A 57093-nucleotide genomic window follows, 5' to 3' on the forward strand; every position below is an offset into this window, starting at 1 on the left:
CCCCCGCTGCCGCCGGACCGCAAGCGCATGACGGGGCGAATCCTGGTCTGGGATCCGCCGCACGTGTTCGAGCACGAGTGGCATCAGTCCATCGTCGAACCGGGGGTGGTGCGCTACGAACTGCACCCCGACGGCGCCGGAACCCTGCTGCGGCTGAGCCACCGCGGCCTCAGCGTGCCCAACGCGAACGGCTTCCGCACCGGCACACACGCGTTCCTCGACCGACTCGACGCCCTCCTCGCGGGCGATCCCCTGCCCAACTGGGCGCAGCGCGTACACGCCATCTCCGGCGTCGCACCGACAGGTGAGGAGTTCTCATGACCGACAACGCTTTCGGGCTCCGCCCGGCCATCGTGGTCGCCTATCACTCGGGATTCGGCCACACCGCGACGCTGGCCGCCGCGGTCGTGGCCGGGGCCGGTGCCCGTGGCGCCGACGTCACCGCGCTCGCCGTGGACGCGCTGACCGAGGAGCACTGGGCGATGCTCGACGGCGCCGACGCGATCGTCTTCGGCACCGCCACCTACATGGGCAACGTGTCCGCGGGGTTCCAGGCGTTCGCCGAGCGGACCGGGCGGCGGTGCCAGAACGGCACCTGGCGGGACAAGGTGGCCGCCGGCTTCACGAACTCCGGGTCCAAGAGCGGCGACAAGCTCAACACCCTGGTGTCGCTTGCGGTCTTCGCCGCCCAGCACCACATGCACTGGGTGAACCTGGGTCTCGGCCCCGGCTGGAACAGTTCGGCGGGCAGCGAGCACGACCCCAACCGGCTGGGGTTCTGGTTGGGGGCGGGCGCGCAGACCGATGTCGACGCCGACGCCGACGCGGTACACCCGTCGGATCTGCGCACGTGCGAGCACCTCGGTGGCCGGGTCGCAGTGACCACCGCTCAACTTCTCGCGGGACGCGCTGCGGTGCAGGCTATTCCAGCGGTGTGAGCTCCTGCAGCATCGTCGGCACCAACTCGCTGACCGTCGGGTGGATGTGCATGGTGCGGGAGATCGCGGTGTACGGCAGCTTCGCCGTCATCACGTCGAGGATGTCCTGCACCACCTCGTCGCCACCGACACCGAGGATGGCCGCCCCGAGGATCTGCTCGGTCTCGGCGTCGACGACGACCTTCATGAAACCCTGCGTCTCGCCCTTCTCGACGGCGCGGCCGACGCGCGTCATCGGGCGCTTGCCGACGAGCGCCCTGCGACCCGAGGCCTTGACTTCGGCGACCGACATCCCGGCGCGCCCGAGCGGCGGATCGATGTAGAGCGCGTAGGTGGGAATCCGGTCGCTGACCCGCCGCGGATCGTCGTCGAGCAGGTTGGCGGCGACGATCTCGAAGTCGTTGTACGACGTGTGGGTGAACGCGCCCCGGCCGTTGCAGTCCCCCATCGCCCAGATGTGCGGCGCGGTGGTGCGCAACTCGTCGTCGACCGTCACGTAGCCGCGTGCGTCGGTCTCGACACCCGCCGCGTCCAGGCCGAGATCGTCGGTGTTCGGTCGCCGCCCGGTGGCGACCAGCAGGTGGGTGCCCTCGATCGGGTCCGCGCCGTCGCGGGTGTGCAACGCGAATCCGTTGTCTTTCTTGACAAGCCGCATATCCGTGGCTCCGACGTGCACGTCGATTCCCTCGGCTTCCAGGATCGCGGTCACGGCGGCCGACACGTCCTCGTCCTCGCGCGCGGTCACCCGCGGACCCCGCTCGACGACGCTGACCGCGGCCCCGAACCGGCGGTACATCTGCGCGAACTCGAGACCGATGTAGCTGCCCCCGATGATCACCAGGTGCTCGGGCAGCACGTCGAGGTCGAGGATCCCGACGTTGGTGAGGTAGTCGACGTCGGCCAGTCCGGGGATGTCGGGCACCGTCGCGCGGCCGCCGACGTTCAGGAAGATCTGGTCGGCTTCGAGCACCCGGTCGCCGACGCGGACCGTGTGCGGCCCTTCGAAACGGGCGTGCCCGCGAATCAACTCGCAGCCCGGCATGCCGTCGAGCCATCCCTCGACGCCGTGCCGATCGGCGAGCATGATGCCGTCCTTGCGCGACTTCACCGTCGCCATGTCGACCGTGACCGGGCCGGTGCCGACGCCGTACTCGGCGGCGCGACGGGCGACGTGCGCGGTGTGCGCGCTGGCCACCAGGGTCTTGGTGGGGATGCAGCCGTAGTTGACGCACGTGCCGCCGACGAGCTTGCGCTCGATGACCGCGACGGTGCGTCCGGCTGCGGTGAGCCGGCCCGCGAGCGGCGGACCCGCCTGTCCCGCGCCGATGATGATCGCGTCGAATGTGCTTGCTGCAGTAGCCATCTAGACCAGAGATGTTACAGCGACGATCGCGAAACCGCCGAGCACCGCGATCACGTCCTCGGTGAGGGCCACCGGCAGGTCGTGTCCGCCGTTGGACTCGACCAGCTTCTTGCGAGCGCGGTAGCCGCCGAGCGTTCCGAGCACCGCGCCGACGATGCCCGCGCCGATCGAGCTGAACGTGTGATGGAAGCCCGCCCCGATGACCGCGCCCGCGAACGCGCCGGTCAGCAGGCGGGCCGCGAACTGCGGAGTGACCGTGCGCGGCGGCGTCGACGGCAACTGGTCGGTGACGAGTTCCACGACGAGGAAGATCGTCAGCACCGTCACGGTGATGGGGTGACCCACCCATTGCGCCCACGTGCCCTCGACGGGCAGCCACCCGAGGAACGCCCCCCATGCGACGACGGCCGGCGGGGTGAGCGCCCGCAGACCCGCGACGATTCCGATGAGAAGGGCGAGCAGGATTACGAGCACTTGCGTCATGGCAGCCTCCCGAACGGTGGGGTTGTCACAGGCAACCTAGCACCGGTCAAGATCAGAAGCGGCAGAACCTGATGTCGGACGCAAGGATCGCCTTGGCGCCGATGGCCGCGAGTTCGTCCATGATCGCGTTGACGTCTCGGCGCGGCACCAGCGCGCGAACCGCCACCCACTCCGGATCGGCCAGCGGTGCGATCGTCGGCGACTCCAGACCGGGCGTCACGCCGGTGGCCCTGTCGAGAACCGTGCGCGGGCAGTCGTAGTCGAGCATCAGGTACTGCTGACCGAACACCACGCCCTGCACACGCGCCGTGAGCTGGTCGCGCGCGGCGGTGTTCGCCGGGTCGGGGTCGGCGCGCTCGATGAGGACCGCCTCCGAGTCGCACAGCGGGTCACCGAACGCGACCAGATCGTGCAGCCCGAGCGTGCGGCCGGAGCCGACCACGTCCGCGATGACGTCGGCCACGCCGAGCTGCACCGAGATCTCCACCGCGCCATCGAGTCTGATGACGTCGGCCTCGACACCCTTGGCGGCCAGGTCCTTGCGGACCAGATTCGGGAACGACGTGGCGATGCGCTTACCCGACAGGTCGGCGACGGTCCAGTCCCGCCCGACCGGGCCCGCGTACCGGAAGGTGGAGTTGCCGAAACCCAGCGCGAGCCGTTCCCGCACCGCCGCATCGGAATCCGCCGCCAGGTCGCGACCGGTGATGCCCAGGTCGAGCTGACCCGAGCCGACGTAGATCGCGATGTCCTTGGGCCGGAGGAAGAAGAACTCGACGTTGTTGACGGGGTCGACGACCGTCAGGTCCTTCTGGTCCCTGCGCTTGCGGTAGCCCGCCTCGGACAGGATGTCGGCGGCCGACTCGCTGAGCGCACCCTTGTTGGGGACGGCGACGCGGAGCATGCCGTTCGTCACAGCTTCGCGTACACGTCGTCGAGCGTCAGACCGCGCTTGATCATCAGCACCTGGGTCCAGTACAGCAGCTGGCTGATCTCACCGGCCAGTTCGTCGTCGCCCTCGTGCTCGGCGGCGAGCCACACCTCGCCGGCCTCCTCGAGGATCTTCTTGCCCAGCCCGTGCACACCGCCGTCGAGCGCCTTGACGGTGCCACTACCTGCAGGCCGGGTGCGCGCACGCTCGCTCAGTTCGTCGAACAGCGCGTCGAAGGTCTTCACGGCTCGCGATTGTTTCACGGCGGCGCCGCCGGAGTCACGGCGGTTTCACCCGGCGGCGCCAATCGGTGTCAGGTGGTCGCCGTGGGTTTGGGCTTAGCGACGATCTCGCCGTGCATGTCCTCCAGCGAGACACCCTTGGTCTCCATGACCCACTTCCACACGAACAGACCCGACAGGATCGCGCACAAGCCGTAGAAGCCGTACGCGAGGCCGAGGTGTTCGCGCAGGCCGGGGAACGTGACGGTGATGAGCCAGTTGGCCGCCCACTGCCCCGCCGCCGCCAGTCCGAGCGCGGCCGCGCGGATGCGGTTCGGGAACATCTCGCCGAGCAGCACCCAGACGACGGGGCCCCAGGACATGCCGAACGCGACCACGAACAGGTTCGCGGCGATCAGCGCGACGACCCCGGAGGCGCCGGGCAGGCTCGGAGTGCCGTCCGGGTTGACCGTCGCGTTGGCGAAGATGACGGACATCGTGAGCAGCGTGACCGCCATGCCGGTCGATCCGATGAGCAACAGCGGCTTGCGCCCGATCTTGTCGATGAGCGCGATGGCGATGAGGGTGGTCAGCACGTTGATCACCGACGTGATCACGGTGTAGACGGCCGACTCGTCGGCGCTGAATCCGACGGCCTGCCACAACACGTTCGAGTAGTAGAAGATCACGTTGATGCCGACGAACTGCTGGAAGATCGACAACCCGAGGCCCACCCAGACGATGCCGTAGATACCACCGGTCGGCTTCTTCAGATCACGCCAGGACGGCTTGTCCTCGCGCTCCAGCGTCTCCCTGATGCGATCGATGGTGATCTCGAGGTTCTTCTCCCCGAGCAGCAGGTTCAGCACTCGCCGGGCTTCCGGAATCTTATGGCTGGCAACGAGATAACGCGGAGATTCGGGAATCGTGAACGCCAGCACGCCGTACAGCACGGCGGGCAGCGCCATCGCCAGGAACATCCAGCGCCACGCGTCGAGACCCAGCCACAGCACCTCGTTGGGGCCGCCGGCCGCCCACTGGAGCACCCAGTTGACGGCGAACGACAGGAAGATGCCGAGCACGATCGCCAACTGCTGCAGCGAGCCCAGTCGCCCCCGAATGCGGGGCGGAGACGTCTCGGCGATGTAGGCGGGCGCGATCACCGAGGCGACCCCGACGCCGATGCCGCCGACGATCCGGAACAGCACCACGGTCCAGACCTCGTGCGCGAAACCCGTTCCGAACGCACTGATCAGGAAGAGCACGGCGGCGATCTTCATGACGGCGATACGGCCGATCTTGTCGGCGATCCGACCCGCCGTCATCGCACCCGCAGCAGCACCCAGGAGCGCCGAGGCCACGGCGAAACCGAGTTCGGCGTTGCCGATCCCGAAGTCCTCCTGGATGGAGTCGACCGCGCCGTTGATGACGGCGCTGTCGTAACCGAACAGCAGGCCGCCGAGGGCGGCGACGGAGGCGATGCGGACGGCGGTACCGCCCGAGGAGAAGTCGTCGTCGCTGATGACTGATGAGGAGTCGTCGACGGGTGGACCCTGACCGGCCATGAGGTGTCCTTTCGCAACACTGCGTGAGCTAGCTCACAACAACCTTTCCACAGACCAACGATCGGTAGGGCCGTATCACGTCGCCGAATTGCGTGTCGTCTCCCGGCGCTCCCTTTCGGCACCCATTCAGCGAAAGCGGATGCACCGCAATGGCAGTGCTCGCCCCCGATCGACGGCGCATTTCAGCAACCGCCGATCGGAGGCAAGCGGGTCAGCGCAGATCGAATCGGTCGTTGTTCGCGACCTTCACCCATGCCGCGACGAAGTCCTCGACGAACTTCCCCTTGTTGTCGGCCTGCGCGTAATGCTCGGCCAGCGCACGCAACTGCGAGTTCGAGCCGAACACGAGGTCGTTGGCGGTGGCCGTCCACTTCACCGCACCCGTCGCCCGGTCGCGACCCTCGTAGACGTTCTCCGCGTTCTCCGACGCCTTCCACTCCGTGCTCATGTCGAGCAGGTTGACGAAGAAGTCGTTGGTCAACACCCCCGGCGTGGCGGTGAAGACACCGTGCTTGGTGCCACCGGTGTTGGCGCCGAGGGCGCGAAGGCCACCGAGCAGCACCGTCAGTTCCGGTGCGGTCAGATCGAGCAGGTACGCCTTCTCGACGAGCAGCTTCTCCAGCGCGGTCTTCTCGCCCGGCCGGACGTAGTTGCGGAACCCGTCGGCCCGCGGCTCGAGCACGGCGAACGACTCCACATCGGTGTCCTGCTGAGTCGCGTCGGTGCGTCCCGGCGCGAAGTGCACCTCGATCTCGTAACCCGCGTCCTTAGCGGCCTTCTCGACCGCCGCCGACCCGGCGAGCACGATGACGTCGGCCAGCGACACCTGCCTGCCACCTGCGCTGTTGAAGTCCTGCTGGATGCGTTCGAGCACGGGAAGCACCGTGTCGAGCTCGGCGGGTTCGTTGACCGCCCAGTGCCGTTGGGGCTCCAGCCGCAGCCGCGCGCCGTTCGCGCCGCCGCGCTTGTCGGTGCTGCGGAAGCTCGCCGCCGCCGCCCACGCCGTCTTGACCAGTTGCTGCACCGACAGGTTCGACGCCAGCACGGCGCTCTTCAGCGTCGCGATGTCCGCCACGTCGATGAGCTCCCCCGCTACCGCGGGCACCGGGTCCTGCCACAGCTGCGGCTCCGGAATCCACGGCCCGAGGTAGCGGGTGATCGGCCCCATGTCGCGGTGCAGCAGCTTGAACCAGGCCTTGGCGAACGCCTCGTTGAGCTCCTCGGGATGGTCGAGCCAACGCCGGGTGATCCGGCCGTAGGTCGGGTCCTCGCGCATCGAGACGTCGGTCACCAGCATCGTGGGCTTGCGCGGCGGTCCGCCGAACGGGTCCGGGATGATCGCCTCGGCGTTCGTGGCCTCGAACTGCCATGCGCCGGCCGGGCTCTTGGTCAGCTCCCACTCGTTGCCGTAGAGGATCTCGAGGTAGGCGTTGCTCCACTTGGTGGGCGTGGGGGTCCAGACCACCTCGAGCCCGCTGGTGACGGTGTCACCGGCCTTGCCGGACGCGAACGCGCACTTCCAGCCCAGTCCCTGCTGTTCGATCGGGGCACCCTCGGGCTCCGGACCGACGAGGTCGCCGTCGCCCGCGCCGTGCGTCTTGCCGAGCGTGTGGCCGCCGACGATGAGCGCGGCGGTCTCCTCGTCGTTCATGGCCATCCGGCCGAAGGTCTCGCGGATGTCGTGCGCCGCGGCCAGCGGATCCGGCTTACCCTCCGGCCCCTCGGGATTGACGTAGATCAGGCCCATCGTGGTGGCGCCGTACTGCTCCGCCAGTTCGCGCTCACTGGAGTAGCGCTTGTCGGTGCCGAGCCACTCGTCCTCCTCGCCGAAGAGGGTCTCCTCGGGCTCCCAGACGTCGGGCCTGCCGAACGCGAAGCCGAACGTCTCGAAGTCGGCGGACTCCAGGGCGACGTTGCCCGCGAACACCAGCAGGTCCGCCCACGAGATGGCGTTGCCGTACTTCTGCTTCACCGGCCACAGCAGCCGGCGGGCCTTGTCGAGGTTCGCGTTGTCCGGCCAGCTGTTGAGCGGGGCGAAGCGCTGCATGCCCTGCCCGCCGCCGCCGCGGCCGTCGAAGATGCGGTAGGTGCCCGCGGCGTGCCAGCTCAACCGGATGAAGAGGCCCGCGTAGCTCCCGTAGTCGGCGGGCCACCAGTCCTGCGACGTGGTGATCACCGACAGCACATCGGCTTTGAGCGCCTCGGGGTCGAGCGTGGCGAACGCGTCCGCGTAGTCGAAGTCCGCGGGGTACGGGTTCGACGCGGACCCGTGCGCGTGCAGCAGGGACACGTCGGCCTGGTCGGGCCACCAGTCCTTGTTGGTCAGCGGAGCGCCGGACTTCGGCTTCGGCGAGGAGATCGCCGGGTTCTCGCTCTCGCTGTTACTGGCCGTCGACTTCTCGGGGAAGGGCGGCTTCGCGTCGGGTGAATCGGTCACGGGATTCCTTTCATCGGTGATGGGCTGTGATCACGGGGTGTGATCGGGTTCGTTGACCGCTGCGCAGTTGGGGCACAGCCCCCAGTAGATGACCTCGGCCTCGTCGATCTCGAAGCCCTGCAGGCCGCCGCCGTCGTCGGCCGGGGTCAGGCACGGCACCTCGCCGACGGCGCAGTCGACGTCGGCGATGACGCCGCACGACCGGCAGACCAGATGGTGGTGGTTGTCGCCCACCCTGGACTCGTAGCGGGCCAGCGAACCCGTCGGCTGGAAGCGCCGGACGAGGCCCGCGGCGGTGAGCGCGTTCAGCGCGTCGTACACGGTCTGGTGCGAGATGTCGGGCAGCAACTCGCGCGACGCCCTGATGAGCGCCTCGGTGTCGGCGTGCGGGTGGTCGGCGACGGCCTGCATGACCGTCACCCGCGGAGTGGTCACCCTGAGTCGCGCGTCACGCAGCAGCTGCTTGAGGCCGGAGCGGTCGATCATCACCGAGGACTCTGTACCCGATTCCGGAATGATTAAAGGAATCGTCTCGGACGGATTCGAAGTCGGTGTCCCCCGTCGGACGAACCGCCGCTAGGCGAACCCGGCATAGACGGCGCGCAGGTCCGCGACCGTCGCTCCGCTCAGCGACTCGATGTGCCTGCGGCGGGGACTGCGCGGCACCGCGACGTCGTTGGGCACGACGAGCACGGGGCAGCCGGCCGCCTCGGCCGCGGTGGTCCCGGTGACCGAGTCCTCGACGGCCAGGCATTCGGCGGGCGCGAAGCCGAGCAGTTCGGACGCCCGCACGTAGAGGTCCGGAGCCGGCTTGGCGTTCTCCACCTCGTCGCCGCACACGGATACCGAGAAGTAGTGCCTGCCAATGCTTTTCAGCGCATTCTCGGTGAGGACCCGGCGGGTGTTGGTGACCAGCGCCATCGGGACGCCCGCGCCGAGCAGTGCGTCGAGCAGCTCACGGGCGCCGGGGCGCCACGGCAGGCCGGCCTCGAAGAGCTCACCCGTCCGGTCGTGCAGCCAGTCGGCGGACTCCGCCATCGCCACCGGATCGGGTTCCAGACCGAGATCCGAATACACGGTGGCCATCACGCTCCCCGCGGACCCGCCCACCGTCGACTCCCGCACCTCGGGCGTCAGGACTCCGCCGAGGCGCGCGTACAGCTCGTGCATCGACACGTCCCACAGCTTCTCGGAATCGACGAGGGTCCCGTCCATATCCCAGAGCACAGCGCGCATCGAGCTCAGTCCTCCGGGTTGTAGCCGAGGTTGGGGGCGAGCCAGCGCTCGGCTTCGGCCAGGGTCCAGCCCTTGCGCTTCGCGTAGTCGGCGACCTGGTCCTGGGCCAGCCGACCGACGACGAAGTACTGCGACTGCGGATGGGAGAAGTACCAGCCGCTGACGGCCGCGCCGGGCCACATCGCCATCGACTCGGTCAGCTCGATTCCGGTGCGCTCCTTGACGTCCATCAACTCCCAGAGCGTCGACTTCTCGGTGTGCTCCGGGCAGGCCGGGTAACCGGGGGCCGGGCGGATGCCCCGGTACTTCTCGCCGATGAGCGCCTCGTTGTCCAGCTGCTCGTCGGGCTGATAGCCCCAGAACTCCTTGCGGACGCGCTGGTGCATCCGTTCGGCGAACGCCTCCGCCAGCCGGTCGGCGAGCGACTCCAGCAGGATCGCGCTGTAGTCGTCGTTGTCGGCCTTGAACTCGGCGATCTTGTCCCCGCTGCCGAGCCCGGTGGTGACCGCGAAGGCGCCGACGTAGTCCTCCAGACCCGTGGCCTTGGGGGCGACGAAATCGCCGAGGCTCCGGTTCGGGACGCCGTCCCGGTGCTCGCCCTGCTGGCGCAGGTTGCGCAACGTCGTCAGCACCTCGGCACGGGTGTCGTCGGTGTAGATCTCGATGTCGTCGCCGACCGCGTTGGCCGGGAAGAACCCGATCACGCCGTTGGCGGTCAGCCACTTCTCCTTGATCAGGGTGTCGAGCATCTCCTGGGCGTCGTCGTACAGCTTGCGAGCGGTCTCGCCGGAGACGGGGTTGTTGAGGATGTCGGGGAACCGGCCCTTCATCTCCCAGGCGTTGAAGAACGGCTGCCAGTCGATGTACTCGCGCAGTTCCGCGACGTCGTAGTCCAGAAACTCGCGCACTCCCGTGCCCTGGGCGGGCACCGGCGGCGTGTAGCCGTCCCACTCGATCGGCGTCCGGTTCGCGCGGGCCTTCTCCAGCGTCAGCATCGGCCGCTCGTTCTTCTGGGCGTGCCGTTCGCGCAGCGACGCGTAGTCCTTCTCGGTGGCCTCCAGCAGGGCGGGCCGCTGCTTGTCGTCCAGCAGCGCCGCCGCGACCGGCACCGACCGCGACGCGTCCTTGACCCACACCACCGGCCCGCTGCGCCGCGGCGACACCTTCACCGCCGTGTGAGCGCGCGACGTCGTCGCGCCACCGATCAGCAGCGGGATCTGCAATCCCTCGCGTTCCATCTCGACGGCGAAGTTGACCATCTCGTCCAGCGACGGGGTGATCAGACCGGACAGGCCGATGATGTCGGCGTCGTGTTCCTTGGCCGCGTCCAGGATCTTCTGGGCGGGCACCATCACCCCGAGGTCGATCACCTCGAAGTTGTTGCACTGCAGGACGACTCCGACGATGTTCTTGCCGATGTCGTGGACGTCGCCCTTGACCGTCGCCATGATGATCGTGCCGTTGGTGTCCTTCTTGGCGGCTTCCCCCGGCAGGGGCTCGGCCTTCTCCGCCTCGATGTAGGGCAGCAGATAGGCCACGGCCTTCTTCATCACCCTGGCCGACTTCACGACCTGGGGCAGGAACATCTTGCCCGCGCCGAAGAGGTCACCGACGACGTTCATGCCGTCCATCAGCGGACCCTCGATCACCTCGATGGGCCGTCCGCCCGCGGCCTCGATCTCGGCCCGCAGTTCCTCGGTGTCGGCGTCGACGTTGGCGTCGATGCCCTTGACGAGGGCGTGCGTGATGCGTTCGCGGACCGGCAGACTCCGCCACTCGGCGGCCACCGGATCGTCCGCCTTCTCCGAGGAGTTGAACCGCTCGGCGATCTCCAGGAGTCGTTCCGCCGCGTCCTCTCGACGGTTGAGCACGACGTCCTCGATCCGGTCCCGCAGCTCGGGGTCGATCGAGTCGTACGGGACCAGCGCGCCGGCGTTGACGATGCCCATGTCGAGGCCGGCCTCGATGGCGTGGAACAGGAACACCGCGTGGATCGCCTCGCGGACCGGGTTGTTGCCGCGGAACGAGAACGACACGTTCGAGATGCCGCCGGAGATGTGCACCCCGGGCAGGTTCTCCTTGATCCAGGCGCACGCCTCGATGAAGTCGATCCCGTACGTCGCGTGCTCCTCGATGCCCGTCGCCAGTGCGAAGCAGTTGGGGTCGAAGATGATGTCCTCGGCCGGGAAGCCGACGTCCTCAGTCAGGATCCGGTAGGCGCGCCCGCAGATCTCCTTGCGGCGCTCCAGGTTGTCGGCCTGGCCCTGCTCGTCGAAGGCCATCACGACGACGGCGGCGCCGTACTTGCGGCACAGCCGGGCCTCGCGGATGAACTTCTCCTCGCCCTCCTTCATGGAAATCGAGTTGACGATCGGCTTGCCCTGCACGTTCTTCAGGCCCGCCTCGATGACCTCCCACTTGGAGGAGTCGATCATCACCGGGACGCGGCTGATGTCCGGCTCGGCTGCGATCAACTTGGTGAACCGGTCCATCGCGGCGACGCCGTCGATCATGCCCTCGTCCATGTTGATGTCGATGACCTGCGCACCGACCTCGACCTGCTGCAGGGCCACCGACAGCGCGGTGTCGTAGTCCTCGGCCTTGATCAGGTTGCGGAACCGGGCCGAGCCGGTGATGTTGGTGCGCTCGCCGATGTTCACGAACAGCGAGTCCTCGGTGATGTTGAGCGGCTCCAGACCCGAGAGCCGGGTCGCCACCGCGATCTCCGGCAGCTCACGTGGCGGCTTGCCCTCGACGACCTTGGCGATCTCCGCGATGTGCGGAGGCGCCGTTCCGCAGCACCCACCGACCAGGTTGACCAGGCCCGCCTCGGCGAACTCGGCGAGGTAGCCGGCCTGCCGCTCCGGAGACTCGTCGTACTCGCCGAAGGCATTGGGCAGGCCGGCGTTCGGGTAGCAGGAGACGAAGGTGTCCGCGATGCGCGCCACCTCGGCGATGTAGGGCCTCATCTCCGGCGCGCCCAGGGCGCAGTTGAGGCCGACCGCGAGCGGCCTCGCATGCCGGATCGCGTTCCAGAACGCCTCGGTGACCTGGCCGGACAGCGTGCGCCCCGACGCGTCGGTGATGGTGCCCGAGATGATCAGCGGCCAGCGGCGGCCGCGCTCCTCGAACAGCGTCTCGACGGCGAACACCGCCGCCTTCGCGTTCAGCGAGTCGAAGATCGTCTCGATGATGAGCAGGTCGGAACCCCCGTCAACGAGGCCGTTGACGGCTTCCAGGTAGGCGGCGACGAGCTGGTCGTAGGAGACGTTGCGGGCGCCGGGGTCATTGACGTCCGGCGAGATCGACGCGGTCCGCGTCGTCGGCCCGATGGCACCGGCGACGTAGCGCGGCTTGTCGGGAGTGCTGAACTCGTCGGCGGCCTTCCGCGCCAGCGCGGCGCCCGCGTAGTTCAGCTCGTAGGCCAGCTCGTGCATGTCGTAGTCGGCGAGCGAGACCGCGTTCGCGTTGAACGTGTTGGTCTCCAGAATGTCGGCGCCCGCCTCGAGGTACTCGCGGTGGATTCCCTCGATGATCTGCGGCTGCGTCAACGTGAGCAGGTCGTTGTTGCCCTGCAGAGCGGTCGGCCACTCCGTGAACCGCTCCCCGCGGTAACCGGCCTCGTCGGGCCGATCGCGCTGGATCGCCGTTCCCATCGCGCCGTCGATCACCATGATCCGCTGCCGTAGGGCGGCCGTCAGTTCGTCGGTGCAGTCGGGGCGGATGTTCGGCTCGAAGCCGTTCGACGCTGAGGTGTTCGCCACAGAGGCGTTCACGTGCACTCCTTCCGTAACGGAAGGCGTCCTTGCATCTGCCGAGCGTGGCGGAAAACCGGTGGAGACCGGAGAACCGTTGCAACGCCTCTCGACCAGAAGAGTCTACGTTGTCACCCGATCGACGTCTGGACGCCTCGCTCAACCCCCGAGCAGCGGGACGTATTTCGTCTCACCAGGGTAGTCGTCCGGTCCGGATCATCAGGTATCGCGACCCGCCCGGCGATGCGTCTCGCACATCCCGCGCAAGGCTTAGGCTGGCCTGGTGACAGACCTGCCGGACCTGCGGGACACCATCATCGTGGCGGCCTTCGAGGGCTGGAACGACGCCGGTGACGCAGCCAGTGACGCGCTCGAGCACCTCGATGCGATCTGGGAAGCCGAGACGCTGGTCGAGATAGACGACGAGGCCTACTACGACTACCAGGTGAATCGTCCCGTCATCCGCCAGATCGACGGGGTGACCCGCGAGCTGGTGTGGCCGTCGATGCGGATCTCGCACTGCAGACCGCCGGGGAGCGACCGCGACATCGTGCTGATGCACGGCGTCGAGCCCAACATGCGGTGGCGCACCTTCTGCGCCGAGCTGCTGGCGATCGCCGACAAGCTGAACGTCGACACCGTCGTGATCCTGGGCGCTTTGCTGGCCGACACTCCGCACACCCGGCCGGTGCCGGTGTCGGGGGCCGCGTACTCGCCCGATTCGGCGAAGTTCTTCGGCCTCGAGGAGACCCGGTACGAGGGACCCACGGGCATCGCGGGAGTGTTCCAGGACGCCTGCGTGGCCGCGGGCATCCCGGCGGTGACGTTCTGGGCCGCCGTCCCCCACTACGTGTCGCAGCCGCCCAACCCGAAGGCCACGGTCGCGCTGTTGCGCCGTGTCGAGGAGGTGCTCGACATCGAGGTGCCGCTCGCCGACCTGCCCGCGCAGGCCGAGGAGTGGGAGGAGGCCGTGACCGAGATGACGGCCGACGACGAGGAGATCGCCGAGTACGTCCAGGCGCTCGAGGAACGCGGCGACGCCGAGGTCGACATGACGGAGACGCTCGCCAAGATCGACGGCGACGCCCTGGCCGCGGAGTTCGAGCGCTACCTGCGCCGCCGCGGTCCCGGCTTCAGGGGCTGACCTTCACCGGAGGCGGCGCCTTCCAACTGCCGTCGAGCGCATCGGGTTTCGGCCAGTAGAGCCGCATCACCAGCGAGAACGGGCCCTCCGGCGCGGGCAGCCAGTTGGGTAGCTGGTTGGCCTCCGTCGGGGCGTCGTGCTGCACGTAGATCGTGTAGCCGCCGTCGGGGTTGGGGACCAGGTCCGGCAGCATCGGCGAGTTGATCAGGTACCGGTCGATCGGGTTGGCGACCAGCAGGCTGCGCGGCTGCTCGTACATCGTCAGCGACCAGAATGCGTTCACCGGCGGCAGCTGCCCGGCGGCGAAGGTCACCGTGTACTTGTCGGCGCCCGTCAGCGGCGCCCCCGTCGAATCGTTGAAGAAGCCCGGATAGAGCGCCTCGGCGGCGGTGTTGCCGTAGATCCCGAACGCCGCGCCCGCCATGCGATACAGGTAGTTGCCCTTGAGATCGGCTGCCGTGCCGAAGAACTGGGCGGATCCCACCTTGCCGGTGTCGATCTCGTTCTTCCTCAGGGCGTCGAGTTCGGCCCACGCGTCGGCCATCCCGGCTTGCACGGCGTCGCGCACGGCCGGGTCGAGCTTCTCCGCGTCGAACGTGCGGTCGGGTCCGATGCCCAGCGACGCGAACCGGCTGCGCATCTCCTGCTCGGTCGGCAGGACCGGCGCGAACCGCATCGTGAATCCGAGCAGATCGAAGAACTGCAGTGAGGTCTTCTCCTGCTCCTGCGTCAGCGGCGGCGCGAAGTCGATCGCGGGGGCGGCCGGAGGGGACGGCTGGTTCAGGAACACCGACAGCGGGGCGACCTGATAGCCCGCCTGGATCTTCTTGACGTTGTCCAGGTCGTCGGGCCCGAACAGTTGGGTCCGGTACAGCACCATCGCGAGGTCGGTGTCGCTCTGGATCACCTCGTCGATGCCGTCGGGTTTGCCGCCCTTCCAGCCGGGGCCGGCGAGCAGGTACTTTCCGCCCGCGTTACCGGTGGTGCGGCTGCCGACGTAGGCGATGTTGTAGGTGTACAGATCGATGAACTGCAACGAGTAGTAGCGGTCCTGCTCGATCGGAGGAACGGTGAGCACCAGCGGTTCGGTGCGCAGGTCGGCACCCACAGCCGAGTACGGGGTGTCCGAGTTCGGCGTCTGAACCGCCGTGTCCGCGGGCGTGTAAACCCTTGCGGTGTTGTGGATCTGGTTCCACCCGCCCTTGTACTCGGGATCGTCCTTGTCGACGAAGTACGAGTACATGACGCGGTAGTTGTCGACCATCGGGAAGCCGTAGATGTAGGCCTCCTTCGCAATGGCACGAGCCTGTTCGGCCGTGGGCGGCGGCGCCGGTGCCGGCGCGGGGTTCGTCGAACTGACGACCGCCGGATCGCCGGGCTTCGAGCACGACACCAGCAGTGCGAGCAGGATCGTCAGAACGAGGGCGCGGCGCATCAGCGGCGCTCCAGCGCCTCGGTGTGGGCGCTCGTCGAGCGGCCCAGCGCGACGACCTCGGCGTCCATGCGCGGCAGGATGTCGGGCACGAAAGCGCGCACCGGTGTCTCGCCCAACCGCGTCGACAGCAGCGGCTTGAGCCACCGGACCGCGCCGACCCAGCCGGGACAGAACACCCGCGACTTGCGTCCTTCGATGCCGCTGACGAACGCGCGAACGCAGGCCTGTACCGACGTGGTGACGTTCAGCGGATACGGCAGCCGGGACAGCATCTCGGTGAACGACGACAGGTCGGCCTTGCTGTCGCGCACCATCGCGGTGTCGATCCACGACATGTGCGCCGAGCCGACGTCGACGCCGCGGTAGGCGACCTCGAGTCGCAGCGCGTTGGCGAACTGCTCGACGGCGGCCTTGGACGCGTTGTACGGCGCCAGTCCGGGGGCGGCGGCGTAGGCGGCCAGCGACGACACGATCAACACGTAGCCGCGCCGGTCGATGACCGACGGCAGCGTGGCCCGCACCGTGTGGAACACGCCGAGCACGTTGATGTCGAGCAGGCGTCGGAACGCCTCGGGGTCCACCTGGAGCACCGAACCGTAGGAGATCACGCCGGCGTTGGCGACGACGACGTCGATCCCGCCGAAGCGCTCGACCGCGGCGTCGGCGGCGGCCTGCATGGCGGCCAGGTCGCGCACGTCGGCGGTGGCCGTGAGCACGCGGTCATCCGAGAGTCCCTCCGCGAACCGCGTCAGCTGGCCCTCGTCGACGTCGACCAGGACGAGTTTCGCGCCCTTGCCGTGCAGTCGGGTGGCCAACTCCGCTCCGACGCCGGCGGCTCCCCCGGTGATGAACACGACCTTGCCGTACACAGAACCCATGGGCGGAAACGTACTAGAAGGGTGCGGGTCCCGTGCGCGGTCGGCGGTTCAGGGCGAGTCGTTACAGTTCGATACCCAGCAGCGCGTCGACCGCCGCCGCAACCGTGGCGGGCGCGTCCGCGTCGTGACCGCCGTACTCGAGCGCGTCGGTCGACCAGCCATCAAGCGCGGCAAGGGCTTTCGGGGTGTCAAGATCATCTGCCAGGTATCCGCGGACGCGCGCGACGGTGTCGGTCGCGTCGGGGCCCGCCGGTAGCGCCGTCGCCGACCGCCAGCGCGTCAGCCGCGCCTGCGCATCGGCGAGCACCTCGTCGCTCCACGACCGGTCCTCGCGGTAGTGCCCGGCGAGCAGCCCGAGCCGGATGGCGGCGGGTTCCACACCGGCCGCGCGCAACCCGGAGACCAGCACCAGGTTGCCTCGGCTCTTGCTCATCTTGTGGCCGTCCCAGCCGATCATCCCGGCGTGGACGTAGTGGCGCGCGAATCGCCGCTCGCCCGTGACGGATTCGGCGTGTGCCGCCGAGAACTCGTGGTGTGGGAACAGCAGGTCGCTGCCGCCACCCTGAACGTCGAGCCCCGTACCGATGCGGCTCAGCGCGATCGCCGCGCACTCGACGTGCCAGCCGGGCCTGCCCGGCCCGAACGGCGACGGCCAGCTCGGCTCCCCCGGCCGCTCCGCACGCCACAGTAGCGCGTCGAGCTCGTCGGCCTTGCCCTGCCGATCGGGGTCGCCGCCGCGCTCGGCGAACAGCCGCCGCATGGTGTCGCGGTCGTAGCCGGATTCGTAACCGAACTGCGGGGTGGCGTCGGCCCGGAAGTACACGTCGGGGTACTCGGCGTCCTCGACGACGTACGCGGCGCCGGAGGCCAACAGCTTCTCGACCACCTCGATCACCTCGGCGATCGCCTCGGTCGCGGCCACGTAGTCGTGCGGCGGCAGCACGCGCAGCGCCGCCATGTCCTCGCGGAACAGGTCGGTTTCACGATCGCCGAGGGCCCGCCAATCGATCCCGTCGCGCGCGGCCCGCTCGAACAGCGGGTCGTCGACGTCGGTGATGTTCTGCACGTAGTGCACCCGATGCCCCGCGTCCAGCCAGAGCCGGTGGACGAGATCGAACGTCAGGTAGGTGGCGGCGTGGCCGAGGTGGGTGGCGTCGTAGGGGGTGATCCCGCAGACGTACATCGTCGCCGTCTCACCCGCCGACACCGGCCGGACCTGGCGATCGGCGCTGTCGTAGAGGCGCAGCTGCGGGCTGGTGCCGGGCAGCTCCGGGAGGCTGGGCGCCGGCCACGATCGCATGGCGTCGACTCTAGGGGTTGCGCTCACGGTGCCCTCTCGATGGTCCTCGTGACGGTGCGGGGTCGACGAGTGCGACAACGTGGGAGCCGATTGCATTCCCGCTGGTTTCGATTCCCCGTCGCTTCGCTCGCCCGGTCAGTACACCGAGCGGATCGCCGCGAGCAGGTCGTCGGCGAACTCGGGCCGGCACATCAGCAGATCGGGCAGATACGGATCGGGCCGGTTGTAGAGCAGCGGCGACCCGTCGATGCGCGACGCGTGCAGCCCGGCCGCCCGCACCACCCCCGAGGGCGCCGCGGAATCCCACTCCCACTGCCCGCCCGCGTGGATGTAGGCGTCGACGTCGCCGCGGACGACCGCCATCGCCTTCGCGCCCGCCGAACCGATGCCGATGAGCCGGACGTCGAGCCGGTCCCGCAGCCACCACACGATAGGGGGCGGCCGGTTGGCGCTCGTCGCGATCCGGATCGGGCCGTCCTCACGCGGCGGTGGCGGCACCACCGTGTCGGAGCGGTGGATCTCGCCGACCGCGGGCAGGCCCACCACCGCGTCGGTGATGGCGCCGTGGGGACCGCCATCACCGCCCGAGCGCTGCCACAGGGCGATGTGCACGGCCCAGTCGACGTGGCCGCGCTTGGAGAACTCCCAGGTCCCGTCGACGGGATCGACGATCCACACCCGGTCGGCGTCGAGGCGCGCCAGGTCGTCGACGGCCTCCTCGGAGAGCACCTTGTCGTCGGGCCGGGCCTCCCGCAGCCGCGCGAGGATGAGCTTGTTGGCGATGGCGTCACCCGCGTCGCCCAGCTCGTAGGGGTCGTAGTAGCCGATCTCCTCGCGGACCCGCAGCAGGAGCTCGCCGGCTTCCCTGGCTATCTCCGCGGCGAGCGCCGCGTCGCTCACGCGGGCGTGGCGCCGGGTGCGCGCACGATCATCGGCACGGCCGGGAAGTACGCCGCCATCTCCGATCGCGACCGGCGCAGCGCGGCGGTGCCGTAGCCCCGGTGCCGGAAGTCGGGGTGGATCCAGATCCGGACGTTGACCTCGCCGTCGAGCAGTTCGCCGAACACCATGCCGACCTTCTGGTCGTTCTCGACGCAGACCAGCCAGACCGCCTCCTCGGCCGACACCCGGCCGACGGCGGCGCGGATCTCGTCGTCGAGGTCGCCCGCGGGGCCTCCCGACCCGTCACCGGTGGCGCCGACGTCGCTCGTGCGGGCTTCGAACAGATCGCGGTCGACGGTCGCCGAGAACTGTCGCAGCGACAGCCCCTCGCCGGAACTGGCCGGACGGTCGCCCAGCGTGAAGCTGAGCTGGGCGTTGAGATCGGCCAGCTCCTTCGCGATCTGACGCCGCGCATCGCCCGTCAGCTGGTCGAACGAGATGGCCATGACCGACTCGGCACCCAACTGCGTGACACCGAGCAGCGTGGCGATGGCGGCGATGGCGCCGGGCTTGTCATCGGCCTCGACGATCGCGTCGAGCACCTCGTGACGGCGGTCCAGTGCCTTCTGCAATGCGTCGGTGATCTCCCGACGGACGGCGGCGCGATCGTGATCAGTCATGACGACGAGACTAGAGCACTGAACGCCCTCGACCCCGGTTATCCGGGTTAGAACGCCGGCCACGGGATGGGCCGACGGCGATCCGGCCCTGGCATCACCGGATTAGCAAGCAGCGCAAGCGTTCTCGTCCGAAGCGCGGCGACCTCGGCTGCGGTGATGTGGCATCGCAGCTCACCGGCCAGATCGCCGCGCAGGGCGTCCGCGAACCGGGCCACGTCGTTCAACGCGTCATCGCCGACCGGTTCGCCGGCCCAGCCCCACAACACCGTGCGCAGCTTGTCCTCGGTGTGCAGGCTCACACCGTGGTCGACGCCGTACACCCGGCCGTCCACACCGGACAGGATGTGGCCGCCCTTGCGGTCGGCGTTGTTGATCAGCACGTCGAACACCGCCATCCGGCGCAACCGGGCGTCGTCGGCGTGCACCAGGGTGACCTCGTCGCCCGCGTAGTCGTACGCCTGCAGAATCGGCCGATAGCCGGCGGGCACCGCACCCGTGGGCACCAGATCCACCAGGTCCGGACCCGCACCGGGTTCCTCGTCCAACTCATCGCCCGGCTGATCGACCCACAGCTGCAGCATTCCCGGCCCGGCCGGCCCGTCGCGAATGATGGTGTACGGCACCACATCCCAGCCCAATGCCGCCGACACCAGATACGCTCCGAGCTCGCGGCCGGCCAGGGTGCCGTCGGGGAAGTCCCACAGCGGGGCCTCGCCCGCGATCGGCTTGTAGACGCAGTGCGACATGACCTCACCGACGGTGGCCTCGCACAGGAACGTGGCATTGCTCGCCGACCGGATGCGGCCGAGGACGGTCAGCTCGCCGGATCGCAACACCTCCGCGTGCGCGCCGGCGGACTCAGGTTTCGGAGTCATCGTCGTCGGACCCCGTCCAGGCGCCGCGCCGATAGCCGTTCGTCCGCACGCAGATGTGCCCCTCGGGATCGAGGGGTTCGTCACACAGCGGGCACGGCGGCCGGCCCGCGGAGATCACCCGATTGGACCGGGCCGCGAACTGCCGTGCCGACTCGGGTGTCAGGAAGACCCGAACGGCGTCCGGACCGTCCTCGGCGTCGTCGAGCACGACCGACGCGTCGAACTCGGTCTCGGATACCGCGAGCAGCTCCACCACGACGGTTTCGGCCTCGGAGTCCCAGCCGAGTCCCATGGTGCCGACCCGGAACTCGGCGTCGACGGGCGTGACGAGGGGGCTGAGGTCGTCGACGTCCTCGGTGTCGGGCGGGATCGGCGTACCGAATCGGCGGTTGATCTCCAGCAGCAGAGCCGAGATGCGCTCGGCGAGCACGGCCACCTGCTGCTTTTCGAGAATCACCGAGATGACGCGCTTCTCGTGCACGGCCTGTAGATAGAAGGTGCGGTTACCCGGCTGCCCGACGGTCCCGGCCACGAATCGGTCGGGTGAGCGGAAGACGTGAATCGAGCGGGTCATGGCGCACTCCAAAATACCGGTAGGGCCATTGCGACGTGATTCCAGCGTGTCCGGGTCAGTCCGTGGTTCCGCCGACGACGGCGTCGCCGCTCGGTTCGGGCGGTGCCGCCAAGGCCGTCGTGAGCGCCGGGCCCGTGTGGTTGACGTGCAGCACGAACGGGCGCATCGACGAGTAGCGGACGACGCTCATCGACGCCGGGTCCGCGGTGATGCGCTGAAAGCTGTCCAGGTGCGAGCCGAGCGCGTCGGCCAGGATCGACTTGATGACGTCACCGTGGGTGCAGGCGATCCACAGCACGTCAGCGCCGTGTTCCTCCGCGAGCCGGCGGTCGTGCTCGCGCACCGCGGCGACCGCGCGCGACTGCACCGCGGCCAGTCCCTCGCCCTCGGGGAACACCGCGGCGCTGGGCTGCTGCTGCACCACCGCCCACAGCGGTTCCTTCAGCAGCTCGCCGATCTTGCGGCCCGTCCACGTCCCGTAGTCGACCTCGGTGAGCCGCTCGTCGACCACGGGATCGAGCGTCAACGCCGCCGCCACCGGCGCGACTGTTCGCTCACAGCGCAGCAGCGGCGAGCGCACGATGGCCTTGACCGGTAGCTCGCCGATGCGGGCGACGACGGCCTCGGCCTGCTCGCGGCCCTTGTCGTCGAGGTCAACCCCCTCGGAACGGCCCGCGAGCGTGTGGGCGGTGTTGGACGTGGAACGACCGTGGCGCAGCAGGATGACTGTCATGACGCTGCAATCGTGCCCGTCGCGAGCAGGATCAGCACGGCGGTGCCCACGATCAGGCGGTAGCCGACGAACCAGTACATGCTGTGGCTCACCAGGAATTTCAGGAACCAGGCGATCGCCGCGTACCCGACCACGAAGGCGATCACGGTGCCGATCAGCAGTTGCAACCCGGTCGCGCTCTGGCCGGCGCCCTCGGGGTGGAACGCGTCGGGCAGCGAGTACAGCCCCGAACCCAGCACCGCCGGGATCGCGAGAAGGAAACCGAACCGGGCTGCGGCCTCGCGCTTCTGCCCCATGAACAACCCGGCACTGATCGTCACCCCCGAGCGCGAGACGCCGGGGATCAGGGCCAGTGCCTGCGAGCCACCGATGACCAGGCTGTCCTTCCAGGTGAACGCCTCGATCGGGCGGGTCTGCTTGCCGATGTACTCGGCGAGGGCGATCACGAACGAGAAGACGATCAGCGCGGTCGCGATGATCCAGAGGTTGCGGATGTCGTCGCGGATGACCTGCTTGAAGGCCAAGCCCGCGATGCCGATCGGGATGGTGCCGATGATCACCCACCAGCCCAGCCAGTAGTCCGGCGTGCGCCTGGTCGCGTCCCGCAACCCGCCGAACCACGCCGCCAGAATGCGGCCGATGTCCTTGGCGAAGTAGATCAGCACGGCTAACTCGGTGCCGATCTGGATGACCGCGGTGAAGGAGGCGCCGGCGTCGCGGTCGAAGAACACCGTCGAGACGATCGCGAGATGTCCGGACGACGAAACCGGCAGGAACTCGGTCAAGCCCTGCACGATTGACAGAACGACCACTTGAAGCCACGACATCGCCGAATCCACGCGCACGACGGTACCGGGGGCGAGCGAAGCGACGGGGGATGGGCAGCGGGCTAACTGTCAGCGTGCTGGGCGCGGCACCGGTTGCGCGTCGGCGACCGCATCGCGGACGGCCGCCGTGAGGCTGCGCTCGTCGTGCACGTCGACGTGGGCCAGGCTGCGGGTCGCCGTGGCGACCACGTCCTCGGTCTGCGGCACGGGACCGCTGATCCGCGGGCGATACACCGTCACGTCGAGCGTTCTGCGCTCCACGCGGAACGAGAAGGTCCTGCCGTCCCCCACGCGGCCAAAACCGCTGGCGTGCAGACCCGTCGACATGTCCTCGACCTCGAATTCGTCACCCACCACGTCCCTGTCCGACATAAGGGTCATTCGCGAACCATACCGTCGGGCCGGTTCACCGGTCCGCCTAAACTGGCCATTCGATCGTCCTTCCCTCCAGCGTCCGAGAGCTACCCTTTGCCGAATCCGCAGAAACTCGCCAGTCGCCTAGCTCACAGCGGCGCCGCGGTTGTGGTCTTCATTGCCGTCTCGGCGTGCTCGTCGAATCCCGGGGATACGCCGGACTCCGGGACCGACGCACCCGCAGCGATCGCACCGGCGGCGGCCGCGGTGTCACCGCCGGTGGGCGCCGCACCGGACGGCGTCGTGCTGCCACTGAGTGAACCCGTCCTGAGCAGCGTCTTCGATGGCGGCACTCGATCCCTGGTCGCGATAGTGGGCCCCGCCGATTCGGCCACCGAACTCGGGATCTACCCGGCGCGGGGGGCGGGCCGGGTGGTTGCGCTGCCCGCTCCGGTCACCGCGATAGCGACTGACGGCGACGGCGCCGTCTACCTCGCCAACCGCGGCGGTTACACGCGCGTCGACGTCCGATCGGGCCGACTGGACTCCGTGGACGTCGACGGTCACCCCGACACGCGGTTCACCGCGATCACGCTGCGGGCCGACGGCCGGGTGGCGCTCGGCAGCGACAGCGGCGGCGTCTACACGATCGCGCCCGACCACTCCGTCGCGGCCCGGATCGAGACGTTCGCGCGTGTGGACGAGCTTGCGGCACAAGGGGATACGGTGTTCGCCCTGGACCGGTCGCAGACGTCGGTCACGACCGTGGAACCCGGCGGCGACGAGACCGGACCCGCCCTGCGCGCCGGGCAGGGCGCCACCACGATGGTCACCGACACGGCCGGGCGCCTGCTGGTGGCGGACACCCGCGGCGGACAGCTTCTGGTGTTCGGCTCGGATCCGCTGATGCTTCGTCAGCAGTACCCGGTGCCCGGCGCGCCCTACGGTCTGGCGTCCTCGCCCACGCTGACCTGGGTGTCGGAGACGGCGTCCAACATCGTTGTTGGATACGATCTCGGCACCGGCATCCCCGTCGAGAAGGTGCGATATCGAACCGTGCGACAACCGAACTCCCTGGCCTACGACGACGACACCGGCACGCTGTACGTGGCGTCCGGGGTCGGCGAGGGCGTGCAGGTGATCGCGACCAGGACGGCGCCGTGAGCGAGATCCAGCGAGGCCGGATGCCCGCCGCCTGGGAGGCCGACCTCTCCGACGACTACGACTGGGTGCCGCTACGGCTGCCGCCCAACGTCACCCGCGTGTCGGCGTCCCTGCGGCTGTCGATCGAGGCCGAGTACCGCGGCTGGGAGCTGACCAGGGTGCGGCTGTACACCGACGGAAGTCGGCGGGTTCTGCTGCGGCGCAGGAAGTCCGCCCGCACCATCGACCAGCCCGCGGTGTGACCGCGTGATCTACCGCGCCCTACGCCGGCTGTTCTTCCTCGTCCCGCCGGAGCGTATCCACACATGGGTGTTCGCCGCCCTTCGCGCCGCCACCGCGGTCGGACCTCCGCGCCGCCTGCTCGAGCGCCGGCTGGGGCCCTCCGATCCCCTGCTCGCCTCGACGGTCATGGGCATCGCGTTTCCCGGCCCGCTCGGACTGGCCGCCGGTTTCGACAAGGACGGCACGGGGTTGAATACCTGGGGCGCAATGGGATTCGGCTACGCCGAGGTCGGCACCGTGACCGCACACGCGCAACCGGGCAACCCCAAGCCGCGCATGTTCCGCCTCCCGGACGACCGCGCACTGCTCAACCGGATGGGCTTCAACAACCACGGCGCGGCGGCACTCGCGCAGCGGCTGGCCGGGAACACGGCGTCGGTGCCGATCGGGGTGAACATCGGCAAGACCAAGGTCACGCCGGCCGAGCACGCGGTCGAGGATTACGCCGCCAGCGCCCGCCTGCTGGGACCGCACGCGGCGTTCATGGTGGTGAACGTCAGCTCCCCCAACACGCCGGGTCTGCGCGACCTGCAGGCCGTGGCGTCGCTGCGGCCGATCCTGGCCGCCGTCCGCGCGGCGACCACCGTGCCGGTGCTCGTCAAGATCGCACCCGACCTGTCCGACGACGATGTCGACGAGATCGCCGACCTGGCAGTCGAACTCGGGCTCGCGGGCATCGTCGCCACGAACACCACGGTCTCGCGGGAGGGCCTCGCGACCCCCGGCGTCGACGAGTTGGGCCCCGGCGGCATCTCGGGACACCCGGTGGCGCGGCGTTCGGCGGAGATCCTCCGCAGGCTCTACGGCCGCGTCGGTGACCGACTGGTGCTGATCAGCGTCGGCGGCATCGAGACGGCCGACGACGCGTGGGAACGCATCACCGCAGGCGCGTCACTGCTGCAGGGCTACACCGGTTTCGTGTACGGCGGTGGGCTCTGGGCCGCGCACATCCACCAGGGCATCGCGCAGCGCCTGCGCGACGGCGGGTTCGCCTCGCTGAGCGATGCGGTCGGGTCGGCTGCTCGCTGAGCTACTTCTGCTCGTAGGTCGCGTGAATCACCGCACGCGCGATCGCGTGGCTGAAGAGGTTGAAGCCGAGGTAGGCCGGTGTGGCGCCCTCGGGCACGTCGAGCTTCTCGACGTCGACGGCGTGGACGGCGACGAAGTACCGGTGGGGACCGTGGCCGGCGGGCGGCGCCGCGCCGATGAAGCGCGTCAGGCCGGCATCGTTGGCCAGGGTGACGGCGTCGCCGGGGAATCCGCTGCTGCTGCCGTCTCCGACACCCGCGGGGAGTTCCGTCACGGTGGCGGGCAGGTTGAACACCGCCCAGTGCCAGAAGCCGGACCCCGTCGGCGCGTCCTGGTCGTACATGGTGACGGCGAAGCTGCGGGTGGTCTCCGGGAAGCCCGACCAGCTCAGCTGCGGCGAGACGTCCGATCCCCCGGCCCCCATGATCCCGCTCACCTGATCGTTGCCGAACGCGTCACCGTCGGTGAAGGACTCGGACGTCAGCGTGAAGGTGGGCAGCTCGGGCAGTGCGTCGTACGGCGTGCTCATGAACAGTCCTTTCGATGGTCGTGCGGTGGTCAGCAGTTGAGCAGGAAGCGCTCGAGCACCCGGCTGCCGAACTCCAGCGCGTCGACGGGTACCCGCTCGTCGACGCCGTGGAACAGCGACGCGAAGTCCAGATCGGGTGGCAGGCGCAGCGGAGCGAAGCCGAAGCAGCGGATGCCGAGCTTGACGAACGCCTTCGCGTCGGTCGCGCCCGAGAGCATGTAGGGCACCGTGCGCGCGCCGGGGTCCATCGCGAGCAGGGCGTCGTTCATCGCGTCGACGAGGTCGCCGTCGAACGTCGTCTCGACCGACGGCAGGTCGCGCTCCCACGTCCGGCTGACGTTCGGCCCGATCAGTTCGTCGACCTCGCGTTCGAAGGCCTCGCGGCGGCCGGGCAGCACCCGGCAGTCCACGATCGCCTCGGCGGTGGCGGGGATGACGTTGGCCTTGTATCCGGCCTTGAGCATCGTGGGGTTGGCCGTGTCGCGCAGCGTCGCACCCACGATGCGCCCGATGTCGCCGAGCTTGGCCACCGCGCCGTCGATGTCGGGCGAGTTCACGTCGAACTCGTAGCCGGTCTCCTCGGCGACCGCGGTGAGGAACTGGGCGACCGGTTCCGTCAGCACCAGCGGGAACCGGTGCCTGCCCAGCTTCGCCACGGCCTCGGCGACCGCGGTCACCGCGTTGTCGGAGTGCACCATCGAGCCGTGACCGGCGCGACCACGTGCCGACAGCCGCATCCAGGCGATGCCCTTCTCGGCGGTCTCGATCAGGTACAGCCTGCGCTCCCCGCCGTCACGGGTCGGCACGGTCAGCGAGAACCCGCCGACCTCGCCGATCGCCTCGGTGACACCCTCGAACCACTCCGGCTTGTTGTCCACCAGCCACTGCGCGCCGTAGGTCCCGCCGTGCTCCTCGTCCGAGACGAACGCGAACACCAGATCGCGTGGCGGCACGATGCCGGCCCGCTTGAAGTGCCGCGCGACGGCGATCATCATGCCGACCATGTCCTTCATGTCGACCGCGCCGCGACCCCACACGTAGCCGTCCTCGACGGCGCCCGAGAAGGGGTGCACGCTCCAGTCCGCGGGTTCGGCCGGGACGACGTCGAGGTGGCCGTGGATCAGCAGCGCACCGCGGTTCGGGTCGGCGCCCGCGAGCCGCGCGACCACGTTCCCGCGGCCCGGCGCGCCCGCCTCCACGTACTCGGTCTCGTACCCGACCTCCTCGAGTTGTGCGGCCACCCAGCGGGCGCACTCGGCCTCGCCTTTGGTGGTCGCCAGGTCGCCGGTGTTCGAGGTGTCGAACCTGATGAGCTCACTGACGAGGCCCACGACTTCGTCTGCTGGTCCGGTCACAGTCACCATTCGTACCACCACCGCATTCGGCGGGTCCCGGTCCGGGGTGGGTTATCGGTTTGGGTCAGGAGCGGATGATCCGTTAGCCTTAGTCGCTCGCTCGTCCGAGTGGCGGAATGGCAGACGCGCTAGCTTGAGGTGCTAGTGCCCTACTAATGGGCGTGGGGGTTCAAGTCCCCCCTCGGACACACGTGTTCTCCCGACAACGGGCCCCTTCGGGGCCCGTTGTCGTTTCGCGCTCAGCTCACCCGCCGGGCGAAGTCGACGACGTCGCGCACCGCCCGTGCGAACAGCTCGGGCACCGCGACCGCGGCGATCTGCTCCCCCGCGTGGCCGACGCCGTTGTACACGTGGCCCGACGCGCTGACCCCCGCGCGCAGCAGCTTTCGCAGATAGGACTGACCCTCGTCGCGCAAGGGGTCGAGTTCGTCGGTGGTGATCACGTGCGGTGGCAGGCCCCGCAACTCGTCGACGTCGGCGTAGAACGGCCACGCCAGCGGGTCCGTGCGGGACACCCCGGTCGGGTCGTACAGGGCGGCCATCATCGTCATCACCGACGGCCCCAGGAAGTAGCCCTCGTTCTCGGCCAGCGACACCAGTTCGGGGATCGGCGTGTCGTAGCCGCCGTAGATGAACGGGACCTGCGCGTAGACGCCGTCGATCCGACCGACCCTGCCCTCGCGCTTGGCCTTGAGCGCGGTCGCGAGCGACAGGTTGCCGCCACCGGACTCGCCGGTCACCACGATCGACGAGAGACCGAGCGCCTCGCGCTGCCCGTGCATCCAGTCAAGCGCGCTGGCGCAGTCGTTGAGGCCCGCGGGAAACGGGTGCGGCCCAAGGGTTCCCGCCGAGTTGCGGAATTCGACCCCGACCACGACGCAGCCCTCGGCCGCCAGGTTCGCGCGCCATCCCGACATCGCCGGGTCGGCGGCGCGCATGATCGCCATGCCGCCGCCGTGCAGGTGCAGCAGGCCCGGTAGCGGTCCGGGCGCTCCGATCGGCCGGTCGACGTAGAGCGTGATGTCGTTGCCGTCGACACCCTCGATCGTCAGAGTGAGCGTCTCGACGCCCGACGGTGCGGGCATGTCGGCGAGCAACGCTCCGAAGACACCGTCGAAAGCCTGCTCCGACGCGGCGGCGACCGCCAGCAGCTCCTCGACCGGCGAGGAGCGGTGCACGGGCAGTGCCGCCGCTTCGGCGTCGAGACCGAACGGCGCGAACAGCGCCACCATCCTCGGGTCGGCGCGCGGATCTGTGCGCAGTTCCATCGTCGGGTCGCCGAGCCGGCCGGGAAGGTTCACGGCTACGACGATGCCACGTCGGAGACGACGATCTCCTGGTCTCCGCGCACGCAGGTGAACACGATCGGGTAGACGTCGGCCGCCGCGCCGTAGCAGGTGAAGTCGTCGACGGCCTGGTACTTGTCGCCCTCCGGGTCGTAGTCCCCCGCTACCGTTTCGGCCTCCTCGCACGTCAGACCGCCCGCGATGTCCAGCCCGAGGTCGTCCCGCGGCGGGCATTCGAGATAGCCGGGAATGGCGGCGGCCGACGGACTGGTGGCGAGCGCGGCACCGGCGACGACGACGGCGGACAGGAGGCAACGGACGAACGGCATCGCACGATCCTGGCACGCGAGCCCGTGACGCGCCGCACCGCCGGTGTCAGTACACGTCGCGCACGTATCGCTTGGCCGCGATGAGCTCGCGTTTGTAGTCGTGCGCCGATTCCGCGGACATGCCACCGTGGCTGCGGATGATCGCGGTCAGCGTGTCGTCGACGTCCTTGGCCATCCGCGCGGCGTCACCACACACGTAGAAGTGCGCGCCGTCCTCGAGCCAGCGCCACACGTCGGCGCCGTAGTCGGCCATCTTGTGCTGCACGTACACCCGCTGCTGCTGGTCGCGTGAGAAGGCGAGGTCGAGACGGTTGAGCAGACCGTCGGACACCATGTCCTCGAGATCGGCGCGGTAGTAGAAGTTCTCGCTGCGGTGCTGGTCGCCGAAGAACAGCCAGTTGGCACCGCCGTGACCCAGGGCCCGCCGCTCCTGCAGGAAGCCGCGGAAGGGCGCGATGCCCGTGCCCGGCCCCACCATGATCATCGGCGTCGCACCGTCCTCGGGCGGCCGGAAATGGGCGGAGGGCTGAAGGAACACCGGGGCGTGCGACGCCCTGTCCGCCAGCATGGTCGACGCGACACCGCCGCGCATGACGCCGCGCGTGCTGCGGTAGCGCACCACCGACACCGTCAACTGGATCTCGCGCGGGCTGACCAGCGGGCTCGACGCGATGGAGTACGACCGCGGCGTCAACCGCACCAGCGCGTCCTGCCAGGCGGCCGCGTCCGCCCGGACGGGGAACTGCTCCAGCAGGTCGATCGCGTTGCGCACGTCGCGCAGCGCCTTCGCATCGCGACGGTCGCGCCGCTCGGCCACGAAGCCGACCAGATTCGGTGTCACCCGCTGGATGTCGTAGGACGACGTCAGCGCGCTGCGCAACGTCGTCTCGATACCGTCGACCTCAACGGCCTCCGCGCCGCCGAGCCCGGTCGCGGCCAGCCACGCGTCGACGACGGCGTCGTCGTTCGCCACGTAGACCCCCAGTGCGTCGCCCACCGCGTAGGCGACGTCGTGCTCGCTGATGTCGAAGCCGAACAGCCGGACCTCTTTGCCCGACCCCTCCGGGGTCAGCCGGGTGTTCCGGCACAGCGGCGCCGCGATCGGATTCGCACGGGTGAACAGGGCGGGCGCCGGCGCGGTCCCCGCGGTCGTCGGCGCGGCGACAGCCGACGCACCCCCCGGCGAGACCATCAGGTCCACAACCGAATTCGTCCAGTCGGCTAGGGGTTGGTCGTCGTACACCTCGTGTTCCGCGCGGTCGAGCAGGCGCGTGGCACCGAGTTCCGCCAGTCGCGTGTCGAGCGATTTCGCGTGGCCGCAGAAGTTGTCGTAGGACCGGTCGCCGATGCCGAGCACCGTGTACCGGACGCCGTCGAGCGACGGCGCCTTCGGCGATTCCAGCCTGCTCCAGAAGTCGGCGCCGTTGTCCGGCGGCCCGCCGTCGCCGAACGTGCTGGTGACGATCACGACGTCACCGGCCTCGGAGAGATCGGTGAGCGCCACATCGTCCATCGCGCTCAGCTGGGCGCCGCCGAGTTGCTCGCCCAGCCGGCCCGCCAACTCCTCCGCGTTGCCCGTCTGGGACGCCCACAGCACCAGCGGTCCTGTGCGCGTTGCGGATTCGGGTGGCGTGTCGGCGAGCCTCGAGTACCGGCCGGCCAGCAGACCGTCCACCCACAACCGGGCCCTCGGGCCCACCGGGGCGCCCGCCGGCAACACCGGCACCCCCGGTCGGCCCTCGTCGATACCCGCGAGGAAACCGGCTACGTACAGCCTTTCGTCCGCGGTGAGTTCGGGGGCGTCCGGGCTCAGCGGCACCGGCGTCACCCGGACGGCGCACACCTTGAACTCGGGCTGCAGTGAGTCGGCGTCCACGGCGTCGTTGGTGAGCGCGTTGACCGTCAGGTGCTCACCCTGGACGTCGTTCCAGTGGAACGGGACCCAGGCGCTGCCCGGCCGGATCCGATCGGTGACGACGGCGGGCAGGACGGCTCGGCCGCGCCGGGTGACCAGTTCCACCTCGCGACCATCGGAGATTCCCAGCGCGGCGGCGTCGTCGGGATGGATCTCGACGAACGGGCCGGGGTTGAGCTTGTTGAGTTTGGCGACCCTGCCGGTCTTCGTCATGGTGTGCCACTGGTGCTGCAACCGCCCGGTGTTGAGCACCATCGGGAAATCGTCGTCGGGCAGTTCCGCGGCATCCATGTGCGGGCGGGGGTGGAACACCGCGCGCCGGGACGGGGTGGCGAACGCCAGCCGTGGCTTCCGGCCATTGGTGTCCACGAAGAGATCCTGCGAGACCCCGTCGTTGAGGTAGCGGATCGGGTTGCGGTCGGCGAGTTCGTCCGGCGGGCAGGGCCATTGCACGGGCGTCTCCCGTAGGCGCTCGTAGTCGACCCCGCGTAGGTCGTAGCCGGTGCGCGGGTTGTGGAACCGGCGGATCTCGTCGAAGATCTGCTCGCTGGACTTGTAGTCGAAGCTCTCGCCGAAGCCGAGATGCTGTGCGACACCGCAGATCAGCTCCCAGTCCGGCCGGGCGTCGCCGAGCGGTGGGACGGACTGCTGCAACAGCGTGAGGGTGCGGTCGGAGTTCACCATCACCGCGTCGGCTTCCGCCCACAGCGTGGCCGGAAGCATGATGTCGGCGTAGGAGTTGGTGGCCGTCTCGGCGTAGGCGTCCTGGGTGATGACCAGTTCCGCGGCCTGCAGCCCGGCGATGACGGTGTCCCGGTTCGGTACGCTGGCAACGGGATTGGTGCAGATGATCCAGGCGGCTTTGATGTCACCGGTGCCCAGTTGCCGGAACATCTCGATGGTTCCCGGCCCGACGTCGGTCCGGATCGCGCCCGGCTCGAGGCCCCACTGCTCCTCGACGAACGCGCGGTCGTCGGGCGACGAGACCGCCCGCTGGCCCGGCAACCCCGGCCCCATGTACCCCATCTCGCGACCGCCCATGGCGTTGGGCTGGCCGGTCAGCGACATCGGCCCGCTTCCCGGCCGGCAGATCGCGCCGGTCGCCAAGTGCAGATTGCAGATCGCGTTGGTGTTCCAGGTGCCGTGCGTGCTCTGGTTCAGGCCCATCGTCCAGCAGGTCATCCAGTCGCCGGCCTCGGCGATCAGGTCGGCCGCGGTGCGGATGTCGGCTTCGGCCAGGCCGGTGATGGCGGCGACGCGGTGCGGCGGATAGCCGGCGAGGAACTCCGGCATCGCGTCCCAGCCCCTGGTGTGCTCGGCGATGAACTCGCGGTCCACGGCGCCGTTGACGACGAGCAGGTGCAGGATCCCGTTCAGCAGTGCCAGATCGGTGCCCGGCCTGATCTGCAGGTACAGGTCGGCCTTGTCGGCGGTGGTGGTCCTGCGCGGATCCACGACGATGAGTTTGGCACCCGCCTTGAGGCGATCGGCCATGCGCAGGTAGAGGATCGGGTGGCAGTCGGCCATGTTGGAGCCGATGACGAAGAACAGGTCGGTGCAGTCGAAATCGGTGTAGGAGCCGGGCGGACCGTCGGCTCCCAGTGACTGCTTGTAGCCGGTTCCCGCACTGGCCATGCACAGCCGGGAGTTCGACTCGATGTGCACGGTCCGCAGAAAACCCTTGGCGAGCTTGGTGGCGAGGTACTGCGCCTCGATCGACATCTGCCCCGACACGTACAGCGCCACCGCGTCCGGCCCGTGCTCGTCGACGATCGCGCGCAGCCGACTCCCCGCTTCCGCCATCGCGTCGTCGACGTCAGCGGCCACCGGGTCGGCGTCGCGTGACGGCCGGAGCAACGCGGTCGTCAGCCGGCCGTCGGTGGCGGCCATCATCTCGGCGTGTGTCGCACCCTTGGTGCACAGTCGCCCGAAGTTGGTGGGGTGCAGCTTGTCACCGGACACCCGCGCGATGACCTGCGCGCCCGTAGCGGGGTCGGCGCGGGTCTCCACCGAGATCCCGCATCCGACCCCGCAATAGGAGCAGACGGTTCGGGTCATGCCTTGCCGTGTCTCACCCGACGGGTACCGGCACCGGTGCGCGGCCGATGTGCTCACCGCTGTGGGCCCGGTGCTCCTGCAGCCTCAGGAACACGAACCACGTGACGATCGCGCACACCACGTAGAAGCCGAGGAACACCCAGAACGCCATCGTGGCCGATTTGGCGTCGCCGACGTAGGACGCGCGCAGCACCACGTTGATGAACACGCCGCCGAGTGCGCCCACCGCACCGGCGAACCCGATCAACGCCCCCGACATGGCACGCGACCAGGCCGCCTTCTCGTCCTTGCTGAGATCGTCGCGGCCCTGCGCCTTGGCCTCGAAGATCGACGGGATCATCTTGTAGGTCGAGCCGTTACCGAGTCCGGACAGGATGAACAGCAGGATGAATCCGGCGACGTAGCCGGTCATCTGGGCTCCCGTGGGAGCCCCGGCCGCTCCGTCGTCCAGCACACCGGTACCGACGAGGATCCCCGCGGCGAAGATCATCGCGACGAACACGTACAGCGTGATCCGCCCCCCGCCGATCCGGTCCGCGAGCTTGCCTCCGAACGGCCGGGAGATCGACCCGAGAAGCGGTCCGAGGAAGGCGATCTGCGCGGCGTGCAGCGACGCCTGCGCGGCGGTGTCGCCACCTGCCAGGTAGTTGATCTGCAGCACCTGGCCGAACGCGAACGAGAAGCCGATGAAGGATCCGAAGGTGCCGATGTAGAGGAAGCTCATCACCCAGGAGTGCTTGAAGCGCATGGCCTCGACGAGTGCGCCGAAGTTCGACTTCTGGTTGCGTAGGTTGTCCATGTACACGGCGGCGCCGACCGCGGCCACGCTGATCGCGACGAGGTAGATGGCGCAGACGATTTCCGGACGGGCGTTGCCCAGCGTGGCGATGACGAGCAAGCCGATCAGCTGGATCACGGGCACGCCGATGTTGCCGCCGCCGGCGTTGAGTCCCAGTGCCCAGCCCTTGAGCCGCTGCGGATAGAACGCGTTGATGTTCGTCATCGACGAGGCGAAGTTACCGCCGCCGAGACCCGCGAACGCGGCGATCACCAGGTAGGTGGTGTACGACGCGGGGTTCTTCATGAAGTACAGCGTCAGCACCGTCGGGATCAGCAGCAGCAGCGCGCTGACGATCGTCCAGTTGCGGCCGCCGAACTTCGCGGGGGCGATCGTGTAGGGGATGCGCATGAACGCGCCGACGAGGGTGGGCACCGCGACCAGGTAGAACTTGCCAGCGGCGTCGATACCGTAGACGTTCTGCGGCATGAAGAGCACCATGACCGACCAGATCGACCACACCGAGAAGCCGACGTGCTCGGCCACGATGGACCAGATCAGGTTGCGCTTCGCGATGTTCTTTCCCGGCGGCTTTCCGCCGGTGCCCTCCCAGGCGTCGACGTCTTCGGGGTCCCAGTGGTCGATGTCGCGGTTACGGGGCGCGGTGGTTGCCATGGGCCGAAGTCAACTACCAGGCCATTCCACACCGATTGCCTGTCGATGACCTCGATGAAAACTCGCCCTCACAGCCCGGTTCCGCTCACGGTGAGGCCGCGCGGATGTGATCGCCGGGATTCACCAGCGACTCCTTGGGGAAACGATCTCGCAACACCGCGCTCATAGCGTCGAGACATGACCGACGGAAGCAGCCCCCGTTTTCTGCAAGGCGCATTCGAGTTCGACGGTAGCGGCTACGACAAGCCCGTGCCCATCGACGCCGCGCTGCGCTACGTGGTGCCCGCGGGTGCCACGACCCAACCGGTGTACTTCCGTGGCGGCAACTCGTCGAAACAGATGATCTCCGTGGTGCTGTATCGCGACGGGACACCCATGCGGTACTTCCCGATCGCGGCGAAGGGAGCCACCCACGTGGCGCTGCGTGTGGTGGAGGATCTGCTCGCCGACACCGTGCTCGAGCTCTACGTCGCCGCGCCCGAAGGGGTGAAGGGATCGGTCGTCGTCGACCTCGGCCTGGTGGAGTTCTGATGGCGCAGCGGCTGATCGTCGTCGGTAACGGCATGGCCGGAATCCGCGCGATCGAGGAGGTTCTGGCCCGACAGGAGCACAGCGGAACCACTGTCGAGCCCTTCAGCATCACCGTGTTCGGCGACGAGCCCTACGGCAACTACAACAGGATCATGTTGTCGAATGTGCTTGCCGGCGTCGATGATCCGACCGAGATCTACCTCAACGCACTGGACTGGTACTCCGACAACGACATCGACCTGCGGGCCGGTGTGCGGGTGGTTCGGATCGACACGTTCGCACACCTGGTGTACGCCGATGACGGCAGCACCGTCCACTACGACAAGCTGATCCTCGCGACCGGCAGCCGGTCGTTCTTCCCGCCCATGACCGGATTGTGGTCCGACGACAAGAAACTCGCCGACGGGGTGTTCGGGTTCCGCACCCTCGACGACACCTCGACGATGATCGCCGAGGCGGCCAACCGGACCAGGGCCGTGGTCATCGGCGGCGGGCTGCTGGGACTGGAGGCCGCCAGGGGGCTGCAGAGCCGAGGAATGGCCGTCGACGTCGTGCACGCCGGACCCACCCTGATGAACGCCCAACTCGACGATCCGGCGGGCGCGATACTCCGGAAGTCCGTGGAGGGATTGGGTATCGGGGTGCACACCGACAAGCGCACCACCGAGGTCGTGGTCGACGAGACCGGCCGGCTGGCGGGCATCCTGTTCTCGGACGGGTCGCGGCTGGACTGCGACATGCTGGTCGTCGCGGCGGGCATCCGGCCCAATGTCGGCCTGGCGCAACGCGCCGGTCTCACCGTGGAGCGCGCCATCGTCACCGACGACCACATGCGCTCGATCGACGACGACGACGTCTATGTGGTCGGTGAGTGCGCCCAGCACCGCGGTCAGGTCTACGGTCTGGTCGCGCCGCTGTGGGAGCAGGCCAAGGTGCTCGCCGACCACCTGACCGGTGCCGACCCGACGTCGGCCTATCACGGTTCGCGGGTCGCGACCAAGCTCAAGGTCGCGGGCGTCGACGTCGCGTCGATGGGCGTCAAGGCGCCCGAACACCCGGATGACGAGTTCGTGCAGTACTCCGAACCCAAGCACGGCGTGTACAAAACCGTCGTGATCAGGGACGGCAAGCTGGTCGGCGCCACGCTCGTCGGTGACGTGTCCAAGGTGTCCTTCCTGACGCAGGCGTTCGACAGCGGGCTGCCCCTGCCCGACGAGCGGGTGGCGCTGATGTTCGACATCGGTACCCCCGAGGTCGGAGTCGGCGTGGCCGAACTGGCCGACGACGCGCAGGTGTGCAACTGCAACGGGGTGTCCAAGGGCGCGCTGGCCGCCTGCGTGCGGGCCGGTGAGACGTCGGTGTCCGGCGTGATGGCGAAGACCAAGGCGGGCAAGGGGTGCGGCGCGTGTAAGGAACTCGTCTGCCAGGTGGTCGAGTGGGCGGCCGGCGGCGCGGTGACCGAGGACCCGTCGGCGTCCTGGTACGTGCCGGGTGTGCCCTACGACAAGCCGACGCTGATGGGCCACATCCGCGACCTGCAACTGCATTCGGTGTCCTCGGTTTTCGCCGCGCTGGCGCCCGACGGCAAGGAGGACGCCGGCTCCAAGATGGCGCTGGCCTCGCTGCTCGAGATGATGTGGGCCGACGAGTTCGTCGACGAGCGCGACGCCCGGTTCATCAACGACCGGGTGCACGCCAACATCCAGCGCGACGGCACGTTCTCGGTGGTGCCGCAGATGAAGGGCGGGGTGACCGATGTGACTCAGTTGCGCAGGATCGCCGACGTCGCCGAGAAGTACGAGATTCCGATGATCAAGTTGACCGGAGGGCAGCGCATCGATCTGCTCGGGGTGCGCAAGGAGGATCTCCCCTCCGTGTGGGCCGACCTCGACATGCCGTCCGGATACGCCTACGGCAAGAGTTTCCGCACGGTGAAAACCTGTGTGGGCAGCGACTTCTGCCGTTACGGCGTCGGCGATTCGACGGCGCTCGGCATCGCGCTCGAGGAGCGCTACCAGGGTCTGGCGAGCCCCGCGAAGATGAAACTGGCGGTCACCGGCTGCCCGCGCAACTGCGCCGAGGCGCTGTGCAAGGATCTCGGCGTCGTGGCGGTCGACGGTGGCCGCTGGGAGATCTACGTGGGCGGCGCCGCGGGCGCCCACATCCGCAAGGGCGACCTGCTCGCGACGGTCGATTCCGCCGCGGAGGTCATGACGCTGACCGGCCGGTTCCTGCAGTACTACCGGGAGAGCGCCGATTGGCTTGAGCGAACGTACAAGTGGGTGCCGAGGGTGGGCATCGAGCACGTCCGCGCCGTGGTCGTCGACGATGCCGACGGTCTCGCCGCCGGCCTTGACGAGCGGATGCGGAAATCGGTGGACGCCTACCGTGATCCGTGGCTGGACGGACGCGAGCCGGCGACCGAGGGCCAGTTCAAAACGTCGTTGCCGTTGCTTCCGTTGCCGCAGGTTCCCGTTCGATGACGACCGAGGTCACGGTCGGGCGCGTCGACGAGATCCCGGTCGGCGAGGGGAGGACGTACACGGTGAACGGCGAGCAGATCGCGATCTACCGGATGCGGGACGGGTCGCTGCGCGCCGTCGACGCCGTGTGCCCGCACCGCGGCGGCCCACTCGCCGACGGGCTGATCGACGACGCCGTGGTGGTGTGCCCGTTGCACGGTAGGACCTACGACCTCACGACCGGCGACGAGGTGAGCGGCGGGCCCGGCGTCTGCGCCCACACGGCGACCGCCGCCCCCGACGGGTCGATCCGACTCGCTCTGGAACGCGGTTAGCTCTTCATGTCCTCGTGACGGCTTCGCACGATGTTGAACGCGCCGTACGCCGCAATGCCGATCGCAGCCAGCACCAGCAGGATCTTGCCGAAGGGCATCGACCCGAGCGTCTTGATCGCGGCGTCGACGCCCGAGGCCTTGGCCGGGTCAGAACTGAGCGTCGCCACGATGACCAGCAACCCCGCGCCGATGAGTACCAGTCCCTTGGCGACGTAACCCGCGATACCGAGCGGCGTGATCACCGATCCGCCTCCCGAGTCGAGGTCCTTCAGGAACCGCTTGGTGGCGCCCTTGTAGACGTGATAGCCGCCGACGCCGATGATGACGAGTGCGACGACGATCAACACCGCACTCCCCCAACCGCTTTGCATCATCTTCGCGCTGAGACCGGCGTTCTGCTGACCGCTGGACTGACCGGAACCGAGCGCGAACTTCGCGGCGGAGAACGCAAGAGCCAGGTGGACGACGGCGACCGCGGCGGCCTTACCCCGGTCCTTGAGATCGTGCTCGACGACCGCCTCCACCCCGTGCCACAGGCCGAGTGCCGCGAGTGCGACGGCGGCCACCCACAGCATGGCGGTGCCTCCGGTCTGCGCGGAAAGAGTTGCCAGCGCGCCGGATTGATCGGCGCTGCCGCCCAGGCCGAAAGCCAGCCGCAGGACGATCCAGGCCAGCAGGATGTGCAGTACGCCGCTGGCGGCGAAACCGAACCGCGCGACGCGTTCGAACCACGAGTTGTCACGCGCGCTCGTCGCAGCGCTACGGGTGTCGACCATGGCGAGGAGATACCCCGCGCGGTGTGTGAGTCAAACCACTAATTGACGGAAACGCATAAACGGCGAACGGGGCCCTCCGCCGAGGGCCCCGCCGCCGCTGACCGCGCTACTCGCTCGAACCGCCGCCGCCACCCGAGCCGGAGTCCGATCCCGAACCGGATCTGGAGCCGGACTCAGCCGACGCCGACCCGGTCGACGCACCCGCCGTTGCGCTCTCGGTCCCACCCGAGCCGCCACCGGCGTTGTTGGAGCTCGGCGCCTTGGTCTTGGGCTCGGCCTTGTTGCCGTCCTTCTCCGAGGTCTTCTCCGAGGCCGCCTCCGACTTGGTGGTGCTGGATTCGGTGGCGTCTGCCTTGCTGACCGCCGAACTGTCGCCGGCCTTGTCGACGCTGGATGACGAGGCCTTCACCGTGGACTCCGCCGCCGGCTCCGACACCGCCTCCGGCTCGGCCGCGACCGCCCGAAGCGTGCGTGCGGACGCGGCGACGGAGGACTCGTCCGCGGCCGCCGCCTCCGGATCACCGGCGGGTATCGACAAGGTCATCGCAGGCGGTGCGGCGATGATGCTCGCCGCGTCCTCCAACGTTGTGCCGACGGTGTTCACCACGGTGCCGGTGGTCTGCAGACCGATCGCACCCACGGCCCCGGCGGTGGCCAGACCCTGGGCGGCGGTCGCCGTGCCGTAGGCGAGCGCCTGAGCCCCGGTGGCCACTCCGCCCGCGAGGGCCTGCGCCCCGGTGGCGGTGACCCCGGCGAGCGCCTGCGCTCCGGTCGCGACACCGCCCGCCAGTGCCTGTGCTCCCGTCGCCACGCCGTAGGCGAGCGCCTGCGCCGCGGTGGCACCGAAGCCCGCGAGCCCCTGGGTCAGCCCCGTCGACGCGCCTGCGGCCAACGCCGCGAGGGCGGCGGCGTAGCTTCCGGGGTTCAGCGGGTTCGACAGGATCGCGGCGAGCGCTCCCAGCCCGCCCGCCGCGAACGCCGAGCCCGCGGTGCCGAGCGTCGCGAGACCCGTCGCCGTGGTGACGCCGAGGCCCTGCAGCGCCGTCGCTCCGGTCACCGTGGCAGCCTGCAGGCCCGTCGCACCCGTGACGGTAAGCGCCTGCAGCGCTTGGGCACCCGTGACCGTCACCGCCTGCAGGCCCGTCGCACCGGTGACCGTCAGGCCCTCGAGCGCGGTGGCGCCGGTGACGCCGAGGCCCTGCAGACCGACGGCGGCAGCCGCTTGCACACCGGACAGCGTCTGCTCGAGCGCCAGGCCACCGCCTCCGACGACGACCTCGAGGGCCGCCCCGAGATCGCCGGGCGTCACCGCCAGCGCCGAGATCGGTTCATCGGCGCCGAGGGCCGTTGCCGACAACGGCGCGGGCGCCATCGCCGACGGACCGCCGACGACGAGGCCGAGTGCGGTGGTGATCGCCGTCAACAGCGTGGCACCGACTCCGCCGACCGCGGCCAACGTCGTCGCGCCGGCGGCGCCCAGTCCGGCCACGGTCGCCGCCACTCCGGCCCCCGTGAAGGCCAGCGCGGTCGAACCGGCCACACCGAGACTGCCCAGTGCGATACCCCCCGCCGTGTTGAGGGTGCCCAACCCGGCCGCCAGGGTGGTGCCCAGACCGGAGAGGCCGAGCGTTCCCGCGGTGCTCAGGCCGGTGAGCCCGATGTTCAACGCACCGGAGGTGCCGGTCAGCAGAGTCCCCAGTGCCACAGCGTAATTCGCGGGATTCAGCGGGTTGGCCAGGATCGCGCCGAGGGCTCCGACGCCGCCACCGAGCAGCGACGTGACGGCCCCACCCGCCGATGCCAGGCCGACGGCGCCGACCGTGCCCAGGGTGTTCAGCCCGAGCGCAGCGGTGCCGGTGAGACCCGCCAGCGCCTGTGCACCGGCCGCTCCCAGGCCCGCGAGGGCCTGTGTGCCCGCCGCCGACAGCCCGGCCAACGTGGTAGCCAGCCCGGTCCCGACTCCGGCCAGCGCCTGAGTGCCTGCCGTGGCGAGGCCCACGAAGCTCGTGTTCAGCGCGAACGCCGCGCCCTGCGCCAGCACGCCCACGGCAGCCAGCACATCGGGCACCAGGTCACCGAGCGCGGCCCCCACCGCGGTGTTCAGCGTCGTGCCGGCGACGCCGAGTGTTTGCGCCAAGCCGGTCCCCAACGAGCCCAGCGCGAACAGGCCCTGCGTGCCCGTGATGCCCAACCCCAGGGCCGCCTGGCTCAACCCTGTGGTCCCGCCCGCGATGAGCAGTGCGAGCGCCGCGGGATACGCGCCGGGGTTCAACGGATTGGACGCGATCGCCGCGAGTGCGCCGAGCGTCGACGCCGACAGCGTCGTTCCGAGGACACCGACAGTCTGACCCAGCGTCGACCCCGCGGTGCCGAAATTGACGAGGGCCCCGCTACCGGTCAGGCCCAGGCCCTGCGCGGCCTGAGTGAGCGCGAGCGATCCGCCCGCCGCCAGGTCGGCGATCGCCTCCGCCAAACCGGTCGGCGTGTACGCCGCGTTCACGGTGATGCGACTCATCTCCGCCGACAGATCGGGGACCGGCGGCGTGATCGGGCTGAGCGCGATAGCGGTTGCTCCGACAACCGCAACACCCGCCGAGAGAGATGAACGAATGGCTGCTTGCATGACGACCCCTTAGACCAGTAACCAACTGAATAGCAAAAAGTTACACCTCCGAAATATGCAGCAGAAGAGGTTTTGCGGAATTCTCCGAACCCGGATGTCAGGACGAAAAAACAATTTGCCGATGCGATATCGGACACGGTTGCCGCGACAGCGCTCGAGCGCTGTGAAGCAAATTCCTATTCCGTCTCGCATATGCCGCGCCGCGGTGCGCACCGAGTATTGCTGAGTCCGTTGCCTGCAAAGGTTTGCGCATTTCAACGCCCACACCGCGGCCCCCGTGGCTTTGCAGTCGTCGAACCTGCCGGCAGGACTGCCGACGAACCGGCCGCCGCGCGCACATTCGAGCGCATTCATACTGGTGGAATCGATATTCGCCATCGCTTGCGGCCTGTGTCGGACAGTCGCGACGAGGCTGACGAAGTCCCGGCGTGTCGTCTCGCCGGGCCCGACGCGCCGTCGCCCACCGGCGCTGGAATCGCCCTACCGTAGCCGGTCTGAGCGGCGAATATGAGACCTTTCGGACGAACCCGCTGCCCGTTCGGGGGCGACGGAATCATTCCGCTGGTTCAACCTCGAGCGACCGACCCACGCGCTTTGCCGATGCGGAAATCATGATCATTCCTTGCGGGCACCGGAAATTGCGATTATTGACGCGCGAATAACTCGATCACTTGCTGGGTACACGACCGTGTCGTCACGTGATCGAAATCAGCTAACTCGCTCAACCCGCGGTCGTCCTCGCAGCCGAGCGATCGGCGGCGCACGCTCAGGGCCGGTGTGGCGGCGGCGGCTCGCGTTGCCCGATCCGATCGATCACGCGTCGGGTTTCACCGCGAGGACCGGCTTGGGGCACTCCAGCAGCACCTGCTGGGAGACGCTGCCGAGGAGCAGTTTCCCCACCGGGTTGCGGTGCTTCACCCCGATCACCAGAAGCTCCGCATCGGCGCGCTCCATCGCGTTCAACAACTCGGTGGCCGCGTCGACGCCGACCGGTTGCACCCACTCGAACGGCACCCCCGACGTGGTGAGCCGGTCCTGCACGTCGCGCGCCCGGTCCGGGGACGCGAACGTCGAGTCTGTGTAGGCGTCGCCCGCCGTCGCGTTGACGACGAGGACACCGGTGCCGCGCAGCCTGGCCTCGGCGATGCCGTGCTCGAGCGCCGCCTGGCCGAACTGATCCGCCGTGAATCCGATGACAATCACTGGTGCACCGCCTTCTCCCTCTGATCCCTGTCGTCTTCGACCACGAGCAGCGTCTCCTCGTCTCGGTGCAGGAGCCGCAGCACCAGCGGAATGAGCAACAGCACCGCCATGAGGACGTAGGTCACGATCGCCACCGGTTCGGTGAACAGGCTGCTCCAGTCACCGCCGCCCAGCTGCAGGCTCTGTCTCAACTGGCGCTCGATGCGCGGCCCCAGAATGACTCCGATGATCAACGGCAGCACGGGAAGTCCGAACCGCCGCATCATCAGCCCGAGCAAGCCGAAGATCAGCAGCAGGGCCAGGTCGAGCGGTTGCACGTTGACGGCGAACGCGCCGAGCACCGCGAAGAACAGAATGCCCGCGTACAGGTACGGCCGCGGGGTGCGCAACAGCTTCGCCCACAGCGGCGCCAACGGGAGGTTCAACACGAGCAGCAGGAAGTTGCCGATGAACAGGCTCGCGATGAGCGTCCAGATCAGCAGTGGCTCCTTCTCGAAGAGCGTTGGGCCCGGCTGGATTCCGTAGGACACGAACGCGGTCAGCATGACCGCGGCCGTCGCGTTGGTCGGCAGGCCGAGCGACAGCATCGGCACCAGGGTGCCCGCCGCCGAGGCGTTGTTCGCCGCTTCGGGGCCCGCCACGCCTTCGATGGCGCCCTTTCCGAACTCCTCCGGATGCTTCGACAGCTTCTTCTCGGTGATGTAGCTCAGGAACGTCGGAAGCTCCGCGCCGCCCGCGGGCAACGCGCCGAACGGGAACCCGAACGCGGTGCCGCGCAGCCAGGGCTTCCACGATCGACCCCAATCGTCGCGACCCATCCACGGCCGCCCGACCGGAATGATCTCGGCGGGCCGCCTGCGCAGGTGCGCGGCGACCCACAGCGCCTCGCCGAGCGCGAAGATCGCGACCGCGATGACGACGATGTCGATGCCGTCGGAGAGCTGCGGGATGCCGAACGTGGCACGCGGCTGGCCGGTGAGGAAGTCGATGCCGACGATGCCGATCGCCAGGCCGAGAACCAGCGAGATCGCCCCGCGCAGTTTGGACGATCCCAGCACCGCCGTCACCGCGACCAACGCGAACAACATGATCGCCAGGTACGAGGGTGCGCCGAGCGTGACGGCGAAGCGGGAGATCGCGGGGGCGAACGCGGCCAACAGGATGGTGCCGATGGTGCCCGCGACGAACGACCCGATGGCCGCCGTGGCGAGCGCCTGCGCGGCGCGGCCGGCCTTCGCCATCTTGTTGCCCTCGATCGCGGTGATCACCGACGAGGACTCCCCCGGTGTGTTCAGCAGGATCGACGTCGTCGAGCCGCCGTACATGCCGCCGTAGAAGATGCCCGCGAACATGATGAAGGCCGCACTCGGGCTGACGTTGTAGGTGATCGGCAGAAGCAGCGCCACCGTCATGGCGGGCCCGATGCCGGGCAGCACGCCGACCGCCGTTCCCAGCAGCACGCCGATGACCGCGTACAGCAGGTTCATCGGGGTGGCCGCCTCGGCGAACCCCTGCATGAGCCAGTCGAAGTTCTCCATTACAGAATCCCGTCCAAGATGCCTGCGGGCAGCGGGATTCCGAGCCCGGAGTAGAACGCGTAGAAGCTGGCCAGCGCCAGCACCACACCGATGACGAGGTTGCGCACGTAGTGCTTGCTGCCGAGTACCGTGGCCGCGCCGGCGAAGAACAGCGCGCTGGTGATGGCCCATCCCAGCGGGTTCACCAACAGGATCAGCGCGATGAACAGGGCGATGAGCAGACCGACGGTGCGCCAATCGCTCGGCATGTCCGGATCGATGTCCTCACCGGCATCCGCCTCGCCGCGCGATCCCCGCGGGATCGCGATCGCCAGGATCGCCGCGAGCACGACCGCCGCGACCCCGATGACCATCGGAAAGAAGCCGGGGCCAACGGGATCCACCTTCGCGAAGGTGTCGGGCAGGCTCTGTGAGGTGACGATGAGGAACACCCCGACCGCCGCCAGCACGGCGACGACCGCGTACTGCGCGAAATCCGGCTTCTCGGCGCGATCCTCTTCGCGCTCGGGCGCCGTCACAGCAGGCCCAACTCGGTCAGCGTCGACGAGACGCGGTTGTCCTGGTCCACCAGGAACTGTTCGAACGCCGCTCCGGTCATGAACGCGTCGGTCCACCCGTTCTTCACCAGCGCCTCCTTCCACTGTTCGGTGCCGTGTAGATCCTCGAGCAACTTGACCATCGACTGCTTCGACTGATCCGAAATCCCCGGCGGGGCAAGGACACCGCGCCAGTTGGCGAATGTCAGGTCGATCCCCGACTCCTTCAGGGTCGGTGCGTCCACCCCCTCGACGCGCTCGTTGCTCGACACGGCGAGCACCCGCAGGGTGCCCGCCTCGATCTGATCGATCAGCTCGCCGGGGCTCGACGTGCCCGCGGTGATCTTCTTGCCGAGCAGCGCGGTCAGCAGATCGCCGCCACCGTCGTAGGTGATGAAGTTGACGCTCTTCGGGTCGACGCCAACGGTTTTCGCCAGCTCCATCGGAAACAGGTGATCCGGGCCGCCCGGCGACGAACCGCCGCCGATCGTCACCTTCGACGGATCGGCTTTCCACGCCGCGACGAAGTCGCCCACCGTCCGGAACGGCGAGTCGGCGGGTACGAAGATCGCACCGGGGTCCTCGATCAGCTTGGCGATCGCCGTCGCATCGGAGGCCTTGATGTTCGATCCGTTGGTGTAGGTCGCACCGACGACGCCGAGGCCCATCGTCATCATGAGGTCGCCGTTGCCGCGCTCGTTCATCAGGCGGGCCATCGCCACCGTGCCCCCCGCGCCGATCACGTTGAACACCTCGACGCGACCGGTGAGATCGTCGTCCTCCATGATCTTCACCGCCGTGCGCGCGGTGAGGTCGTAGCCGCCGCCGGGACTGTTCGGCACCATCATGCGCAACCGGTGCATGCCCGCGGGATCGTCACCGCGAGTCACGCCACATCCGGTTGCGAACGTCGCGGCCAGTAGCAGGGCCACCGCCGCGGTCGCACATCGACGCAGTATCGACACGTCGGACTCCTTCGTTCACAGTGTGATGCTCGGCAATAATGTTCCCCAGCGTGACCCAGGTCACTCTTACGGACGTAAAGGAAGTTGTGGTCGTTGAGTACATGGCGCGGAACACTGACGGCGCGCAGCCTCGCTACCCGGTTCCTGGTGTTCCAGGTGCTCGTCGTCACGCTTGTGCTCGGCGCGGTGGCGGCGGTGTCGGTCGCGCAGTCGACCCGTGAGTTCCGCGACGTACGCGGCCAGCGGATGATCGCCGTCGCCGAGAACCTGGCGTCGACGCCGATCGTGCGGCAGCGCTACGCCGACGCCTTCGCCTCGCGCATCCTCGCGCCGGACGTCGACCGTGCGGTCGCGCTGTCCGGTGCCCGCATCGTCGAACTGCTCGCACCCGACGGCGTCGTACGGGCGTCGTCGGAACCGACCCGCATCGGCCGACGAGTCGACTTCGGTCGGAGCCTCGTCACGGAGGGGCGGGCGTGGTCGGGCGACCTCGACGTGGACGGCCTGCACTCCCTCGTCGGGCAGGTCCCGGTGTTGTCCACCGCCGGTGAGGTGCTCGCGGTCGCCTCGGTCAGCGAGCCGTATCCGACACTGTGGCAGTCGCTCTCGGGCGCGGGCGAACGACTCGTCGTGTATCTCGGTCTGGGCGCGGCGCTGGGACTCATCGCGTCGTGGCTGCTGTCCCGGCGGATCAAGCGGCACACCCGCGGACTCGAGATCGCGGAGATCGCGGGACTCGCCGATCACCGGGAGGCGCTGCTGCACAGCATCAGAGAGGGCGTGGTGGCCGTCAACACCGACGGCGTCATCACGGTGCTCAACGACAGTGCGCAGGAACTGCTCTCGGTGTCGGGTGATGCCGTGGGACGGCGCGTCGACTCGATCGGCCTCGACCCGGCGGTGGAGCAGTTCCTACTCTCCGACGCGCCGGGCCGCTCGGCCGATGACACCGTGATCGCCACCCGCACCAGAGTGCTCGCCCTCAATCGGCGGCCGGCCACCACGCGCGGTGAGGAGATCGGTACGGTCACGACGATGCGCGACAGCACCGAACTGGCCTCCATGCAGGGCCAGCTGTCGTCGCACAAGAGCATGACCGACACGCTGCGGGCTCAGACCCACGAATTCGCCAACCAACTGCACACCATCTCGGGCCTGGTGCAGCTCGAGGAGTACGAGGCCGTGCGCGACCTCGTCGGCACCCTCACCCGTCGACGCGAGGAGATCAACGAGGCCGTCACCCGCAACATCTCCGATCCCGCGGTCGCGGCGCTGCTGATCGCCAAGACCTCGCTGGCGGCCGAGAGCGGGGTGGCTCTGCTCATCGACGACGACAGCCACCTCGACGCGCTGCCGCCGGCACTGGCGACCGACGTCATCACCGTGCTCGGAAACCTGGTCGACAACGCCGTCGACGTCTCGGAGGGGTCGGTGCGCAAGGTGGTCGAGGTGACGGTCGACGACGGTGACGGCCTGCACATCTCGGTGGCCGACTCGGGGCCGGGAGTGCCCGTGCACCTGCGCGAGTCGATCTTCGCCAGGGGCGTCACGTCGAAACCCGACGTGCCCGGCGGCCGCGGCATCGGTCTGGCGCTGGTGCGACTGGTCAGCGCCCAGCTGGGTGGCCGCGTCGAGGTCACCGACGGCCCGCTCGGCGGCGCGGTTTTCGAGGTTCGGCTGCCGGGCAGGGTGACTCGTGCGTGACGTTCTCGTCGTCGACGACGACTTCATGGTCGCCGAGATCCACCGCCGGTTCACCGACCGCGTCGACGGCTTCCGCGCTGTCGGTGTCGCGCGCACCGGGGCCGACGCGCTGGAGCAGGCCGCCGCCCTGCGGCCCGACCTGATCCTGCTCGACGTCCACCTGCCCGACCTCACCGGCGTCGAGGTGCTGCAGCACCTGCGAGCCACCGGCGACGGGGTCGGCGTCATCATGATCACCGCCGCCCGCGAACTCGACACCGTGTCGGCGGCGCTCGACGGCGGCGCGGCCGACTACCTCATCAAACCGTTCGAATTCGACCAGTTCGCAGCCAAACTCGCGGCCTTCGGCGCCAGGGCCGACGCCCTCACCGCCGCCACCGGTGCCGACCAGTCGCTCGTCGACACGCTGTTCGGCGCGAACGCGGCAACCCCGTCCGCCACCGCGCTGCCCAAAGGGCTCGGCGTCGAAACGGGTCAGCTGGTGCTCGCCGCGGTCCGCGCCGCAGGCGAGGTATCCGCAGCGGAATGTGCTGAGCTGGTGGGGATTTCACGGGTCAGCGCGCGTCGCTACCTGGAGCACTACCTGAGTGACGGGGAGCTGGCCCTGCGACTGCAATACGGCGCCGGACGGCCCGAGCGACGCTACCGAGCACTCGGATGACGCGCGTCGCCCGAGCGCTCGGCGCCGCGATCGGCGTCCTGGTGATCCTGGCCGGCTGCGCACCGCCGCCGGGGGGCGCACCGTCATCCGCACCCGACACCGTCGCGGCCGACGCCGTCATGCGCATCGTCGACGAGGTCATGGCAGCCGAACACCTGCGCGCCGCGATCGTCCGGGTCAGCATCGACGGCCGCGAACTGCTCACGCGCGCGGTCGGTGAGTCGATGACCGGTGTCCCCGCCACCCCGGCCATGCACTTCCGCAACGGCGCGGTGGCGATCTCCTACGTCGCGACGCTGCTCCTGCGGTTGGTCGAGCGCGGGGAGGTGCGCCTCGACGACAAGCTCTCGACGTGGCTACCCGATACGCCGCACGCCGACCGGGTGACGCTGGAGCAGCTGGCCAGGATGACGTCGGGCTACGTCGACTACGTGATCGGGAACGCCGCGTTCGAGGCCGCCTTCTACCGAGATCCGTTCCGGCAGTGGGAACCCGACGAACTGCTCGGCTTCGCGACGTCGAAACCGCTGCTGTACGAACCGGGGACGAACTGGAACTACGCCCACACCAATTACGTGCTGCTCGGCAAGGCGCTCGAGAAGGCCACCGGCGAGGACATGCCGACGCTGCTATCCGAGGAGGTTCTCACGCCGCTGGGCCTGACCGCGACCGCGAACTCGTTCACCCCCGAGATCCCGGCGCCCGCGCTGCACGCCTTCACCAGCGAGCGCCGCCAAGCACTCGGAATCGCCGGCGGCACGCCGTTTTACGAGGAGTCGACGTTCTGGAATCCGTCGTGGACCATCACCCACGGTGCGATTCAAACGACCACCGTCTACGACATGGAGGCCACCGCCGTCGGCATCGGCAGCGGGCGGCTGCTGTCCAAGGAGTCCCACGACAGGATGGTGTCCACCGAGCTGCGCGGCAGGACCCGGGCGCAGCCGGGGTGCGCCACGTGCGCGCCGATGACCGACGGCTACACCTACGGCATGGGGATCGTCATCTCCGGCGACTGGCTCCTGCAGAACCCGATGTTCGCAGGCCAGTCGGCGGTCGCGGCGTACCTGCCGGCCAAGAGGATCGCGATCGCCGTCGCCGTGACGTACGCGCCCGAGGCGTTCGGTCCCGAAGGCGACTACGTCAACGCCGCCCAGGTCCTGTTCCGCAGGATCGGCGCGCAGGTCGCGCCCGACGACGCCCCTCCCGTCCCACCGAGATGACCGCGGGCCCCTAGGGTAAATCCCGTGTCCCGCAGCGTCCTGTTCATCGTCAATGATCCGGTGGCTCCGCCCGCGATGCTCGGCGAGGTGTTCGCCGACCTCGGGTACGACACCCATCAGTTCCTCGTCGTACCCGCCGAAGCGGTGGCCGAGCCGGGAATCGACGTCGTCTTCCCCGATCCACTGAACTACGACGTCGTCGTCCCCCTCGGAGCGCGCTGGGCGGCCTACGACGAACGACTGCTCGACACCTGGGTCGCCGGCGAGATGACGTTGGTACGCGACGCCGCGACCGCGGGCGTCGGGGTGCTCGGAGTCTGCTTCGGCGGCCAGCTCGTCGCGCAGGCTCACGGCGGCACCGTCACCCGCTCAGGCGCGCCCGAGATCGGCTGGCGGCCCGTCGACAGCGACTCCCCCGAACTCGTACCCGCAGGGCCCTGGTTTCAATGGCACTTCGACCGATTCGAGTTGCCGCCCGGCGCCACCCGCCTCGCACGAAACGACAGCGCCACACAGGCTTTCACCGTCGGCTCAGCCTTGGGGCTGCAGTTTCACCCCGAGCTCGACGGGCCACTCCTCGACGCGTGGATCGACCACGACGGCGCCGAGGCGGTGGCGCTGGGCCTCGACCTGGACGAGCTGCGCGCGGAGACCGCACGGCTGCAGCCCGGCGCGCGGAAACGGTTGGACGCGCTGGTGCGGAACTTCCTCGAGCGCGTCGTGCGTCAGCCGTGCCCGAGCTGATGTGCGAGTGCGTCGGCCAGCAGCGGCTGCCGGAACCGGTGCCCGACCTCGGTGAGCTTCGCCGGTAGCACCCGCTGGTTCGCCTCCGCGAGTTCCCGCGCCCCCTGCTCCCCGAGCAGCAGCTTCGGCCCGAACGACGGGACCGGCAGCAGCGTCGGACGGTGCAGGACCCGTCCGAGCGTCTTCGTGTACTCGGAGTTGCGCACCGGGTTGGGGGCGACCGCGTTGACCGGGCCCGTCAGGCGCGCGTCGTACAACGCGCGGTAGTACACGTCGAGCAGATCGTCGAGGCCGATCCAGGACAGCCACTGCATGCCGCTGCCCAGACGTCCGCCCAGCCCCGCGGCGAACAGCGGCCGAAAGAGGCGCAGCGTACCGCCGTTGGCGGCCTGCACGATGCCGGTGCGCACCGCAACCACGCGCAGACCCGCGTCCGCGGCGGGCGCTGCGGCGGCCTCCCAGTCCGCGACGACGTCGGCGAGGAACCCGTCGCCACGGCTGCCGTTCTCATCGAGTTCGGTGTCACCGCGGTCGTACCCGTAGTAGCCGATCGCCGACGCCGTGACGAACACCTCCGGGCCGTCCGACGCCCGCGCCGCCGCCTCGGCGAGTGCGCGCGTCGGCCCGATCCGGCTGTCCCGGATGGCGGCGCGGTGACTGTCGGTGAAGCGTCCCGCGATGGAGGCGCCCGCCAGGTGCACCACCGCGTCGACGTCGTCCAGCAGGCCGGCGGCCGGTGCCTCCGGATCCCAGTACCGCTCGTCGGGCCCCTGCGCCGGCCTACGCACCAGCGACACGACGCGGTGCCCGCCCGAGGTCAGCATGGCCTTGAGCGCGGAGCCCACCAGACCCGACGCACCGGTCATCGCGATCGTGCGCGCGGTGTACCCGGCGGCCGCCGCGTCGCTGTGCGCAGCCAGGTCGTCGGCCAGCTGGCGGTGCCGGTAGACGAACGTGGGACGCAGCGCGGCGGCGGGCAGCGGCGCCTCAACGCGGTCCCGGACGAGGGTCCCGCCGCCGGGGGCCTCCTCGAAGTCGTGGATGTGACGCCAGTAGCCGATCAGCCGGGGCGGCCAGGTCCGCGGCCCGTCCGAGGAGAGTTCGTCGACGAAGCGGTGCGGCGGGTCGTACTCGGAGCCGACGTGCTGGGCCACCCAGCGCAGCCCGCCGGGCAGACCGAGCACCGCGCGGCCGTCGGCCAGCGACGTCGTCTCGGAGACCGCCGTCATGGGTTGCCACGGCGGCACCAGCCGCGGCATGGCGCCCGGCCTGGTGTGCCAGGCGAACACCTCGTCGATCGGATGGTCGACAACGTCGGAGTATTCGATGCCCATGAAGCTGCATTCGTATCCGATCACCACCCGGATGGCAATCCGCGCCCCCGTGTACTACGAATCACGGTGGTGAGTCCCAACGGCGCGATACTGGTTCTGCCCGGAGGCAAGCCGCGCAGCGAGGTTCGGTCCCGCCCGTGGCAGCTGGCGAATCTGCGGGTGGCCCTGCTCGCCAGCGCACTGCGCAGGAGGCTCGGCCCGAGCGTGGAGGTGCGGCGCGTCCGCTACCGCGTGCGCGGCTGGAACCCCGCCAGCCTGGACGCCGTCCGCGACGCGACCGTCGCGCTGGAGGACCTGCTCGGGCGGTTCCGCCCCGAGGACGTCGTCGTGGTCGGACATTCGATGGGCGGCAGGGTCGCCGTTCACCTCGCCGCCACCGGGCAGGTGGGTGCCGTCGTCGCCCTCGCGCCCTGGTGGCCGGCGAACGACGCGGACCGAGTCCCCCTGGAGTGCGGCCTGCTCACGATGCACGGCACAGCGGACACGTGGACGGATCCCGTTGCCGCACAAGCGCAAACGGAGGCAGCTGCCCGGCGCGGCGTCGACGCCCGCTGGGTGCCGGTGCAGGGTGCCGGCCATTTCCTGATCAAGGACTACTCGCGCTGGCATCGCGTCACGGCCGATTTCGCGGCGACGCACCTCAACCGGCGCCCGGCGTCCTAGGCTGGTGTCATCCGCAGGCCAGTCGACAGAAGGACCTTCCGGGACCGCCGCGAAGCGGGCCGCGTCCTGGCGGAGTCGCTGACGGCCTATCGCGGCCGCACCGACGTCGTCGTCCTCGGGCTGGCCAGGGGTGGAGTCCCCGTCGGTTGGGAGGTGGCCGCCGCGCTCGGCGCCCCGCTCGACGTCTTCCTGGTGCGGAAGCTGGGCGTTCCACAGTGGCCGGAGCTGGCGATGGGCGCCATCGCATCGGGTGGGGCGATCGTGATGAACGACTCGGTGGTCGCGAGCGTCGACGTCAGCCCGGCTCAGGTGCGCGCGGTGGTGGATCGCGAGACGGCCGAGCTGGTCCGGCGGGAAGCGGCGTACCGCGTCGGCCGCGGCCGCCTCGACGTGCGGGCGAAGACGGTGCTGCTGGTCGACGACGGCATCGCCACCGGCGCGAGCATGCGCGTCGCGCTTCGGGCGGTGCGTTCGCTGGACCCCGAGCGGTTGATCGCCGCGGTGCCGGTCGGCCCGCCCGGCGCGTCCCGGACGCTGGCGGACGCGGACGAGGTGGTGTGCGCCGTGGTTCCGCCAGGATTCGAGGCCGTCGGTCAGGTGTTCGCGGACTTCGGCCAGGTCGGCGACGACGAAGTGCGCGAGCTGCTGCGCACGGCGTCAGCGTAACGAAAGCGCTTGCGCGCCAACGCTTCTACTCGCGCTTGGCGTCGGCGTCGGCATCGGCCGTCTCGGTGACGGCTGTCTCGGTGTCGGCTGTCTCGGTGATCTCGGTGTCGGGATCGACGGTCTGATGCACCTCGGTGACGGAGTCGTCCTCCGGGTAGTCCTCGGCGGCGGGCTCCAGCACGGTCGTCGCCGCGCTGTCGTCATCCTCGACCTCGTCGTCGGTCGGGCGTTCCCCTCGGGAGCGTTCGCGCACGGCGTCGACGATGAGCAGCAGGACACCGATGACGCTCGCGCCGATGCACACCCAGGCGATGAGCTCATTGCTGGTGACGACCGCCGTCACCAGCGCAGCCAGCCCGATGACAGCGAGAACCAGCGCGATGATCAGCATCAATCAGCCGATCAGTTGTTGCCCCGGTTGAACTGATTGAAGCCGCCGCCGTCGTTACCCGCGGTGGAGTCGACCGGCGCAGCCGAACCGCGCTGACCGAGCTCCTCGAGCTGGCTCTCCAGGTAGGTCTTGAGCCGCGTGCGGTACTCCCGCTCGAATGTGCGGAGCTGCTCGAGGCGACCCTCGAGCACCGTGCGCTGCTGGTTGATGGTGCCCATGATCTCGGAGTGCTTGCGCTCGGCGTCGGCCTGCAGTGCGTCGGCCTTCTCCTGCGCCTGACGCAGCTGCGTCGACGACCGGGTCTCGGCATCGGACAGCAGAGCCTCGGCCCGCTGCTTGGCCTCGGCGACGGTGGTCTCGGCGGTGGCCCGTGCCTCACTCACCAGGGCATCCGCCTGCGCACGCGCGTCGGCGAGCAGCTTGTCGGAGTCGCGCTTGGCGTCACTGGTCAGGCGATCGGCGGTGTCCTGCGCGAGTCCGAGCACCTTGGCGGCCCTGATGTGGGCCTCCTCGCCGGCCGGCGCGGCGGCCACGGGCGCGGGCGCCGGCGGCGCCTCGTACACGGGCGCGGGCGGCGGCACGTGCACCGGCTCGGGCTCCGGGGTGTACGCCGGGATGTTCTGGGTGGCTTGCGCGCCACCACCAGCGCGGGCGCTGGCGACCTCCTGGTCCAGTTCCGCAACCCGCTGGCGGAGGTCGGCGTTCTCCTCGATGAGCCTCTGGAGCTCGTTCTCGACGAGATCGAGGAAGGCGTCTACCTCATCCTCGTTGTAACCACGCTTGCCGATGGGCGGCTTGCTGAACGCGACGTTGTGAACGTCGGCAGGAGTGAGCGGCATCGTCTGCCCCCTTGAAGTCTGGACCGGGACCGGTTTCAAAGTGTAGAGCCATGGCGGAAGTAACTGGCGTCCATCCTGTCACAACAGACCCGGCGGTTGCAGGTGAGGTCCGGAATTAAGAGCGAATTTCAATCTTGAGAGACCCTTCACAAGATCATCGATACGCCGTCTAACCTTCCGAAACCACCTCCGGCAAACCTCTGAATGGGCCGGTCAATCGGCTGCGAAAGCCAACTGCATACCGATGAACGCGGCCAGCAGAAGGACCATGATCGACAGATCGAAGCGGACGGCTCCGATGGTCAGCGGCGGGATGATTCGGCGCAGCAGCTTCACCGGCGGATCGGTGAGGGTCAGCATGATCTCCAGGATCAGCACCGTGGCGCCCTTGGGCTGCCAGTCCCGGCTGAACGAGCGGATGAACTCGATGACGACTCGCGCGATCAGCAGCAGCCAGAAGACGAACAGCACGAAGCCCAGAATCTCGAAGAACAGCGACAACGCCGGCGACCTCACTGTGGACAGATGTAGGACAGAAGAACTCGGCTCCGCGGGCAGCGTGGCCGGTGTGCTGCCAGCCTACCCGTCGCCGCTGCACCCGCCGCTCGACGACGGAACTACTGGTACGAGTAGAAGCCCGCCTCGGCGATCCGCCTGCGCTCCTCGGCCGTGACGTCCACGTCGGCCGGTGACAGCAGGAACACCTTCGTGGCCACCTTGTCAAACGAGCCGCGCAGCGCGAAGGCCAGGCCGGCGGCGAAGTCGACGAGGCGCTTGGCGTCGGCGTTGTCCATCGTGACGAGGTCCATGATCACCGGGGTGCCGTCGCGGAAGCGCTCGCCGATGGTGCGGGCCTCGCTGTAGTCCTTCGGGCGCAGCGTGGTGATCTTCGCCAGCGGGCTGCCCGCCTCGAACAGCTCGGCCATCCGCCTCGGCTGCATCGCGACCGAGCCCCTGGTGGCGCCGCGCATGGTGTCGAAGCGCGGCCGCTCGAACTCGCGGCGCGGACGGAAGCCGGGCTCGTCGTAGCCGCCGCGGTATCCCGCTGGGACGGCATCGAATTCGCGCTCGAACTCACGCACACCGGGACGATCGTCCAGGCGGCCGTCGCCGCGCCCGTAGCCGTCGTCCTCGAAGCGGTCCTCGCGACCACGGCGGGCGTAGGACCGCGCGCCGCGGTCCTCCTCCTCGTAGTACTCGTCTTCGTAATCGTCCATCGGAGCCATACCGAAGTAGGCCTTGACCTTATGCAGAGTGCTCATCGGATGACCCTTCTGATGACCGATTTCGGTGTTGTCTGTGATGAAGATGTGACTGGAGTGACTACTCAGGGTGACGTTAGAGGACGTTGCCCCATCAACGCGGTACCGACACGCACACACGTGGATCCGTGTTGAATCGCCGCCTCGAGGTCGTTCGACATGCCCGCTGACAGCCCCAGACGCTGCGGATACACCGCCTGCAGTCGATCCCGCTCGCGGGCCAACCGCGCGAAGCAGTCGGCGGCGTCGACGCCCAGCGGAGGGATCGCCATCAGCCCGGCGAACCGCAGCGCCTCTGCGCCGTCCGCGGCGGCACACAGTTCGTCGACGGCGGCGGGCGCGGCGATGTCCACTCCCCCTCGCGCCGGGTCGCCGTCGAGGCTCAGTTGGATGTAGACGTGCAGCGGTTCGGGACGCGTGCCGTCGTCGAGGGCCTGCCCGGCGGCCCGGTCCAGCGCGGTGATCAGAGCAACCTTGTCGACGGCGTGCACGGCGTAGGCCCAGCCGGCCACCGCGCGCGCCTTATTGCGCTGCACCCTTCCGATCATGTGCCAGCGAATGGTGTCGTCGGGAAAATGCGCGTTGACTTCCGCCGCTTTATTCGACGCTTCCTGTTCGCGTGATTCCCCGAATGCGGAGCATCCCAATTCGTGCAATTCAATGACATCGGAGGCGGGGAAGAATTTGGTTACCGGGAGCAATTCGATATCCGCCGACGAGCGGCCCGCGGCGGCCGCCGCCGCGTCCACCCTGGCGCGCAGGACCGCCAGCGCCTCGGCGAGTTGCGCTCCGCGTGCGTCGGTCATTCCATCCACACCAACGACGCCAGCCGGCCCGTCGGGGCGCCTCGGCGATGGCTGAAGAGCGCGCGGTCGGCAACCGTGCAGCGCGGGTCGACGTCGATCGCCGTTACCCCCAGATCCGTTAGCTGCCTATGCAATCCGGCGCGCAGGTCCAATCCGGCCGTGCCGCGAGACGTCGTGGTTCGACTGCCGGGCAGGGCGGCTTCGACCTCCGCCGCCATCGCATCGGGCACCTCGTAGTTGGCGCCGCTGACCGCGGGCCCCAGGAGCACCGAGACGTCCGCCGCGTGCGCGCCGTGCCGCTCCATGGTCTCCAGTGCTCGCGCCACGATGCCGTTGGCCGCACCGACGCGGCCGGCGTGCACGGCGGCGATCACTCCGGCGCGCGCATCCGCCATTAATACGGGCACACAATCCGCCGTTACCACCGCGAGTGCCAATCGCGGTTGAACGGTCACCAAACCGTCGGTGTGATCAACCACGGGTCCCGGCCCGTCCACGACGGCCACGTCGGCGCTGTGCACCTGGTTCATCCAGACAACGCGATCCGGTCCGAGCTTCGTCGCGGCGGCGAGGCGCCGCCGGTTGGCCGCGACGGCCTTCGGATCGTCACCGACGTGGTCGCCGAGGTTGAACGTGTCGAACGGTGCCGCGGACACACCACCCGCGCGGGTCGTGGTCACTCGGCGGATACGGACGGTCACAACTGCCAGTATCCCGATGCCCCGAGGTGCCGCGGATCAGTGCCGCATGAACGGCGGCACGTCGACGTCGTCATCGTCGTCACCGCCACCACCGATGCTGACGGTCGCCCCGTTGGTGTGCACCGGCACGCTCGCCGCGTCGACCGACTCGAACACCGACGAGGTCACCTTGCCCGAACGGCCGGGCGTGATGGCGGAACCCGATCCGCCGACGACGGGTTTGCGACTGGGCCCCTGGGCGTCGAAACCCGCGGCGATCACCGTCACCCGCACCTCGTCGCCGAGCGAGTCGTCGATGACCGTGCCGAAGATGATGTTCGCCTCGGGGTGGGCGGCATCCTGAACGAGCGACGCCGCCTCGTTGATCTCGAAGAGTCCGAGGTCGCTACCGCCGGCGACGGAGAGCAGCACACCCTGCGCGCCCTCCATCGACGCTTCGAGGAGCGGCGAGTTGATGGCCGCCTCGGCGGCCTTGAGCGCCCGCCCGTCACCGCGGGCGGCGCCGATCCCCATTAGCGCGGTGCCCGCACCGGACATGACCCCCTTGACGTCGGCGAAGTCGACGTTGATCAGGCCGGGTGTGGTGATCAGGTCGGTGATGCCCTGCACGCCGTTGAGCAGCACCTCGTCGGCGCTGCGGAACGCGTCCATGAGCGACACCGCGGCGTCGCCCATCTGCAGCAGACGATCGTTGGGGATGACGATGAGCGTGTCGCAGCTTTCGCGCAGCGCGGCGATTCCCGACTCGGCCTGATTGGACCGGCGCTTGCCCTCGAAGGAGAACGGACGCGTCACCACACCGACCGTCAGCGCGCCGAGCTTGCGCGCGATGGTGGCCACGACGGGCGCGCCGCCCGTGCCGGTACCACCGCCCTCGCCCGCCGTCACGAACACCATGTCGGCGCCCCGCAGCAGTTCCTCGATGTCGTCCTTGGCGTCCTCGGCGGCCTTGCGACCCACCTCGGGGTCCGCGCCGGCGCCGAGGCCGCGCGTCGAGTCGCGCCCGACGTCGAGCTTGACGTCGGCGTCGCTCATCAACAGCGCCTGAGCGTCGGTGTTGATGGCGATGAACTCAACGCCCTTGAGCCCCTGCTCGATCATGCGGTTGACGGCGTTGAC

54 protein-coding genes and 1 tRNA gene (2 of these 55 running past the window's edge) are annotated in these 57093 nt (G+C 69.1%); 16 read left to right on the plus strand and 39 right to left on the minus strand.

The window, feature by feature from the left end:
- Together NM203_RS28290 and NM203_RS28295 are read left to right on the plus strand one after the other, a co-directional pair.
- Positions 1 to 321 carry the 3' portion of an SRPBCC family protein gene (locus NM203_RS28290; RefSeq protein ID WP_255063930.1) on the plus strand. The gene continues 189 nt to the left of window position 1, outside the view, so the window shows 321 of its 510 coding nt (coding positions 190–510); the start codon falls outside the window, past its left edge; it ends in the stop codon at positions 319 to 321.
- Positions 318 to 938 carry a flavodoxin family protein gene (locus tag NM203_RS28295; protein ID WP_255063932.1) on the plus strand — a complete coding sequence of 207 codons (621 nt, stop codon included), beginning with the start codon at positions 318 to 320 and terminating at the stop codon, positions 936 to 938. Before NM203_RS28290 ends, NM203_RS28295 begins: the two co-directional genes overlap by 4 nt.
- Here the strand turns inward: NM203_RS28295 and NM203_RS28300 are convergent.
- From NM203_RS28300 to metH, 9 genes are all read right to left on the minus strand, one after another.
- Positions 922 to 2301, minus strand: coding sequence for an FAD-containing oxidoreductase (locus tag NM203_RS28300; protein ID WP_255063933.1), 1380 nt, complete (start codon positions 2299 to 2301; stop codon positions 922 to 924). The genes NM203_RS28295 and NM203_RS28300 overlap by 17 nt on opposite strands.
- On the minus strand, positions 2302 to 2784 hold the full coding sequence (locus NM203_RS28305; protein ID WP_255063934.1) for a DUF4126 family protein: 483 nt from the start codon (positions 2782 to 2784) through the stop codon (positions 2302 to 2304). It abuts the gene before it with no gap.
- Positions 2785 to 2836: 52 nt separating this feature from the next.
- The gene (gene hisG, locus NM203_RS28310) at positions 2837 to 3688 is read right to left on the minus strand and encodes an ATP phosphoribosyltransferase (RefSeq protein ID WP_255063935.1); all 852 of its coding nucleotides are present in this window, start codon (positions 3686 to 3688) and stop codon (positions 2837 to 2839) included.
- Between the two features lie 8 nt (positions 3689 to 3696).
- Positions 3697 to 3978 (minus strand): phosphoribosyl-ATP diphosphatase, encoded by a 282-nt coding sequence (locus NM203_RS28315; RefSeq protein ID WP_255063937.1) that lies wholly within the window; start codon positions 3976 to 3978, stop codon positions 3697 to 3699.
- Between the two features lie 50 nt (positions 3979 to 4028).
- Entirely contained in the window at positions 4029 to 5501 is a 1473-nt protein-coding gene (locus NM203_RS28320; RefSeq protein ID WP_255063938.1) for a sugar porter family MFS transporter, read from the minus strand.
- A 211-nt stretch (positions 5502 to 5712) separates the two neighbouring features.
- Positions 5713 to 7938, minus strand: coding sequence for a catalase/peroxidase HPI (katG, locus tag NM203_RS28325; RefSeq protein ID WP_255063939.1), 2226 nt, complete (start codon positions 7936 to 7938; stop codon positions 5713 to 5715).
- Positions 7939 to 7968: 30 nt separating this feature from the next.
- Positions 7969 to 8424: a Fur family transcriptional regulator gene (locus NM203_RS28330; protein WP_255063940.1), complete on the minus strand. Its 456-nt coding sequence runs from the start codon at positions 8422 to 8424 to the stop codon at positions 7969 to 7971.
- A gap of 90 nt (positions 8425 to 8514) precedes the next feature.
- A complete protein-coding gene (locus NM203_RS28335; RefSeq protein WP_255063941.1) occupies positions 8515 to 9174 on the minus strand; it encodes an HAD family hydrolase in 660 nt (219 codons plus the stop codon).
- A 5-nt stretch (positions 9175 to 9179) separates the two neighbouring features.
- A complete protein-coding gene (gene metH / locus NM203_RS28340; protein ID WP_255064047.1) occupies positions 9180 to 12848 on the minus strand; it encodes a methionine synthase in 3669 nt (1222 codons plus the stop codon).
- A gap of 361 nt (positions 12849 to 13209) precedes the next feature.
- On the opposite strand from metH, the gene NM203_RS28345 reads away from it, so the two are divergent.
- Entirely contained in the window at positions 13210 to 14073 is an 864-nt protein-coding gene (locus NM203_RS28345; protein WP_255064048.1) for a PAC2 family protein, read from the plus strand.
- Here the strand turns inward: NM203_RS28345 and NM203_RS28350 are convergent.
- The 10 genes from NM203_RS28350 to NM203_RS28395 form a co-directional block, all read right to left on the minus strand.
- Positions 14063 to 15508, minus strand: coding sequence for a DUF1254 domain-containing protein (locus NM203_RS28350; protein WP_255063942.1), 1446 nt, complete (start codon positions 15506 to 15508; stop codon positions 14063 to 14065). The genes NM203_RS28345 and NM203_RS28350 overlap by 11 nt on opposite strands.
- Positions 15508 to 16386, minus strand: coding sequence for an SDR family oxidoreductase (locus NM203_RS28355; protein WP_255063943.1), 879 nt, complete (start codon positions 16384 to 16386; stop codon positions 15508 to 15510). Before NM203_RS28355 ends, NM203_RS28350 begins: the two co-directional genes overlap by 1 nt.
- 61 nt (positions 16387 to 16447) lie before the next feature.
- A complete protein-coding gene (gene mshC / locus NM203_RS28360) occupies positions 16448 to 17686 on the minus strand; it encodes a cysteine--1-D-myo-inosityl 2-amino-2-deoxy-alpha-D-glucopyranoside ligase (protein ID WP_255063944.1) in 1239 nt (412 codons plus the stop codon).
- A 135-nt stretch (positions 17687 to 17821) separates the two neighbouring features.
- A complete protein-coding gene (locus NM203_RS28365) occupies positions 17822 to 18586 on the minus strand; it encodes a 3'(2'),5'-bisphosphate nucleotidase CysQ (protein WP_255063945.1) in 765 nt (254 codons plus the stop codon).
- Positions 18583 to 19248, minus strand: coding sequence for a GNAT family N-acetyltransferase (locus tag NM203_RS28370; RefSeq protein WP_255063946.1), 666 nt, complete (start codon positions 19246 to 19248; stop codon positions 18583 to 18585). The genes NM203_RS28365 and NM203_RS28370 overlap by 4 nt, the downstream gene beginning before the upstream one ends.
- A 47-nt stretch (positions 19249 to 19295) precedes the next feature.
- On the minus strand, positions 19296 to 20123 hold the full coding sequence (locus NM203_RS28375) for an Rv2133c family protein (protein ID WP_255063949.1): 828 nt from the start codon (positions 20121 to 20123) through the stop codon (positions 19296 to 19298).
- The gene (locus tag NM203_RS28380) at positions 20107 to 20697 is read right to left on the minus strand and encodes an Rv2134c family protein (RefSeq protein WP_255063950.1); all 591 of its coding nucleotides are present in this window, start codon (positions 20695 to 20697) and stop codon (positions 20107 to 20109) included. Before NM203_RS28380 ends, NM203_RS28375 begins: the two co-directional genes overlap by 17 nt.
- Positions 20698 to 20752: 55 nt before the next feature.
- The gene (locus tag NM203_RS28385; protein ID WP_255063951.1) at positions 20753 to 21430 is read right to left on the minus strand and encodes a histidine phosphatase family protein; all 678 of its coding nucleotides are present in this window, start codon (positions 21428 to 21430) and stop codon (positions 20753 to 20755) included.
- Positions 21427 to 22257, minus strand: coding sequence for an undecaprenyl-diphosphate phosphatase (locus NM203_RS28390; RefSeq protein WP_255064050.1), 831 nt, complete (start codon positions 22255 to 22257; stop codon positions 21427 to 21429). Before NM203_RS28390 ends, NM203_RS28385 begins: the two co-directional genes overlap by 4 nt.
- A gap of 69 nt (positions 22258 to 22326) precedes the next feature.
- Positions 22327 to 22638 carry a hypothetical protein gene (locus NM203_RS28395; RefSeq protein ID WP_255063952.1) on the minus strand — a complete coding sequence of 104 codons (312 nt, stop codon included), beginning with the start codon at positions 22636 to 22638 and terminating at the stop codon, positions 22327 to 22329.
- A 141-nt stretch (positions 22639 to 22779) separates the two neighbouring features.
- Here NM203_RS28395 and NM203_RS28400 point away from each other — a divergent pair, with 141 nt between their 5' ends.
- From NM203_RS28400 to NM203_RS28410, 3 genes are read left to right on the plus strand one after another with little or no spacing between them, the layout of a single operon-like run.
- Complete coding sequence (locus NM203_RS28400; RefSeq protein WP_255063957.1) at positions 22780 to 23775, plus strand: NHL repeat-containing protein; 996 nt, start codon at positions 22780 to 22782, stop codon at positions 23773 to 23775.
- The gene (locus tag NM203_RS28405; RefSeq protein ID WP_255063959.1) at positions 23772 to 24017 is read left to right on the plus strand and encodes a DUF5703 family protein; all 246 of its coding nucleotides are present in this window, start codon (positions 23772 to 23774) and stop codon (positions 24015 to 24017) included. Before NM203_RS28400 ends, NM203_RS28405 begins: the two co-directional genes overlap by 4 nt.
- 7 nt (positions 24018 to 24024) lie before the next feature.
- Complete coding sequence (locus tag NM203_RS28410; RefSeq protein WP_255064052.1) at positions 24025 to 25086, plus strand: quinone-dependent dihydroorotate dehydrogenase; 1062 nt, start codon at positions 24025 to 24027, stop codon at positions 25084 to 25086.
- A 1-nt stretch (position 25087) separates the two neighbouring features.
- On the opposite strand, the gene NM203_RS28415 is transcribed toward NM203_RS28410, so the two are convergent.
- Entirely contained in the window at positions 25088 to 25615 is a 528-nt protein-coding gene (locus NM203_RS28415; protein ID WP_255063961.1) for a YbhB/YbcL family Raf kinase inhibitor-like protein, read from the minus strand.
- 29 nt (positions 25616 to 25644) lie between these two features.
- Positions 25645 to 26979, minus strand: a complete 1335-nt coding sequence (locus tag NM203_RS28420) for a M20/M25/M40 family metallo-hydrolase (RefSeq protein WP_255063962.1) — start codon at positions 26977 to 26979, stop codon at positions 25645 to 25647.
- Between the two features lie 93 nt (positions 26980 to 27072).
- Between NM203_RS28420 and NM203_RS28425 the strand changes: the two genes are divergently transcribed.
- Positions 27073 to 27158 (plus strand) — tRNA-Leu (locus tag NM203_RS28425).
- Between the two features lie 51 nt (positions 27159 to 27209).
- Here the strand turns inward: NM203_RS28425 and NM203_RS28430 are convergent.
- Genes NM203_RS28430 through NM203_RS28445 form a run of 4 tightly spaced genes read right to left on the minus strand, consistent with a single transcriptional unit; the run spans position 27210 to position 34011 of the window.
- Entirely contained in the window at positions 27210 to 28271 is a 1062-nt protein-coding gene (locus NM203_RS28430) for an alpha/beta hydrolase fold domain-containing protein (protein WP_255063963.1), read from the minus strand.
- A gap of 2 nt (positions 28272 to 28273) precedes the next feature.
- Entirely contained in the window at positions 28274 to 28585 is a 312-nt protein-coding gene (locus NM203_RS28435; protein WP_255063965.1) for a hypothetical protein, read from the minus strand.
- 46 nt (positions 28586 to 28631) lie between these two features.
- Positions 28632 to 32558, minus strand: a complete 3927-nt coding sequence (locus NM203_RS28440) for a bifunctional nitrate reductase/sulfite reductase flavoprotein subunit alpha (protein ID WP_255063967.1) — start codon at positions 32556 to 32558, stop codon at positions 28632 to 28634.
- 13 nt (positions 32559 to 32571) lie between these two features.
- Positions 32572 to 34011: a nitrate/nitrite transporter gene (locus tag NM203_RS28445; RefSeq protein ID WP_255063969.1), complete on the minus strand. Its 1440-nt coding sequence runs from the start codon at positions 34009 to 34011 to the stop codon at positions 32572 to 32574.
- 177 nt (positions 34012 to 34188) lie between these two features.
- Here NM203_RS28445 and NM203_RS28450 point away from each other — a divergent pair, with 177 nt between their 5' ends.
- The 3 genes from NM203_RS28450 to NM203_RS28460 are packed head-to-tail and all read left to right on the plus strand — an operon-like array spanning position 34189 to position 37339.
- Positions 34189 to 34542, plus strand: a complete 354-nt coding sequence (locus NM203_RS28450) for a molybdopterin oxidoreductase (protein WP_255063971.1) — start codon at positions 34189 to 34191, stop codon at positions 34540 to 34542.
- The gene (gene nirB, locus NM203_RS28455; protein ID WP_255063972.1) at positions 34542 to 37025 is read left to right on the plus strand and encodes a nitrite reductase large subunit NirB; all 2484 of its coding nucleotides are present in this window, start codon (positions 34542 to 34544) and stop codon (positions 37023 to 37025) included. Before NM203_RS28450 ends, nirB begins: the two co-directional genes overlap by 1 nt.
- Complete coding sequence (locus NM203_RS28460) at positions 37022 to 37339, plus strand: Rieske (2Fe-2S) protein (protein WP_255063977.1); 318 nt, start codon at positions 37022 to 37024, stop codon at positions 37337 to 37339. Before nirB ends, NM203_RS28460 begins: the two co-directional genes overlap by 4 nt.
- On the opposite strand, the gene NM203_RS28465 is transcribed toward NM203_RS28460, so the two are convergent.
- The 6 genes from NM203_RS28465 to NM203_RS28490 form a co-directional block, all read right to left on the minus strand.
- Positions 37336 to 38115 (minus strand): DUF1206 domain-containing protein, encoded by a 780-nt coding sequence (locus NM203_RS28465; protein WP_255063978.1) that lies wholly within the window; start codon positions 38113 to 38115, stop codon positions 37336 to 37338. The two genes, NM203_RS28460 and NM203_RS28465, sit on opposite strands and share 4 nt — an antisense overlap.
- A gap of 106 nt (positions 38116 to 38221) precedes the next feature.
- Positions 38222 to 40738: a beta strand repeat-containing protein gene (locus tag NM203_RS28470; RefSeq protein ID WP_255063979.1), complete on the minus strand. Its 2517-nt coding sequence runs from the start codon at positions 40736 to 40738 to the stop codon at positions 38222 to 38224.
- 813 nt (positions 40739 to 41551) lie between these two features.
- Positions 41552 to 41941, minus strand: coding sequence for a universal stress protein (locus NM203_RS28475; RefSeq protein ID WP_255063981.1), 390 nt, complete (start codon positions 41939 to 41941; stop codon positions 41552 to 41554).
- The gene (locus NM203_RS28480; RefSeq protein ID WP_255063983.1) at positions 41938 to 43479 is read right to left on the minus strand and encodes a tripartite tricarboxylate transporter permease; all 1542 of its coding nucleotides are present in this window, start codon (positions 43477 to 43479) and stop codon (positions 41938 to 41940) included. The genes NM203_RS28475 and NM203_RS28480 overlap by 4 nt, the downstream gene beginning before the upstream one ends.
- Entirely contained in the window at positions 43479 to 43997 is a 519-nt protein-coding gene (locus tag NM203_RS28485) for a tripartite tricarboxylate transporter TctB family protein (RefSeq protein ID WP_255063985.1), read from the minus strand. The genes NM203_RS28480 and NM203_RS28485 overlap by 1 nt, the downstream gene beginning before the upstream one ends.
- Positions 43994 to 44878: a Bug family tripartite tricarboxylate transporter substrate binding protein gene (locus NM203_RS28490; RefSeq protein ID WP_255064053.1), complete on the minus strand. Its 885-nt coding sequence runs from the start codon at positions 44876 to 44878 to the stop codon at positions 43994 to 43996. Before NM203_RS28490 ends, NM203_RS28485 begins: the two co-directional genes overlap by 4 nt.
- A gap of 195 nt (positions 44879 to 45073) precedes the next feature.
- On the opposite strand from NM203_RS28490, the gene NM203_RS28495 reads away from it, so the two are divergent.
- The 4 genes from NM203_RS28495 to NM203_RS28510 are packed head-to-tail and all read left to right on the plus strand — an operon-like array spanning position 45074 to position 49312.
- Entirely contained in the window at positions 45074 to 46684 is a 1611-nt protein-coding gene (locus tag NM203_RS28495) for a sensor histidine kinase (RefSeq protein WP_255063991.1), read from the plus strand.
- Positions 46677 to 47345 (plus strand): response regulator, encoded by a 669-nt coding sequence (locus NM203_RS28500; protein WP_255063992.1) that lies wholly within the window; start codon positions 46677 to 46679, stop codon positions 47343 to 47345. The genes NM203_RS28495 and NM203_RS28500 overlap by 8 nt, the downstream gene beginning before the upstream one ends.
- Positions 47342 to 48568 carry a serine hydrolase domain-containing protein gene (locus NM203_RS28505; RefSeq protein WP_255063993.1) on the plus strand — a complete coding sequence of 409 codons (1227 nt, stop codon included), beginning with the start codon at positions 47342 to 47344 and terminating at the stop codon, positions 48566 to 48568. Before NM203_RS28500 ends, NM203_RS28505 begins: the two co-directional genes overlap by 4 nt.
- Before the next feature lie 24 nt (positions 48569 to 48592).
- On the plus strand, positions 48593 to 49312 hold the full coding sequence (locus tag NM203_RS28510) for a type 1 glutamine amidotransferase (protein ID WP_255063994.1): 720 nt from the start codon (positions 48593 to 48595) through the stop codon (positions 49310 to 49312).
- On the opposite strand, the gene NM203_RS28515 is transcribed toward NM203_RS28510, so the two are convergent.
- Positions 49294 to 50646 (minus strand): TIGR01777 family oxidoreductase, encoded by a 1353-nt coding sequence (locus tag NM203_RS28515; protein WP_255064054.1) that lies wholly within the window; start codon positions 50644 to 50646, stop codon positions 49294 to 49296. The genes NM203_RS28510 and NM203_RS28515 overlap by 19 nt on opposite strands.
- 66 nt (positions 50647 to 50712) lie before the next feature.
- Between NM203_RS28515 and NM203_RS28520 the strand changes: the two genes are divergently transcribed.
- On the plus strand, positions 50713 to 51309 hold the full coding sequence (locus NM203_RS28520; protein WP_255063995.1) for an alpha/beta fold hydrolase: 597 nt from the start codon (positions 50713 to 50715) through the stop codon (positions 51307 to 51309).
- Positions 51310 to 51318: 9 nt separating this feature from the next.
- The gene (locus tag NM203_RS28525; protein ID WP_255064055.1) at positions 51319 to 51975 is read left to right on the plus strand and encodes a phosphoribosyltransferase; all 657 of its coding nucleotides are present in this window, start codon (positions 51319 to 51321) and stop codon (positions 51973 to 51975) included.
- A 25-nt stretch (positions 51976 to 52000) separates the two neighbouring features.
- On the opposite strand, the gene NM203_RS28530 is transcribed toward NM203_RS28525, so the two are convergent.
- The 7 genes from NM203_RS28530 to ftsZ form a co-directional block, all read right to left on the minus strand.
- Positions 52001 to 52366, minus strand: a complete 366-nt coding sequence (locus NM203_RS28530) for a hypothetical protein (RefSeq protein WP_255063996.1) — start codon at positions 52364 to 52366, stop codon at positions 52001 to 52003.
- A gap of 11 nt (positions 52367 to 52377) precedes the next feature.
- Positions 52378 to 53205, minus strand: a complete 828-nt coding sequence (gene wag31, locus NM203_RS28535) for a DivIVA-like cell division protein Wag31 (RefSeq protein ID WP_255063998.1) — start codon at positions 53203 to 53205, stop codon at positions 52378 to 52380.
- A gap of 213 nt (positions 53206 to 53418) precedes the next feature.
- Positions 53419 to 53706, minus strand: a complete 288-nt coding sequence (locus tag NM203_RS28540; RefSeq protein WP_255064056.1) for a YggT family protein — start codon at positions 53704 to 53706, stop codon at positions 53419 to 53421.
- Between the two features lie 116 nt (positions 53707 to 53822).
- Positions 53823 to 54467 (minus strand): cell division protein SepF, encoded by a 645-nt coding sequence (locus tag NM203_RS28545; protein WP_255064000.1) that lies wholly within the window; start codon positions 54465 to 54467, stop codon positions 53823 to 53825.
- A gap of 65 nt (positions 54468 to 54532) precedes the next feature.
- The gene (locus tag NM203_RS28550; protein ID WP_255064002.1) at positions 54533 to 55273 is read right to left on the minus strand and encodes a YggS family pyridoxal phosphate-dependent enzyme; all 741 of its coding nucleotides are present in this window, start codon (positions 55271 to 55273) and stop codon (positions 54533 to 54535) included.
- Positions 55270 to 55974, minus strand: a complete 705-nt coding sequence (pgeF, locus tag NM203_RS28555; RefSeq protein ID WP_255064004.1) for a peptidoglycan editing factor PgeF — start codon at positions 55972 to 55974, stop codon at positions 55270 to 55272. The genes NM203_RS28550 and pgeF overlap by 4 nt, the downstream gene beginning before the upstream one ends.
- Before the next feature lie 36 nt (positions 55975 to 56010).
- On the minus strand, positions 56011 to 57093 hold the 3' portion of the coding sequence (ftsZ, locus tag NM203_RS28560) for a cell division protein FtsZ (RefSeq protein WP_255064005.1). The gene runs 60 nt beyond the window's last position; only the last 1083 of its 1143 coding nucleotides appear in the window; its start codon lies off the right edge, out of view; it ends in the stop codon at positions 56011 to 56013.

It is taken from the genome of Mycolicibacterium arenosum (genome assembly GCF_024320865.1).
Taxonomy (GTDB): domain Bacteria; phylum Actinomycetota; class Actinomycetes; order Mycobacteriales; family Mycobacteriaceae; genus Mycobacterium; species Mycobacterium arenosum.

What these genes read in the sequence shown, in the direction of transcription:
- NM203_RS28380 (WP_255063950.1), bottom strand. Translation starts at nt 20,697, where the DNA reads ATGACCCGCTCGATTCACGTCTTCCGCTCACCCGACCGATTCGTGGCC.
- NM203_RS28395 (WP_255063952.1), bottom strand. Translation starts at nt 22,638, where the DNA reads ATGACCCTTATGTCGGACAGGGACGTGGTGGGTGACGAATTCGAGGTC.
- NM203_RS28420 (WP_255063962.1), bottom strand. Translation starts at nt 26,979, where the DNA reads ATGGTGACTGTGACCGGACCAGCAGACGAAGTCGTGGGCCTCGTCAGT.
- NM203_RS28470 (WP_255063979.1), bottom strand. Translation starts at nt 40,738, where the DNA reads ATGCAAGCAGCCATTCGTTCATCTCTCTCGGCGGGTGTTGCGGTTGTC.
- NM203_RS28355 (WP_255063943.1), bottom strand. Translation starts at nt 16,386, where the DNA reads ATGGGTTCTGTGTACGGCAAGGTCGTGTTCATCACCGGGGGAGCCGCC.
- NM203_RS28450 (WP_255063971.1), top strand. Translation starts at nt 34,189, where the DNA reads ATGACCGACGGAAGCAGCCCCCGTTTTCTGCAAGGCGCATTCGAGTTC.
- NM203_RS28435 (WP_255063965.1), bottom strand. Translation starts at nt 28,585, where the DNA reads ATGCCGTTCGTCCGTTGCCTCCTGTCCGCCGTCGTCGTCGCCGGTGCC.
- NM203_RS28530 (WP_255063996.1), bottom strand. Translation starts at nt 52,366, where the DNA reads ATGCTGATCATCGCGCTGGTTCTCGCTGTCATCGGGCTGGCTGCGCTG.
- wag31 (WP_255063998.1), bottom strand. Translation starts at nt 53,205, where the DNA reads ATGCCGCTCACTCCTGCCGACGTTCACAACGTCGCGTTCAGCAAGCCG.
- NM203_RS28295 (WP_255063932.1), top strand. Translation starts at nt 318, where the DNA reads ATGACCGACAACGCTTTCGGGCTCCGCCCGGCCATCGTGGTCGCCTAT.
- NM203_RS28320 (WP_255063938.1), bottom strand. Translation starts at nt 5,501, where the DNA reads ATGGCCGGTCAGGGTCCACCCGTCGACGACTCCTCATCAGTCATCAGC.
- NM203_RS28505 (WP_255063993.1), top strand. Translation starts at nt 47,342, where the DNA reads ATGACGCGCGTCGCCCGAGCGCTCGGCGCCGCGATCGGCGTCCTGGTG.
- NM203_RS28375 (WP_255063949.1), bottom strand. Translation starts at nt 20,123, where the DNA reads ATGACTCCGAAACCTGAGTCCGCCGGCGCGCACGCGGAGGTGTTGCGA.
- NM203_RS28370 (WP_255063946.1), bottom strand. Translation starts at nt 19,248, where the DNA reads ATGACTGATCACGATCGCGCCGCCGTCCGTCGGGAGATCACCGACGCA.
- NM203_RS28350 (WP_255063942.1), bottom strand. Translation starts at nt 15,508, where the DNA reads ATGCGCCGCGCCCTCGTTCTGACGATCCTGCTCGCACTGCTGGTGTCG.
- NM203_RS28480 (WP_255063983.1), bottom strand. Translation starts at nt 43,479, where the DNA reads ATGGAGAACTTCGACTGGCTCATGCAGGGGTTCGCCGAGGCGGCCACC.
- NM203_RS28335 (WP_255063941.1), bottom strand. Translation starts at nt 9,174, where the DNA reads ATGCGCGCTGTGCTCTGGGATATGGACGGGACCCTCGTCGATTCCGAG.
- metH (WP_255064047.1), bottom strand. Translation starts at nt 12,848, where the DNA reads ATGGTGATCGACGGCGCGATGGGAACGGCGATCCAGCGCGATCGGCCC.
- NM203_RS28445 (WP_255063969.1), bottom strand. Translation starts at nt 34,011, where the DNA reads ATGGCAACCACCGCGCCCCGTAACCGCGACATCGACCACTGGGACCCC.
- NM203_RS28550 (WP_255064002.1), bottom strand. Translation starts at nt 55,273, where the DNA reads ATGACCGACGCACGCGGAGCGCAACTCGCCGAGGCGCTGGCGGTCCTG.
- NM203_RS28300 (WP_255063933.1), bottom strand. Translation starts at nt 2,301, where the DNA reads ATGGCTACTGCAGCAAGCACATTCGACGCGATCATCATCGGCGCGGGA.
- NM203_RS28415 (WP_255063961.1), bottom strand. Translation starts at nt 25,615, where the DNA reads ATGAGCACGCCGTACGACGCACTGCCCGAGCTGCCCACCTTCACGCTG.
- NM203_RS28460 (WP_255063977.1), top strand. Translation starts at nt 37,022, where the DNA reads ATGACGACCGAGGTCACGGTCGGGCGCGTCGACGAGATCCCGGTCGGC.
- NM203_RS28515 (WP_255064054.1), bottom strand. Translation starts at nt 50,646, where the DNA reads ATGGGCATCGAATACTCCGACGTTGTCGACCATCCGATCGACGAGGTG.
- NM203_RS28490 (WP_255064053.1), bottom strand. Translation starts at nt 44,878, where the DNA reads ATGCACCGGTTGCGCATGATGGTGCCGAACAGTCCCGGCGGCGGCTAC.
- hisG (WP_255063935.1), bottom strand. Translation starts at nt 3,688, where the DNA reads ATGCTCCGCGTCGCCGTCCCCAACAAGGGTGCGCTCAGCGAGTCGGCC.
- NM203_RS28330 (WP_255063940.1), bottom strand. Translation starts at nt 8,424, where the DNA reads ATGATCGACCGCTCCGGCCTCAAGCAGCTGCTGCGTGACGCGCGACTC.
- NM203_RS28465 (WP_255063978.1), bottom strand. Translation starts at nt 38,115, where the DNA reads ATGGTCGACACCCGTAGCGCTGCGACGAGCGCGCGTGACAACTCGTGG.
- NM203_RS28440 (WP_255063967.1), bottom strand. Translation starts at nt 32,558, where the DNA reads ATGACCCGAACCGTCTGCTCCTATTGCGGGGTCGGATGCGGGATCTCG.
- NM203_RS28385 (WP_255063951.1), bottom strand. Translation starts at nt 21,430, where the DNA reads ATGACAGTCATCCTGCTGCGCCACGGTCGTTCCACGTCCAACACCGCC.
- NM203_RS28305 (WP_255063934.1), bottom strand. Translation starts at nt 2,784, where the DNA reads ATGACGCAAGTGCTCGTAATCCTGCTCGCCCTTCTCATCGGAATCGTC.
- NM203_RS28390 (WP_255064050.1), bottom strand. Translation starts at nt 22,257, where the DNA reads ATGTCGTGGCTTCAAGTGGTCGTTCTGTCAATCGTGCAGGGCTTGACC.
- NM203_RS28545 (WP_255064000.1), bottom strand. Translation starts at nt 54,467, where the DNA reads ATGAGCACTCTGCATAAGGTCAAGGCCTACTTCGGTATGGCTCCGATG.
- mshC (WP_255063944.1), bottom strand. Translation starts at nt 17,686, where the DNA reads ATGCGATCGTGGCCGGCGCCCAGCCTCCCGGAGCTGCCCGGCACCAGC.
- nirB (WP_255063972.1), top strand. Translation starts at nt 34,542, where the DNA reads ATGGCGCAGCGGCTGATCGTCGTCGGTAACGGCATGGCCGGAATCCGC.